Raw genomic sequence first — 56998 nt, 5'->3', positions numbered from 1 at the left:
GTTCATGTCATCACCCACCACCTTCACCGCCACGTCACTTCGCACCCCGGAAACCAGCTCGTTGAAGCGCAGCTGAATGGGTTGCGAGAGCTCATAGTTGCTGCCAGGCACACTGGCAGCCGCCTGCTGCAATTCGGCGATCAGCGTCTCCCGCGACTTGCCAGGATCCGGCCATTGGCTCTGCGGTTTCAGCATCACATAGCTGTCAGAGATGTTTGGTGGCATGGGGTCTGCGGCGATCTCGGCTGTGCCGGTACGGGCGAACATGCGCTCCACTTCCGGGACTTTCGCGATCACCGCCTTTTCCAGACGCTGCTGCATATCCACCGACTGAGTCAGACTGGTGCCCGGCACCCTCAAAGCCTGTAAGGCGAAATCGCCTTCGCTTAGGCTCGGGATGAACTCGCTGCCCATACGGCTCGCTACAAAACCCGACAGCAGAATCAGCACCAGCGCTGATGAGAATACTGCAGTGCGGTGGCCCAGTACCCACGTCAGCACCGGCGCATAGCGAACACGCAGGGTGCGCATCACCAGCCCTTCTTCTTCCTTGACCTTGCCGGTCACAAACATCGCGATGGCGGCGGGCACAAAGGTGACCGAGAGGATCATGGCACCGAGCAACGCGATCACCACGGTGAAAGCCATCGGGTGGAACATCTTTCCTTCCACGCCGGTCAGCGCGAAGATCGGCAGGTACACGACCATGATGATCAACTGGCCAAAGATCAACGGCCGGCGGGCCTCCTTGGCCGCCGCGAACACTTCATGGAACCGTTCGGAGCGAGTCAGCATGCGCCCGTGCTTGTGCTGCGCATGAGCCAGGCGGCGAATGGCGTTCTCAACGATCACCACAGCGCCGTCAACGATGATCCCGAAGTCCAGCGCGCCCAGGCTCATGAGGTTAGCGCTGACCTTGTTGGTGAACATCCCGGTGAACGTGAACAGCATGGCGAGCGGGATCACCATCGCCGTGATCAGCGCCGCGCGAATGTTGCCAAGGAACAGGAAGAGGATCGCGATCACCAGAATCGCGCCCTCGATCAGGTTCTTCTTGACCGTGGCGATGGCTTTTTCGACCAGGTTGGTGCGGTCGTAGACGGTGACCGCCTTCACACCTTGGGGCAGTGAGCGGTTGATGTCGGCCAGCCGCGCCGCAACAGCCTGGGAGACTGTCCGACTGTTTTCACCGATCAGCATGAAGACCGTACCCAAAACAACCTCGCGGCCATTCTCAGTCGCGGCCCCGGAACGAAGCTCCTTGCCTATACCCACCTCAGCCACATCGCTGACACGAATTGGAGTGCCCTGGACATTAGTGATGACGATATTGGCGATGTCCTGCACAGTGCCCAATTGGCCGGGTGCACGAATCAGCAATTGCTCGCCCCCGCGCTCCACATAACCTGCTCCGACGTTCGCATTGTTGCGTTCAAGCGCGGTCATCAGGTCGTTGAGGGTGAGCTTGTAGGCCGCGAGCTTCTTGGGGTCAGGGGCGATCTGGTACTGCTTGGCAAAACCGCCGATGGTATTGATCTCGGCCACGCCCGGTACGTTGCGCAACTGTGGCTTGATGATCCAGTCCTGGATCACCCGCAGGTCGGTCGGGGTGTAGGGGGTACCGTCGTCCTTCAAGGCACCTTCGTCCGACTCCACCGTCCACAGGAAAATCTCGCCGAGACCGGTAGAGATCGGCCCCATGACCGCATCCACTCCTTCCGGCAACTGATCCTTGGCGGCTTGCAGCCGCTCGCTGACCAGTTGGCGCGCGAAGAACAGATCAGTGCCATCCTCGAAGATCACAGTGACTTGGGACAGGCCGGAACGCGAAAGGGATCGGGTCTGCTGTAGGCCTGGTAGGCCCGCCATCGTCGTCTCGATCGCGAAGGTGACTCGCTGCTCTGTCTCTAGCGGCGAAAAGCCCGGGGCGGAGGTATTGATTTGCACCTGGACGTTGGTGATATCCGGCACAGCATCGATGGGCAATTTCTGGTAGCTGGCAATGCCTAGACCTGCCATCAGCAACACGGACAGCATCACGGCAATGCGCTGCTCGATTGCGAATTGAATCAGCCGTTCAAACATGGGGGTTACTCATTAGGCGCGGATCAATGGGCGTGTTCAACAGAACCTTTACCCAGCTCGGACTTGAGGATGAAGCTGCCAGCGGCAACCACCTGGGCACCAGCCGCCAGTCCATCTGTGATTTCCACATACCCCCCATCACGCCGCCCGACCTTGACTGGCTGCAGCTGAAAACCTTCAGGGTTGCGGACAAATACAGCGGGCTTGTCCTCGATGGTCTGAATGGACGCCTCGGGAACGGTCACAGCCGTATTGACCTGATCGGCAGTGACGTCAATGGAGACGAAGAGACCTGGGCGCCAAGCGCCTTCCGGGTTCGGCAGCGTGACGCGCACCGTGGCCGTGCGGGTCTGCTCGCCCAGCAAGTTGCCGACGTAACCGATCTTGCCTTCGACCATAGCGTTGAGATCCGGGGCAGTGACCTTGACCACTGTTCCGGCAACCACGCGACTTAGATCCTTGGGCGTGACACCAAAAGTCGCCCAAACCCGCGAGAGGTCGGACAGGGTGAACGCATTGGTTGATTCGCTCACCACTTCGCCGATACCCAGGTGTTTTTCCACTACCACTGAATCGAAAGGTGCGACCAGCTCATAGCGATTGCCGGCGCAGAGGTTGTGACCCGCGCCAATGGCACTCAATTTCTGCCGAACGTTCGACAGATTGATCTCTGCTTCCTGAGACGCCTGGCGCGCCAGCAGATAATCCTGCTCCGCCGAAATCTTGTCCTCCCACAGGGTTTTCTCTCGCTGCAACGTCAGGCGCGCAAGCTCCACTCGGCGCTGCGCGGCACTCAATTCGCTACGCTGATCGGAGACCTGCTGGCTGGCGATAACAGCCAGCACCTGCCCCTTCTTCACTGCTTGGCCAAGCTCTACCTTGACGGCTTCCACTACCCCACCAACCCGGGGAACGACATGGGTGGTGCGGTCTTCGTCGAAACGAATCTCCCCGGGGAATGTAACGGCGGTGCTCATCTGGCGCGGGGATGCCTCGGCGATTTCAATACCGGCGGCCAAGATCTGTTCGGCGGTCAGTTGCAGATGACCCTCCTCCTCTTCATGACCACCCTCCTTGCTCCCGTCGCCATGCCCACGGCCATGCTCATCTCCATGATCATCAGTCGGTGTTTTCGCCCCATCGTGCTGACCCGATGGCTCTGAAGCCGAGAGCGACGTTGAATCACTCAACGCCATGCTCCCCACTCCGATGACAGCGACCACCGCCAAGGCAGCGGCAATGTTGTGTTTCTTGCTCATGGATACTCCTGACAAACCTGTGCCTTCATCGCAGAAAGTGCGATCAATATGTGCGAAACGAAATTCAGAGAGCGCCGCGCATTGAGGCGAGATCGCCATAAATGCGCTCCACAGCCACTTTTGCGTCCGTCGCCAAGGCCAGCGATTCAAGGTACTGGCCGCGTGCAGCGATCAGCGTACGTTGGGCATCGAGCACTTCCAGAAAGCCGAACTTGCCCATCTCAAAACCGCGAGTGGCTGTATCGACAGCGCTTTGGGCAGAGGGCAGGATGACACGGTTGAAGGACTCCACTTCCTGCGACGCGGTGGCCCAAACGTCGAGAGCAGATTGCACTTGCGTGCGCAGCTTCAGCTCAGTGGCGTTGCGCAAATCCCGAGCTTGGTCGGCCCGCCGGGAAGCCGACAGCACATTCCCCTGATTTCTGTTGAAAAGCGCAAGCGGCATGGATAATCCCACCACGTTGACCCGCTCACGCTCCTCACGCACGTATTGGCTACCCACGCTGACGGTGAGATCCGGTATACGTTGAGCACGCTCTGAACCCAGCGCAGCGTCTTGTCGAGCGATTTGAGCTTCGGCCAATCGCAGCTCTGCAGATCGGGTCAGAAGGCTCAGTAAACGATGTGAGGGGGGTAGTGCATCCCGCGCCAGTGGCTCCACCTCAAGGCGATCAAACACCAGACTGGAGGATCCCGTGGCTCTGGATAGTTCGCGATAGCTGCTGGCCAAAGTCATTTCGGCCCGTTTAACCTGCAGCCGGGTTTCTGCCAGTTGCACCTCGGCACGGGTTGCTTCGACAGGCGAGGATTTGCCGGCTCGAATGCGACCCTGAGCTACGTAGAGACCCCGCTCTGCCAGCTTCTTTGACTCCTTTGCCAGATCGAGTCCGGTCTGTGCCCTGGATGCGGCATAAAACGCCTGCATCACATCGGCACGCAGGTCATTGCCCCGGCGCTCAAGCTCAATCTCAGCGGTACTTTGGCCATGTTTAGCCAGATCGATTCGAGCACCACGCTTGCCCCCAAGCTCCAGCGTTTGGCTGAGCAACACCGTGGTGGTACTGGTATTGCGCCGAGTGTCCTCGACCTCCCAGGACAGCTCCGGATTCGGGATCAGGCCGGCCTGCACCCTTTCGCCTTCCGCCACACCGATCTCCCACCGTGCCGCAGCGAGATCTGGATTTTGGGAAAAGGCGGTGGCGATGGCCTGGGGCAAGCTGAGACTCTGCGATGCATGAGTGTATGTACTCGCCGGTAGCAACAAGGCGAAGATCACACCCGCAATGACCTTGGGCCTATTCGTAGTATTCGCCAGGCGAGAACTTCTGATTCCAAGCACTTGTACACTTCTCCCGAGGCTGAACAGTAGCAATTCGTGTTAAGCACGTAAGACCCCAGCCAGAACTGGCAGGAGTTGAGGCCGAACATTAGAAAAGAGGAGTTAGCAGAACGATTGCAGCAAAATTACAATTCTGTAATTTTAGACATAAAACTTAGAGCCCCAAGCTTCCCACACCTCAATCACAAACCTAGAAACAGCAAGTAACAATTACAGCTCTGGGTGGTACTGTCAGCCTACGGTCGCGCCCGTGCGCGCCTTACCGCCGGGGTCAACGACAGAAGAAACAGAAATCCCCCTTGACTCTGTAGCCACTACAGCCCTCAAAATCCGTTACCAACCAGTGGCAATGAGCAAGAGCAAATACGTGCAGCCTTGCTGAATTTATTCAGAACTTAATTAACACCTGACTACTAAGGAACATTTATATGCGAATCCTTGTTATTGAGGACGAGCCGAAGACTGCCGACTACATGCAACAAGGATTATCTGAAAGTGGATATATCGTTGATATTGCAACCACGGGCATTGATGGATTGCATCTGGCCCAGCACCAGCCTTATGACGTCGTGATACTTGATGTTAACTTGCCGCTGATGGAAGGTTGGGAAGTCCTGCAGGCACTCAGAAAGACCTGTAACACCCGAGTCATCATGGTCACAGCACGGGGGCGGTTGGAGGACAAGGTCAAAGGCCTGGAAATGGGCGCTGATGACTATCTGGTCAAACCCTTTGAGTTCCCGGAGCTGCTGGCACGCATCAGGTCACTGATGCGGCGAAGCGAACAACCTGGACTTCCCGAGGTACTGCGTGTTGCCGATCTGGAGCTCGATCAAGGCAGGCATCGCGCATTCAGAGGCACTCAACGTATCGACCTGACGACCAAGGAATTTGCCCTGCTACACCTGCTCATGCGCCACACCGGCGAAGTCATGTCACGCACGCAGATTATCTCGTTGGTCTGGGACATGAATTTTGACTGCGACACCAACGTGGTAGAGGTCTCTATCCGTCGGCTGCGCGCCAAGATCGATGACCCTTTTGAGCACAAACTGATTCACACCTTACGTGGCGTCGGATACGTGCTGGAGTCGCGAGAATGACGGTTACCCGGCTTTCCATGCGTCTGGGTCTGACCGTCAGCGCCACCTGCACCATTCTAGTGTTCCTGATGGCGATGCTCGCCTATTCGAGTCTGTCGCGGCAGCTCGATATGCAAGCCAAAGATGCCTTGATCGAAAAACTTGGCCAGATCAACCACAGCGTCATGGAGGGCGCCGGCTCGATCGCCGAGGTGATGCTCAACCCCCATGGTTTGCGTGATCAGATAGTCGGCCACGACAACTACACCCTCAACATCATCGACCTGGGCTTGTCTGGAAAAGTACTGCTAAGCCTGGGAAGTGATGAGGGCCAGCCGTTGCCCAATTTCGTGCGAAGCAAGATGGATGGCGACTTCATTCAACTGACCAATGCCCAAGGATTCGAGGTGCTCGCCGCAGTCAAGAAAACCCAACTTGCAAACGGCGAATCGGTGTTGGTCGTACTCTCCCTAGACAGAAAAAACGATGCCTCCCTGCTGACCGCGTACGTGAAGTCCACACTCGTAGCCGTACCTTTTATCTTGCTTCTGGTGGGGGGCGGAGCCTGGTGGGTTGTCCACCGCGAGCTAAAACCACTGCGTACCTTCAGGAAGGTGGCCGCCAGGATTTCCGCGAGCGACCTCTCTCACCGCATGACCGTTCAAAGCCTGCCCGATGAGCTAAGAGACCTGGCCCATGCCATCAACTTCATGCTCGACAGGCTGGATACCGACGTTCAGCAGCTCGTGCAGTTTTCAGATGATCTCGCTCATGAGCTGCGCTCTCCGATCAATAATCTGATGGGTAAGGCCCAGGTCACGCTGGCCCGAGAGCGCCCCTCTTCGGAGTACAGGCAGGCGCTGGAATCCTGCCTTGAGGAACTCGATCGACTCTCAAAGATGGTATCGCAGATGCTTTTCCTGGCCAGCGTCAGCCAACCATCGTCATTACGACCGACTGCCGATGTCCAGCTTTCAGAAGAGGTCGAGAAGGTCATCGAGCTCTTTTCGCTGCAGGCAGAGGACAGGAACATACGGCTCACCTGTACCGGTTCAGGCCTGGTGACGGGTGACCGAATCATGATCCAGCGAGCCATCTCGAACCTGCTGTCGAACGCGATCCGCCACAGCCCCCCCAGCACCGTCGTGGTCATAGCCGTTGCCGAGTTCAAGGAATCGGTGGAAATCGAGGTCACCAATTCAGGTGAAGGCATCGACCCCATACACCTCCCTAGGCTCTTTGACAGGTTCTACAGGGTGCATGTAAGCCGATCCAGGCATGAAGGTGGGACAGGCCTGGGACTAGCGATCGTGAGAACCATCATGAGCCTTCACCGGGGCACCGTGACGGTCGAGAGTGTTCACAATGGATTCACGACGTTTAGATTACGCTTTCCAACAAACTCCGTACCCGGAGGAAATCGGACTTGAAGAATTCGGGAAGCGCGATTAGAGAGGTAGATGCCTGAAGGCTATCGCCAGTATCTGCTCACGACGAACTGGTATATACGCTATTAATCGCGACTCAGTGGCGGTCAAGGAACCAATACTCGTGGCTGGAGTAACATCCCGTGAAAGCCTTGGATCTGCGGAAACCTGGCAGTCAACGTCAGGGTATTTAAACCCCTCGGGGTAAATCACTTTGCCCCTGAGAGTGAGGATCAGATGCTCGCTATAGCTGCCTTCGTACCCGTGAAGCATCTGGCCAGTTTTTTGGCAGACGCTCCAGATCGGCCGGGGCGGCCCACCTACCACCCGTTGACGCAGTTCTCTGGACGCCTTTGCTACGTATCCCACATGGCCATAGATCCTCCTTCCCAACGACCTGACTCGCCTCGGTTAACGATCGCCTCGGCCCCGTATCAGCCAAATTTATTGACCCTCTCGCCATACCCAGCCCGTCATTTCAGCGCGCAATACCAAGCCTTTAGTCGCTCCCGGCAATTGACCAGGTGTACCAGCATCGCAGCGTGCGCAGTATGCGAATCCTGAAGCCTGATAGCCGTGTAGATTTGCTCTTGCTCGTGGTTGAACCTCGCGCGCGTGCTGAGGCACGAAGCACGTTGAGCGCCATAACCGGTGGATACTGCGAACGACGAAGTCCTGCAGAAATGCGAAACAGCACGAATGATGTAGGGATTGTGAGTGCAATGGGCAATCTGTAAATGGAATCCACCGTCATCCAGGGCGCACGATGTTATCGGGTCACGAGCCTGTTGCCAGTTATCGAGCGTGTGGCGCAGCACTTGTAGCTGAGGGCCAGTTCGACGTAGCGCGGCGAGGCCCGCTGCTTCGACCTCGAGGGCGGATCGTGTCTCAAGCAATTCAAGACAATCGTCCAACGTATGAACTATAAGGCAGGCGCCACGACCGCTTGGCTCGTCGTGATTGACAACGAAAGTGCCCGCCCCTGGCTTGGTCGCTACCAAACCGCGAGCCTGGAGATTGCAAAGTACCTCCCGCACCACACTGCGGCTTACCTGAAAGATGGTTGCCAGCCTGGTCTCGGACGGTAGTCGAACTCCAAGCCCGAACACCCCTTGATGTATCTGCGTACTGAGCTCTAGCGCAATGTGATCGGCCAACCGCTTTCTGGACCGCAGCGGCGCTAGTGATACCGAGAGAACATTCAATAGCAAACCCTCGCACTTCCCTGGCAACCAAAGCACCCAAGCCAGAACTTGCGCACCGCATCCGATGGACCAAGGCTATGCATATCAAGTACTGGAGCCCGCTAAAGTGCTCTCGCCAATTCAAGCTTGCGCAGTGTGCCCATGCTTAAAAATGCCAATGCGCCTAGCAACGCATGACCCGCAACCACATAGAGCGCGCCCTCGAAAGATCCAGTGGCTTGCACGATGTAGCCAATGATGACCGGGGTGACGATGCCTGAAATATTGCCGAACATATTGAACAGGCCGCCCGCCATACCGGTGATCTGTTTAGGGGCGGTATCGGACACCAGCGTCCAGTCGACGGCAACGACACCCTTGCCAAAAATAGCCAGCGACATCAGCACCGTGACCACCCAGACCGACTCGGTGAAGTTACACAGCACCAAGGTCGCCCCCAGGCTCATACCGCACACCAGCGGGATTTTGCGTGCCACTGTCAGTGAGTAGCCTCTGCGCAGCAGGAAGTCGCAGGCGGCGCCGCCGAACAGCGCGCCCAGAAGCCCGCAGATGCCAGGAATCGCCGCGATTGCTCCGGCCTCCATGATGTTGAGACCTCGGCCCTTGACCAGGTAGATCGGGAACCAGGTAAGGAAGAAATATTGCAGTGAGGTGTCACAGTACTTGCCAAGATAGATCGACCACATCATCGGGCTTCGGAGCAGCACCTTCAGGTCAGAAAAGCGCGGTCTGAACGCCCCCTTCGCCTTGGGTTTGTCCATGTCCACTTCCGCCCCGCCACTGCGGATATGCTCCAGCTCAGCCGCATTGACCAGAGAGTGTTCGGTGGGTGCCTTGACCAGTCTGAACCATAGCAGGCTGACCATGATGCCCAGAGCTCCCATGAACCAGTACACATGTTCCCACCCATAGGTGTGCGCGATGAAGCCCATGAGTGGCGCGAGAATGACCACTGACAGGTACATCGACGAGTTGTAGATGACCGTCGCCAGCCCCCGCTCCTGCAAAGGGAACCATGCTGCGACGATGCGATTGTTGGCGGGATACACCGGTGCCTCGATAAGCCCCAGCAGAAAGCGCAGGACGAACAAGGTCGCTACTGCAATCGGGATCGACAGAAAGCCAATCAGTCCTTGAGCGACGGTGATAGTCGACCACAGAAACAACGAGACCCCGTAGACCCGCGCCGAACCGAACTTGTCCAGCAGCCAGCCACCCGGGAGCTGGCCCAGCACGTAGGCCCAGGCGAAGGCAGAAAAAATGTAGCCGAGGGTAATGGAGTTGATGCCCAGCACTTGGGTCAATGCGGAGCCCGTAATGGACAGTGTTGCGCGGTCCCCTACGTTGATGGCCGTGACGATGAACAGCATCGCAAGGATGTAGTAGCGTACTTTACTTCGCGCGGCAGTATTAACCGCGGGTACGACCGAAGGCGCTGCGTTTGAATGTTCCACATGAAAGTCCTCATCTTGTCTTTTTTATCGAGTGGGGCGCCCAGGCGCTGCTAATCAGCGCCTTGGGTTCATGTACAAGCAATGCGTGGTTAATGCATCGACGGACTACGGACGAGTACCGACTTCAGCCACTTGTGCGGTCCAAGGCACAACCTGTTCGCTCAGAGAAAGGCCAAGGCCTGGGCGTGTCGGCACCAACATGCGGCCGTCGCGAGTTTCGAGACGTTCGTTGAACAGCGGCTCAAGCCACTCGAAATGCTCGACCCACGGTTCAGTGGGATACGCCGCTGCCAGGTGCACATGCAGTTCCATGGCAAAATGTGGGGCCAGCATCACTCCCGCCTGTTCGGCCATTGCTGCAACTTTCAGATAGGGGGTAATACCCCCTACCCTTGGGGCATCAGGCATCAGGAAGTCAGCGCCTCGCAACCTGATGAATTCGGCGTGCTCGGCAACGCTGGTCAACATCTCGCCTGTAGCAATCGGGGTATCGAACTGCTGTGCCAGAGCGGCATGGCCTTCGGCGTCGTAGCAGTCCAGTGGCTCCTCGATCCAGATCAGGTTGAATTCTTCGAACCGCCGGCACATGCGCTGGGCCGTCGGACGATCCCACTGCTGATTGGCATCGACCATCAGCGGGAAGTTGTCGCCAAGGTGCCTGCGCACGGTGCTGACCCGCTCTATATCGATGGAGCAATCGGGTTGGCCAACCTTCAATTTGATGCCGCCGATGCCCTTTTCCCGGGACATATCCGTGTTCGTTAGAAGTTGCTCGAGCGGCGTATGTAGAAAGCCGCCCGAGGTGTTGTAGCAGCGGACCGAATCACGCTGGGCTCCTAACAGACGAGCCAGGGAAAGATTGGCGCGCTTGGCCTTGAGGTCCCACAGCGCCACATCGAATGCACCGATGGCCTGAGTCGACAGACCACTGCGCCCGACCGAGGCGCCGGCCCAGCAAAGCTTGGTCCAGAGCTTGGCAATGTCACTAGGGTTCTCACCGATCAGCGCCGGCGCGATCTCCTTGGCATGGGCAAACTGACCCGGGCCGCCCGCCCGTTTCGAGTAGCTGAAGCCCAAGCCCTTATGGCCATCGACGGTTTCGATTTCGGCGAACAGAATGGCGATTTCAGTCATCGGCTTCTGCCGGCCCGTGAGTACCTTGGCATCGCTGATGGGGTTGGCCAACGGCAAGAACACTGAGGAAACCTTGACGTAAGCAATGCGATCGTCGTCGGCGGATTTATGGCTTTGTTGTTGTCCGAGCATGGTGCTCTCCTTGCGGGGTAAAAGTCGGTTATGCGTTATCAGGAACGTGGGCTGGCCAGTTCGGCTTTCAGCGGCTCGGGGCCCGGCGTTGGCAAGTCTGTGAACTCGGCGATGTCCATACGCTTGAGCGGGCCGACGATGAACAGGTAGGCGAAAGCCCCCAGCAGCCCCATGGCCGCCACGTACATAAGCGCCGCATCGAAGGAACCCAATTGATTGACCAGTAGGCCAATGGCGATGGGGGTGACGATGCTGGCGATGTTGCCGCAGAAGTTGAACATCGCACCGCTGATGCCCATGGCCCGCTTGGGCGAGACATCGCCGACGATGCACCAGCCCAGGTTGCCGACGCCCTTGGCGAAAAACGCTATGGACATCACCAGGATGACCAAGGGCACGGACTGGGTGTAGTTGGCAACGACGATGCTGCTCGACAGCAGCAGACCGCAAATGATGGGTGTCTTGCGGGCGGTGGTCAGGCTGTAGCCCTTTTTGAGCATCCAGTCGGACCACACACCGCCGATCATGCCGCCCAGGCAACCAGCGATCGGCGGAATGGCCGCGACCAGACCAACCTTGAGCATGGTCATGCCTTTGGCTTCGATCAGGTAGGTGGGAAACCAGGTCAGGAAAAACCAGGTGATGGAGGTCAAGCAGAATTGGCCCAGATAAATGCCCAGCATCATGCGATTGGCGCCGATGGCGCGAACATTCTTCCAACTGAAGGGCGTCTTGGTGTCGCCGATACCTGGTAAGCCGCCACCTGCTTCGATGTAGTCAATCTCTGCCTGATTGGCGCGCTTGTCTTTGCGAGGTTCGTGGACCATTTTGAACCACAGCAGGCCGATGAGTATCCCTGCTCCGCCGGTCCAGAAGAACACGTGCTGCCAGCCAAAACTGTTGAGCAGTAATACCATCAGCGGAGTGAAGGCTGCCAACGCGAAGTATTGCGCTGATTGGAAAATCGCCGTAGCCAGACCACGCTCGTGGCGTGGAAACCACATCACCGTGAGGCGGTTGTTGGCTGGAAACGCAGGAGACTCCGCTACGCCCATTAGAAAACGCAGCACGAAAAGTGCCAGGAACGCGGAGCTGAAAAGTTCGACGTAGCCCTGCAGAAAGGTCAGCGTCGACCAAAGAATCAGGCTGATGCCCAACACCGCCCGGGAACCGAAGCGATCGAGCACGATGCCGCCCGGGATCTGCATGCTGGTATAGGCCCAGCCGAAAGCTGAAAAGGCGATACCCATGGTAATCGCGTCGAACCCCAGATCTGCGCGCATCGACGGCGCTGCAATAGACAAGGTCGCGCGGTCGACGTAGTTGAACACCGTAACGATAAAAATCATCGCCAAGATGAGATAGCGGACGTTGGTCTTCGCGACCGGGTATGCGGGTGTCTTCACTTTTATTGTCCTTATTATGTTTTGTGGCATCGCAAACTTGGGATCCGTATGGCTTTTCAGGCGTATGATTGCGCAATCATCAGCACCTCAAAAAAAGTCATCCCTGTGATCCCGAGATGACCTCGTGCCGATCCTACACTGATTGCGCAATCATTCAAGCATGCATTGGTCGGTTTTCAGCTCAAACCGGTTTAAGTACTTTGCCTATCGATGATGGTAAAGCCGGTGTCGATTCGTACGGGATCGGCACTGCCTGCAGGGTATTGGAAGCGCTCCAGGAGAGCCTTGGCGACTTGGTCACCAATGCGTTTGCCGTCCACGCGCACCGTCGACAACGCGGGATACACATGGGCCGCGCTGCTCAAGTCGCCAAAGCCCATCACCGCCAGGTCCCCGGGTACCTGCAGCCCGCGGCTAGCGGCTTCGGCAAGCACACCCTGGGCGATGGTGTCGGAACTGCACACCACCACCTCAGGCATCGCGCCCTGTTCGAACAGCTGGCGCAGCCCCTCACGGCCGACCTCCAGCGTGGCAGGCGGTGTCATGATTTGCATCGGGACATCATCGACGCCCTGACGCTGCAGCTGCGCGATCAAGCTCGCGCAGCGACGCAGCCCGCGAGGGTCGCTGATCGTCACCACGCAAAAGCGCTTGTAGCCTTTGGCAAGCAGATGCACAGCGGTGGCCTCCCCTACCCCTTCATGGGAAAAGCCGACCAGCATGTCCAAAGGGTCTTCGCTCAAATCCCACGCCTCGACCACCGGGATGCCCGACTGCGCCAAGCGCAGACGGCTGGACTCGGTGTGCAGGGTCCCGGTCAGGACGATGCCGTCGGGCCGGCGGCCGAGTACGGCTTCAAGAAGTTTCTCTTCCTGTTCGGCCGAGTAGCCGGTCAAGCCCAGCAAAGTTTGATAGCCCGCTTCTGTAAGACGGTCCATCAAGGCTTGCACCGTGTCGGCGAAAATAGAGTTGGCGATGGTGGGGAGGAAGATCGCCACCAGCCGTGATTTGTTGCTCGCCAGCCCGCCGGCCAACATGTTGGAGACATAACCCGTCAGGCGCACCGCTTCCAGGACTTTTTCCCGCGCTTCCTTACTGACCACCTCGGGGCGATGTAGAGCGCGGGAGACCGTGATAGGCGAAACGCCGGCGACCTTAGCAACGTCGATCAAGGTGAGGCTTGAGCCTTTCCTGGGCTCGGAGACGTCGGGGGTACCGTACTTTCTGCCGGGTTTCTTCGCCATTGGGTTTCCGCGTTCGAGAGGCATAGATAAGGTTGATGACGCGCGCTGCGGATTAGGCCATTTTTTCCGCGTACGACAATTGACTTGGTGCAGCATCCTATACGCAGGTCATAAAAGACGCTACGGCCAAGATTCGCTCGGGGCGTTTTGGGTGTATGTCTGCCAACCGCGTGATCCTGCTGCGCGTGATCAGCAACCTGATGGAGAACGCATTGCGCTACGTGGGTAATTGGTGGAGATTGTCGGCGGCGACGCTTCGCAAGTCATCACAGCCACCGATGTCGAAGGTGCAAGTAAAGCCGGCGTGCGAACTGGTGCGCAAAACATCAAAGCAGAAGGCGGCTTCAAGCTTCGCTGGGACATGCTCGTTGCATACGGGAGGCTTGCGGCAGAGGGACGCTTCTCTGTACCTGTCGCGCAGACATACGCCCTCGTGGACTGGCGCGAGGCGCTGGACATCAGTCTTGCAGGCCGCGCCCGCGGGAAGCTGGTGCTTGTGCCCTAGGCATGGGCGGCAGCGATGGACGACAAACGCCGCGACGTTATCCTCGACGGATCTATCGGACGCGCGCTGCTGACGCTCTCGATGCCGATCGTCTTAGGTAACTTGCTGCAGACCGGGTATCAGCTTACCAACGCTTTTTGGGTTGGAAGAGCAGCTCTCCTGCGAGTGCTATTCGGTGGTCAAGTCCGAAACCGATCGATTGCAGCAATACACACGGCAGCGTGATAAATGATCACCGACCGGCCTTGTTCAAAGGTTCTGCGACGACAAAAGTCGTTGCCTGTCCATTGGCCACGTGCGGCACCGAACAGACGTCGAAGACCGCTCCGCGCACAGTATTGAATTGGCTCAATCTGAACTCATTCGATTGAGGGTTGGGCCGAAGGGACGTATCGACATTCGTAGTACGCTCTCCCCTGAGGACAATCCCGCCGTCTGTACCGATTGCTTAGCGCCAATGAAGGAAAAACCTGCGGTGGTGGAAACGCTGTCTCATCACGCACTTCAGTCTGGCCCTGGCATCCACTAGGGCTTTCGTAGAAGGGCTATGTCGGGCAGCAGTTCACAATCTGCCTGACACTAAGTTAAATAGGCTCTTCCCGTCCCGATTCAGACGCCACCCCAAGCCCCCGAAGCAGCAGATCGGTGAGAAATTCACTATACCGGCAGGCAAGTGCATCGTCGTCTTGCTCGCCATCGAACAAAACCTTGAACAAAGGCTGTGCGGTGGCGAAAAATGTGCAGGCTCCGAGCAGCGCCACATGCAAAAAGCGCGCATCGATACGCACCTCATGCGCCGCAGCCGGGCGTGCTTCCAGCAACGCATTGCTCAGCGCAGCGCCGCGGCGGGCCGTTAGGTCAAGCACGTCCCAGGTGGCATCGCGCCCATCCTCACCCCTCTCCCCGGCGGCATAGATCTCGCGCATCACCAGTTTGAGAAAGTGCGGGTTCTGGCGGCCGGTATCGATGATCAAGCGCACCCGCTGGCCGAGCATGGCGGCCACCGAGGGCTCGTCGGCTTGCAGTTCGGAGGCTTCCTGCACCTGGTTCATCAGGCTCAGGGTGGCGGCCCTGAGCAGCCCGTCCTTGTTGCCGAAGTAGTAGCGCACCAGCGCGGGGTCGACCCCCACCGAGGTGGCGATCTGCAGCAAGGTCAGCGCTTCGGGCGGCGTATGCCGCAGCAGGGCCAGCGTCGCCGCGACCAGGCCCTCACGCCCCACGCCCTGAGTCTCCCGCGGCCGCCCGGCTTCGCGCTTTTTCTTGATCCCCGCCATACGCCCTCATCCCTTCAGCCATCGGCACCGCGCATGCAGTGCTGCAACAAGTGGCGAAAAGTAGCACAGCTGCCCCGCGTTGGTACCGGGCGTGGCAAGCACTGCCCCCCGAAGCCCGTCTTATCCTTGAAACACGACTTCAACCTATTGATTTCAAAAACCCAATAAAGATATTCCTCATAAAAGGAATTAATGGCACCAGTCCTGCTTGAAACGCGGTTCCATCCATAAAACTTGTGAGTCGCATCATGAAAACACTTTCCATCGGCATCCTCGGCGCCGGTATCGGCGGCCTTTGCGCCGCCATCGCCCTGCAACGCGCCGGCCACCAGGTCACGGTCTTCGAGCAAGCCAAGGCCTTCATGCGCGTCGGTGCCGATATCAACCTCACCCCCAACGCCGTGCGCGCCCTCGATGGCCTGGGCGTCGGCGAAGGCATCCGCCGCTTTGCCGCGCGCCCGACCCACCGCATCAGCCGCCTGTGGGACAGTGGCGAAGAAACCTCGCGCCTGGAAATGGCCGACGCCGCCGAACGCCAATACGGCGCGCCGCAGCTGACCATCCACCGCGCCGACCTGCTCAGCGTGCTGGCGGAGCACTTCCCGCTGGAACAGGTGCAGTTCAACAAGCGCGCCCAGGCTGCCCATAAAGAAGAAGACGGCGTGGTCCTCGACTTCACCTACGACAGCCAGGCCAAAGTGGACGTGCTGATAGGCGCCGACGGCATTCACTCGGTGGTGCGCACCGCCCTGTTCGGCCAGGAGCACCCGCGCTTCACGGGCGTGGTCGCCTTCCGCGCCGTGGTGCCGACCCGCCGCGTGGCCCATGTGCCAAATATCCAGGCCTTTACCAAATGGTGGGGCCCCACCGCCCATAGCCAGATCGTGACCTTCCCGCTCAACCGCGGCGACGACATCTTCATCTTCGCCACCACCGCTCAGGACAGCTGGCACGAAGAAAGCTGGACCACCCCCGGCAGTGTCAGCGAACTGCGTGACAGCTACGCCGACTTCCACCCTGATGCCTGCGCCCTGCTCGACGCCTGCGACGAGGTGCTCAAGACCGCCCTCTATGAACGCGACCCGCTGCCCTACTGGAGCCAGGACCAGATGGTGCTGCTGGGCGACGCCTGCCACCCGATGATGCCCTTCATGGCCCAGGGCGCCGGCCAGGCCATCGAGGACGCGGTGGTGTTGGCGCGCGCTCTTAATGAAGTGCAAGCCCTCGACCAGATCAACGCTGCCCTGCTGGGTTACCAACAAGCACGGATGGAGCGCGCCAGCCAGATCCAGATCGGCTCGCGCGGCAACCAGTGGCTCAAGGCCGGTGGCAACGCCGACTGGGTCTATGGCTACGACGCTTGGCAAGTACCGGTTCAATAACCCCCGCACCACAATGTAACGGCGCTGTTTCATATATAAAACACTGTTTCAAAAAAGCACTTATATCTCGCACCACGAGGTAACAGCGCTCGAGAAATGTGCAGCGCCGTATCACCCAACAAACAGCGTTTCACATATAAAACGCTCAACTAATCACCCATTTAGATTAAGGCATTGATTAATAAAGGATTTATTAATTAATTCTCGTACAAATGCAACTGGCATTGTTCATGCAATAACCGCCGTATCACTAGTAAAACAGACCAGAGACCCTTCCCAATGGCTGTGAAAGAGATGTTTGCAATCGCCCCCGACTGGAACGAAGCCCGCCGCCAGGCCAGCGAGCCGACCGAGATCGAGTTCCGCAATGTCGGCAAGTGCTTCCCGGCCAAAGGGAAAGCCGATGCGCCATTCGCTATCCGCGGCGTCAACTTCAAAATCGCCCGCGGCGAGGTGGTGTCGATCATCGGCCCGTCCGGTTGCGGCAAGAGCACCATCCTCAACATGGGCTCGGGGCTCTACCGCCCCAGCGAAGGCGAAGTGTTCGTGGGGGGCGCAGCGGTCAGCGGCCCGGTGAAAAAGGTCGCCTTCATGCTGCAGAAAGACCTGCTGATGCCTTGGCGCAGCATTCGCCAGAACGTCGAGCTGGGCCTGGAAATCCAGGGCATGGCCGCTGTCGAACGCCGCCGCATCGCCGAAGACCTGCTCAAGCGCTGCCACCTGCAAGGCTTCACCGACCACTACCCGTTCCAGTTGTCTGGCGGCATGCGCCAGCGCGCCGCGTTGGCCCGCACCCTGGCCATGGATCCGCAAGTGCTGTTCCTCGACGAGCCGTTCTCGGCCCTCGACGCGCAAACCAAGATGATCCTGCAGCAAGACATGGCGCGCATGCTGTTCGAAGAAAAGAAGACCGCCCTGTTCATCACCCACGACCTGGTGGAAGCCATCGCCATGTCCGACCGCCTGCTGGTGATGAGCGCCCGCCCGGGCACCATCGTCGAGGAGATCGTGGTCGACATGCCCTTGCGCGAAAACCCGCTCGAACGCCGCAAGCTCCCGGAAATCGGCCCCCTGGCCGGCCGCCTGATGGAGCTGCTGAAAGTCGGCGAAGACACCGAACTGCATTGATTACTGCCCTTCCTGGCCCTTCAACGAATTCTGGAGTCACCATGTTCAAAACCGCCGTACTGGCCGCCTCGGCAGCCCTGGCCCTGGGCGTTACCTTCGCCGCCCAGGCTGCCACCGACGTCACCTACCTGCTGCCCGCGCCGCCCAACTCGCCGGCTTTCGCCCCGTGGGTGATCGCCAAGGAAAAGGGCTACTACACCCAGAAAGACCTTAACGTGACCTTCATCGCCGCCAAGGGTGGGGTCGACGTGGCCAAGCAGATCGGCGCCGGCAATGCGCTGATCGGCGGTGCCATCGGTGATACCCCGATCGTGGTCCGCGCCAACGGCATTCCGGTCCGCAACGTGGCGGTGCTGGGCGCCGGCGGCGTGACCATGATCGCCACCAACGCCGACGAGCACATCAACTCGATCAAGGACCTCAAGGGCAAGACCCTGACGGTGATGTCCTACTCCGACACCACCTACTACGCCCTGCTGGCCTCGCTGCGCAAAGCCGGCCTGGAAAAGACCGACGTCAATGTCCAGGCCGCCGGACCGGCGGGCGTATGGCAGCTGTTCGCCGCGAAGAAATCGTCGGCCATGGCCGGTGTGCCGGACTGGGTCACCGACTCCCAGGAAGCCGGCCTGAATGTCAAGCTGATCCCCCAGGACCAGGTGTTCGAAAGCATGGCGCAATCGATCATGGCCTCTGACGACGCCATCCAGAACCACCCCGACGTGGTCCGCGGCGTGGTCCAGGCGACTCTGCAGGGCATGCGCGACATCATCGCCGACCCCCATGCCGCCGCCGCCACCTTCACCAAGGCCATTCCCAGCTACGCCGGCAAGGAAGCGCAACTGGAGAAGACCTTCAGGCTCTATGTCGAGCACGTCTACGCCCAGCAGGCCGTACTCGGCCGCATCGACCCGCAGCGCCTGGAGAAGGTCCGCCAGTTCTATGTGAGCGAAGGCATCGTCGCCAAGGAGCCGAAGCTCGAAGACTTGTACACCAACCAGTTCATCGACGACACCACCACCGCCGCCAAGTAACGGCCCCGGTTCGTAGCACAAAGGTACAGCCTGATGAAAAGCCTCAATCACTCGATGTTCGGCAGCGTCGCCCTGCTGCTGGTGTTTCTCGCCCTGTGGCAATGGGGCCCGGGCCTGCTGGGCATGCCTGAATTCGTGATGCCCAAGCTGAGCCGCGTGGCCCAGGAAGGCGTGCTGATGTGGCATACCAGCGGCCTGCTGGAGCACACCCTGATCACCGCCGTGGAAATCGTCGTCGGCTTCGCCCTCGGCGCTCTGCTGGGCATCGTCATCGGCACCTCGCTGGGTCTGTCGCCGAAAGCCGAAGCCATGCTCTCGCCCTACATCCTGGCCCTGCAGATCGCCCCGAAGGTGGCCTTCGCGCCGCTGTTCGTGATGTGGCTGGGCTACACCGTGTACCCGAAGATTCTGATCGCGGTATTGATCGTGTTCTTCCCGGTGATGATCAACGTGCTCTCGGCCATCCGCACCGTCGACCCCGACATGATCAACCTGGTGCGCACCATGAACGCCAGCCGCTGGCAGATCTTCCGACTGGTGGAGTTCCCCTCGGCCATGGCCGCGCTGTTCTCCGGCCTGCGCATCGCCTCCACCCTGGCGGTGATCGGCGTCACCGTCGGCGAGCTGGTCGGCGGCAACCAAGGCCTGGGCTTCCTGCTGGTCGACGCTGAAGGCCAGGGCAACACCAGTGGCGTATTCGTCGCCATCGTCATGCTCACCCTGATCGGCGTGCTCGCCTACGGCGCCGTGGTCTGGGCCGAGAAGCGCGTCCTGCATTACATGCCCAAAGCCATGCTGAGCACCAACTGATGACCACCACGACTCAACTCCTGCAAGGCCGCCGCGTGCTCGTCACCGGTGGCGCCCGTGGCCTGGGTTACGCCTTCGCCGAAGCGATCGCCGTGGCCGGTGGCCGCGTAGTGATTGCCGACATTCTGGCCGACCGCGTGCACCAGGCGGCTGCCGACCTGCGCGCCCAGGGCCTGGATGTACAAGGCCTGGTGGTCGACCTCGCCGACCCAGTGTCGATCCAGGCGTGCGCGGCTCAGGCCGGTGAATGCCTGGGCGGCCTCGACGGTCTGGTCAACAACGCCTCGGTGACCAACTCCGGCGGCAAAAGCTGCGAAGAACTGAGCATCGACACTTGGGACCAGGTCATGCAGGTCAACGTGCGCGGCACCTGGCTGATGACCACTGCCTGCCTGCCAGCGCTGCGTGCCAGCGGCCACGGCGCGGTGGTCAACCTGGCCTCCGACACGCCGCTGTGGGGCGCGCCGAACCTGATGGCCTACGTCGCCAGCAAGGGCGCGATCATCGCCATGACCCGCAGCCTGGCCCGCGAACTGGGCGGCGACAACATCACCGTCAACGCCATCGCCCCCGGCCTGGTGCTGGTGGAAGCCACCGCCTACGTGCCCGAAGCACGCCACCGCCAGTACACCGAACAACGCGCCATCCAACGCGCGCAATTGCCCGAAGACGTCAGCGGTGCCGTGGTGTTCGCCCTGTCGAACCTGGCCCGTTTCATCACTGGACAAACCCTGCCGGTCAACGGCGGGTTTGTGATGCCCTGAACGCTTACCGCCCCTGAGAATGGAGACTGCCATGACTGACCTGTCCACCCCCACCGAAGCCCCGAAAAGCTGGGAGCGCCCTGAAGGCGCGAGCCTCGAAGCCTGGATGCAGACCCGCGTCGCCCGCTACGAAACCCGCAAGTACGACTGGAACGCGCTGAAGTTCCAGGCCGACTTCGACCCTAAATACGGCCGTGCGCAAATGCGCTACATCGGCACCGGCGGCACCGGGGTGAGCACCGACATGAACACCATCCCGTCGGAAAACTTCACCTTCAGCACCATGGTCATCCCGGCTGGCCACGAGGGCCCGCCGCACCTGCACACCGACGTCGAGGAAGTGTTCTTCGTGCTGCGCGGCAAGCTCAAGGTGGTGATCGAAAAGGACGGCGAGCGCTACGAAACCATCCTCACCGACCGTGACGTGATTTCCGTGCCGCCCGGCGTGTACCGCGAAGAGATCAACATCGGCGACGAAGACGCGCTGATGTGCGTGATGCTCGGCGCCAAGAAACCCCTGACCCCCACCTACCCGCCAGAGCACCCGCTGGCCACGGTCAAGCGCGGATAAACCCATGTTGCCAGCCACCCATACGCCCGCCCCCGCCGCTGAACTCGAAGCGCTGCTCGCCCAGCGTTTCGCCCAGCGCACCCTGGTGTTCAACGACAGCCGCCAGGCCATTCGCGAAACCGGCAGCGGCCCGGCCGTGGTACTGCTGCACGGCATCGGCTCGGGGGCGGGTTCGTGGCTGGAAGTGGCGCTGCAACTGGGCCAGCACGCTCGCGTGGTGGCCTGGGATGCGCCGGGCTATGGCGACTCGACGCCGCTGCCGCCCCTGGCGCCGAAGGCCGAGGACTACGCCGAGCGCCTGCTCAAGACCCTCGACGCCCTGAACATCGAGCACTGCCTGCTGGTCGGCCACTCGCTGGGCGCCATCACCGCCGCCGCCTTTGCCCGCCTGCACCCACAGCGCGTGCGCCGGCTGGTGCTGATCAGCCCGGCGCGCGGCTACGGCGACCCGGCCCGGGCCATCCAGCGCCAGCAGGTACGCCACAAACGCCTCACCGCACTGGAGCAACTGGGCGTCGCCCAGATGGCCGCGCAACGCAGCGCCGCCATGCTCTCGCCGCGCCCCAGCATCAAGGCACTGGAGTGGGTGCGCTGGAACATGGCGCGCCTCGACCCCCAGGGTTACCGCCAGGCCATCGAACTGCTGTGCGGCGATGACCTGCTACGCCACACCCCGCTCGCCGTGCCCTGCGAAGTGCACTGCGGCGAAGCGGACACAATCACCGCCCCGCAAACCTGCCTGCCGCTGGCCAAGGCCCTCGGCGCGCCGTTCACCCTGATTCCCGATGCCGGCCACGCCAGCCACATCGAACAACCTTGCCTGGTGGCGGGCCGGCTGGCCTTCGCCCTCAAGGAATCACTCACAGGTAGTGTGCAATGAACGACTCAGATCTGAAGGATTCGCAGGACAAATACATCGTTCCCGGGCTTGAGCGCGGCCTGCTGTTGCTGTGCGAATTCACCCGCCAGAACCGCACCCTCACTGCCCCGGAACTGGCGCGCCGCCTGGAGCTGCCGCGCTCGACCATCTTCCGCCTGCTGACCACCCTGGAAACCATGGGCTTCGTTACCCGCAAGGGCAACGAGTACCGGCTGGGCATGTCGGTGCTGCGCCTGGGCTTCGAGTACCTGGCCTCGCTGGAACTGACCGAACTGGGCCAGCCGCTGCTGGCACGGCTGTGCGACAAGCTCAACTACCCGAGCAACCTGGTGGTGCGCGATGGCCGTTCGATCGTGTACGTGGCCAAGGTCTCGCCGCCGTCGGTGTTTTCCAGCGCAGTCAACGTCGGCACCCGCCTGCCCGCCCACGCCACAGTGCTCGGGCGCATCCTGCTCGAAGACCTGTCGCTGGCCGAGCTGCGCGACCTATACCCCGAAGAGCACCTGGAGCAGCACTCGCACTGCACGCCCAAGACCGTGCTGGAGCTGTTCGACCTGGTGCAGCACGACCGCGAGCGCGGCTTCGTCAGCGGTGAAGGCTTTTTCGAATCGGCGATCTCCACCGTCGCGGCGCCGGTACGCGACCACTCCGGGCGCATCGTCGCGGCGTTGGGCGTGACCATCCCGACCACCCAGATCGGCCACGTGAATTTCGAAGAACTGCTGGGCCAGGTGCGCCGCAGCGCCGACGAACTGTCGCGCCTGCTCAACTACACCCCCAGCCATGGCAGCCGCGTCACCGCGCTGATGAGAGACTGAAATGAGCCTTTATCCCCTCCAGGGCAGCACCGCCATCGTCACCGGTGGCTCGTCGGGCATCGGCCTGGCCTGCGTCGAACTGCTGCTTGGCGCCGGTGCGCAGGTGGCCTTTTGCGGGCGCAATGAAGCGCGCCTGCGCAGCGCCGAAGCCGAGCTGCGCGCGCAATTTCCCCAGGGCCAACTGCTGGCCCAGGTGTGCGATGTGCTCGACGCCGGCTCGGTCAAGGCCTTCGCCACTGCCAGCCTGGAAGCCTTCGGCCCCGCCCAGGTGCTGATCAACAACGCCGGGCAAGGCCGGGTGTCGACTTTTGCCGACACCACCGATGACGCCTGGAGCGAAGAACTCAACCTCAAGTTCTTCTCGGTCATCCACCCGGTACGGGCCTTCCTGCCGCAACTCGCGCGCTGCCAGAACGCCGCCATCGTCTGCGTCAACTCGCTGCTGGCCAGTCAGCCGGAACCGCACATGGTCGCCACCTCTGCGGCCCGCGCCGGGCTCAAGAACCTGGTGCGTTCCATGGCCTTCGAGTTCGCCCCGAAACAGATTCGCGTCAACGGCATTCTCATCGGCCTGGTGGAATCCGGGCAATGGCGCCGGCGCTTCGAGGCCCGCGAAGAACGTTCGCTGGACTGGGCGCAATGGACCGCGCAACTGGCCGCGCGCAAACAGATTCCCTTAGCCCGCCTGGGCCTGCCGATCGAAGCGGCACAGGCAATTCTTTTCCTGGCATCTCCCCTGTCGGCTTACACCACAGGCAGCCATATCGACGTTTCCGGAGGCCTGTCCCGCCATGCGTAATGACAACCAAGTAACCGTAGGCGCCGCTATCACCGCCTTCCTCGAACAGTGCGACGTGAAAGCCGCGTTCGGCGTGATCTCCATCCACAACATGCCGATCCTCGATGCCTTCGCGGTGCGCGGCAACATTCGCTTCGTGATGGCCCGCGGTGAAGCCGGCGCCACCAACATGGCCGACGCCTATGCCCGCACCACTGGCGGCCTGGGCGTGTGCCTGACCTCCACCGGCACCGCGGCCGGCAACGCCGCCGGCGCCATGGTCGAAGCCCTGACCGCCGGCACGCCGCTGCTGCACATCACCGGGCAGATCGAAACGCCTTACCTGGATCAGGAATTCGCCTACATCCACGAAGCGCGCGACCAGCTGACGATGCTCAAGGCGGTGTCCAAGGCCGCCTTCCGCGTACGCAGCGTCGAGACCGCGCTGAGCACCCTGAAACTCGCCGTGCAGACCGCCCTGACCGCCCCTGCCGGGCCGGTCAGCGTGGAGATTCCGATCGACATCCAGTCGACCTTCATCACCATGCCCACCGACCTCGCGCCGCTGCCGGTGCCGGTCGCCGTGCCCGCCCCCGAAGCGCTGGAGCAACTGGCCGAGCGCATGCTCCAGGCCAAGCGCCCGCTGCTATGGCTGGGCGGCGGCGCGCGCAACGCCGGCAAGGCGGTCAAGCGCCTGCTGGACCTGGGCGTGGGCGTGATCACCTCGACCCAAGGCCGCGGCGTGGTGAATGAAGACGACGAGCGCTGCCTCGGCGCGTTCTCGCAGAACCGCCTGGTGGAAAGCTTCATGCAGAGCTGTGACGCGCTGTTGATCGCCGGCTCGCGGCTGCGCAGCAACGAGACCTTCAAGTACGCCTTGAAGCTGCCGCAAAACACCCTGCGCATCGACGCCAACCCGGCGATCGAAGGCCGCAGCTACTCCAGCGACCTGTTCGTGTGCGGCGATGCCCAGCTGACCCTCGACGGCCTCGCCGACCGCCTCGAAGGCCGGCTGCAAATCGACCCGCAGTTCCTCGCCGAGCTCAAAGAGGTGCGGGCCAAATCCCGCGCCGCGCTGATCGCCGACCTCGGCCCTTACGCGGCCATGGTCGAGCAGCTGCAAGGCATGACCGGACGCAACTTCAGCTGGGTGCGCGACGTGACTCTGTCGAACAGCATCTGGGGCAACCGCCTGCTCAACCTCTACCACCCGCAAGCCGGCGTGCATGCCCTCGGTGGCGGCATCGGTCAGGGCCTGGCCATGGGCATCGGCGCCGGCATCGCCGCCGCCGAATACGACCCGCAACGCAAGGTCTTCGCCCTGGCCGGCGACGGGGGTTTCATCCTCAACCTCGGTGAGCTGGCGACCCTGGTGCAGGAGAAAGCCAACGTGGTGATCCTGCTGATGAACGACCAACGCTACGGCGTGATCCGCAACATTCAGGACGCCATCTACGGCGCCCGCCACGCCTACGTCGAGCTGCACACCCCCGACTACACCCAGCTGGCCGAAGCCATGGGCATTCGCCATGGTCTGGTCAGCGACCTCAAGGATTTCGGCGCCACCCTGGAAAGCGCCTACAGCCAGCCCGGCCCCTTCCTGCTGGAAGTGGACATGCTCGCCGTGGGCAACTTCGCCACCCAGTTCGCCGGCCCGCCCAACAGCGAAACCAAAGCCCAGAAGGCCACTGCCTGAGGAACGCGCCATGCTGCATATCACCATGATCGGCTGTGGCGCCATCGGCGTCGGGGTGCTGGAACTGCTGGAAAGCGACCCGCAGCTGTGCGTCGACTCCATCATCGCTTCGGCCGGCTCCGAAGACCTGGTGCGCCAGCGCCTGGCCAGCTTCAAGCAGCCGCCCCAGGTGCTGACCGCGCTGCCGGCCGACGCGCGCCCCGACCTGCTGGTCGAGTGCGCCGGCCACCGGGCCATCGAAGAGCACGTGCTGCCGGCGCTGGAGCGCGGCATCGCCTGCCTGATCGTATCGGTGGGGGCCTTGTCGGAAGTCGGCCTGGTCGAGCGCCTGGAAGCCGCCGCCGAACGTGGCAATACCCGCATCGAACTGCTGCCCGGCGCCATCGGTGGCATCGATGCGTTGTCGGCGGCCAAGGTCGGCGGCCTCGATGCGGTCAGCTACACCGGCCGCAAGCCGGCCAAGGCCTGGAAGAACACGCCCGGCGAACTGGCCTGCGACCTCGATGCGATCACCGAGGCCACGGTAATTTTCCAGGGCAGCGCCCGCGAAGCCGCGCAGCTGTACCCGAAGAACGCCAACGTCGCCGCCACCTTGTCGCTGGCCGGGCTAGGCCTGGACCGCACCCAGGTGACGCTGATCGCCGACCCGCTGAGCGACGAAAATGTGCACCAGTTCGAAGCCCGCGGCGCCTTCGGCCGATTCGAGTTGAGCCTGCGCGGCAAACCGCTGCTGGCCAACCCCAAGACCTCGGCCCTGACCGTCTACAGCGTGGTGCGCGCCCTCGGCAACCACGCCCATGCGATTTCCATTTAAGGGAGGCAGTCCAATGACTACCGAACCAAGCTTGCCTCTGTGCATCGCCGGCCAATGGCGCCTAGGCCGCGGTGAGCGTTACGCCAGTTACTACCCGGCCACAGGTGAGCCCGTGGCCTGGCTCAACGCCGCCAGCCTGGAAGACGTGGAGGAAGCCGTCCAAGGCGCCCACCAGGCCTTCTTGCACAGCGGCTGGGCCCAGCGCAAATCCCACGAGCGGGCCAGCGTGCTGTACCGCATCGCCCAGCTGATTCGTGAACAAGGCGAGGAACTTGCGCAACTGCAACGCCAGGACAACGGCAAGCCGATCGGCGAAACCCGCAATCTGGTAGCCAGTGCGGCCGGTACCTTCCAGTTCTTCGCCGCCGCCTGCGAAACCCTGGAAGAAACCATCACCCCGTCGCGCGGTGATTTCGTCACCCTGAGCGTCTACGAACCCATGGGTGTGGTGGCGGCCATCACCCCCTGGAACTCGCCGATCGCCAGCGAAGCGCAGAAGGTCGCCCCAGCCCTGGCCGCCGGTAATGCGGTGATCATCAAGCCTGCGGAAATCACCCCGCTGCTGGCCCTGCAACTGGCGCGCATCTGCGAGCAGGCCGGGTTGCCCAAAGGCCTGATCAGCGTGCTGCCAGGCAAGGGCTCGGTGCTGGGCGATGCCTTGACCAAGCACCCGCTGGTCAAGCGCGTGTCGTTCACCGGCGGTACCCGCACCGGCAAGCACATCGCCCATATCGCCGCCGACAAGATGATGCCCGTGTCGCTCGAACTGGGCGGCAAGTCGCCGACCATCGTGCTCGCCGACGCCGACCTGGACCACGCCGTAGCCGGTGTGCTGTACGGCATTTTCAGCTCGTCGGGCGAGGCCTGCATCGCCGGCTCGCGGCTGTTCGTCGCCCGCGCCCTGTACGAGCCGTTCATGCAGCGCCTGTGCGCCGCGGCGGCGCGCATCAAGGTCGGCAACCCGGCGGATGACAGCACCCAGATGGGCCCGCTGATCAGCGCCGCACACCGCGAATCGGTGGAGCGCTACGTGGCCCTGGGCCTGAGTGAAGGGGGGCGCCTGCGCCTCGGTGGCCAGCGCCTGAGCGGTGGCGACTACGACCAGGGGTTCTTCTTCCCACCGACCATTCTCGAAGGCCTGAGCAACGACCAGCGCATCTGCCAGGAAGAAATCTTCGGCCCGGTGCTGGTGGCCATCCCCTTCGACGACGAAGCCGAGCTGGTCGACCAGGCCAACGACAGCCTGTATGCCCTCGCGGCCGGCATCTGGACCCGCGACTACAAGCGCGCCTGGGCCCTGGGACGCAAGCTCCAGGCCGGCACGGTGTGGATCAACACCTACAAGCAGTTCTCCATTTCCACCCCCTTCGGGGGCTGGCGCGACAGTGGCCTGGGCCGCGAGAAAGGCCGCCTGGGCATCCTGCAGTACATGGAACAGAAGAGCCTCTACTGGGGCATGAACGAACAGCCACTGGCCTGGGCCAGCGAGCACCGCGAGGTAGCGCCATGAGCGTACTGGGCATTGATGAAATCACCTATGGCGTCGAAGACCTCGCCACCTGCACGCGCTTCTTCGCCGACTGGGGCCTGAACCAGGTCAGCAGCAGCGCCGACGAAGTCATCTTCGAAACCCTCAACGGCTGCCGCGTGGTGCTCGCCGACCACGACAAGCCCGGCCTGCCCGCCGCCATCGAAAGTGGCAGCACCGTGCGCGAAGTGGTGTGGGGCGTGGCAAGCGAAGCCGACCTGGCCCTCTACAGCCAGCGCATCGCCAACGACCCGGGCTTCGTGGAAGGCAACGGCCGCATCGGCTGCACCGACCCCAACGGCCTGGCAATCCGCCTGCAGGTCACCCGCAAGCGCACGCTGGACATCGAGTGCAGCGGCCACAACACCTGGCAGGTCAAGGGCCGCATCAACAAGCCGGCGCCGGTGTACGAGCGCGCCACGCCGATCGAAGTCGGCCACGTGGTGTTCTTCGTCACCGACGTCAACGCTTGCGAAGCCTTCTACCATGAACGCTTCGGCTTCCAGGCCTCGGACCGCTACCCCAACCGCGGCGCTTTTCTGCGCACCGCCGAGGAAGGCGGCCACCACGACCTGTTCATGCTGCAGCTGCCCGCCCCGCGCGCCGGCCTCAACCACGTGGCCTTCACCGTGCGCGACGTGCACGAAGTGTTCGGCGGCGGCATGCACATCTCCCGCAGCGGCTGGACCACGGAAATCGGCCCGGGCCGCCACCCGGTGTCTTCGGCCTTCTTCTGGTACTTCAAGAACCCCGCCGGCGCGCTGGTGGAGTACTACGCCGACGAAGACCAACTGACCGGCGACTGGCAGCCCCGCGAGTTCGAACCGGGCCCCACGGTGTTCGCCGAATGGGCCATCGCCGGCGGCATCGACGGCAACACCCGGCGCCAGCAGAACGTCGAAGCGCCGCAAGGCAAATTTCTCACGGACAAGCCCAAGCCATGACCGACACCATGCTGCTGACCGTGCTGCTCAAGCACGACCAGGCGAAGAACCTCGACGACATCCAGGGCCACATGAAGAAGGTCGACTGGTGGGAGCGCTTCCCCGTCGAAGGCGTGGAAGTGGTGTCCTGGACGGTGGCCATGGGCCTCGGCCAGATCGTCACCCTGCGCTTGCCGCCGGCGCTGCTGCCCAAGCTCAATGTCGAGCTGGAGCGCTCCGCCTGGGGCGTGTTTCGCACTGAATGCTACCCCACCTATGACTTTGTCCCGGTGCGCGAAATGATCCGCGAACGGGTCCGTAACGGAGGCCAATGAGATGAGCGAACCCTACAACGAAACCCACCAGACCCGCAGCCGCCCGAACACCCCGTTCGAGGACCTGTTGGGCGACTCCCTGGAGCGTGCCTTCGGCGCCGGCAAGTACGACCTGCCCAGCCTGCTCGCGCACCTGAACATGGCCGGCCCGCCCTGCCCGCTCAACAGCGGCGAATGGACCGCCGACACCTACAGCACCCTGATGGCCAAGCTCGGCGCCTGAGCCTCGGAGGATAAGAGATGAACATGCAACTGACCGTTGATCCTGTTGAAAACATTCTGGTCGCAGGCCTCAAGGACCTCTGGTTCCCGCTGCTGCCTTCGGCCCTACTGGGCGACAAGTCGGTATCGATTCGCCGCCTGGGCTACAAGATCGCCCTGTGGCGCGACAACGACGGCAAGGCCCATGCGCTGGAAGACCACTGCCCGCACCGCGGCGCGCCGCTGTCCCAGGGCCCGGTGCTCGGCGACCGCTTGCAGTGCCCGTACCACGGCGTGGAAGTGCGCCGGGACGGCACCGTGACCAAGGTGCCCGGCAGCCCGGGCTGCAAGCTCGAAGGCAGCCGCCCTACGCGCATGTTCCACACTCGTGAAGTGGCTGGCGCGATCTTCGTCTTCAACGCCACCGACCCGCACCTGGCCGAGCCGCCCGAGCTGGTGCTGCCCGAACAGCTGACGTCGCCGCAGTGGAGCCACTTCCTCTGCTACACCGAGTGGAAAGGCGACTACCGCTACGTGATCGACAACGTCATGGACCCGATGCACGGCACCTACCTGCACAAGATGTCCCACTCCATGAGCGAAGGCGAGGCCACGGCCAAGTTCGTCACCCGCGACACCGACCACGGCTTCTTCTTCGAGAAGGAAGGCCAGCGCGGGGTGAACTTCGACTGGACCGAATTCCTCGACAATGGCTGCCACTGGCTGCGCCTGGAAATCCCCTATCCGAAGACCGGCGGCCCAGGCGGCAATTTCACCATCATCGGCAGCTACACCCCCGGTAGCACGCAGATGTGCGGCGTGTTCCACTGGCGCGCGCGGCCGCTGACCGGCTGGCAGCGCGACACTTGGCGCTTCCTCTACAAGAACCGCCTGGAAGCCCGCCACTGGGCAGTGCTGGAGCAAGACCGGGTGCTGCTGGAAAACATGGAATTCGACGCCAACCAGCGGGAAAACCTGTACCAGCACGACCTCGGCGTGGTGCGCATCCGCCGCTACCTGAAGAGCAAGGCCAAGGAGCAGATGGCGCTGATCGAGACGAAGGCGGTCTCATGAGCACCGCTTTCACTGCAACCACTGCCGTGCAGCGCGTTCGGGCCCCGGGCCTGAGCGAGCTGGCCACGGCTACCTGGTCCAACGCGCTGTTGCTCGGCAATGAAGTGGTGATGGCCGGCATGACCGGCCACCCCGCCACCCGCCAGGCCGCCGAAGCCGGTACCCCGCTGGGCGCCTATGAACAGACCCTGGTGGTATTGAACAAGGCCAGGGCGCTGGTCGAGGCTGCGGGTGGCCATATCGGCAATATCTACCGCCTGACCGTGTACGTCACCGCCATCGCTGACAAGGACGACGTCGGCCGCGCGCGCCGGGATTTCTTCGCCGGGTTCAGCACCTACCCGACCTCCACTTTGGTGGAAGTCAGCGGCTTGGTGTTCCCCGAGCTGGTGGTGGAAATCGAAGCCAGCGCGCGTTTGGACATCGACCTGCGCGCTGTGGTGGCGCCCGTTGCAACGTCTATAGAGAAGGGCTGAAGCATGTCCAATTCTTCTACGCATACCGCACTGGTGCACACCCTGCGCCACGAAGCCGAAGGCATCATGAGCGTCGAGCTGCGCCCCCACGGCGACACCGTGTTCGCGCCGTTCGACGCCGGTTCGCACATCGACCTGCACCTGCCCAATGGCCTGGTGCGCAGCTATTCCCTGCTCAACTCGCCCGCCGACCGCGGCCGCTATGTGGTCGGCATCTTGCGCGATCGCGGCAGCCGCGGCGGTTCACAGTGGGTGCACGAGCAACTGCGGGTCGGCTCGACCTTGCAGATCTCGGCGCCGCGCAACAATTTCGCGCTCGACACCCAGGCCTCCCACAGCGTGCTGGTGGCCGGCGGCATCGGCATCACGCCGATCTATTGCATGTTTCGCCAGCTGTTGGCGCTGGGTAAATCCGCCGAGCTGATCTACTGCGCCCGCTCGCGCAAGGAAGCGGCGCTGGTGGAAGAACTCAGCGGTCTCGACGCCAAGGTGGTGTTCCACTTCAACGACGAGAAAGACACCGCACCCGACCTGCGCCACTACCTGGCCGGGCAGCCCACCGACACGCACTTCTACTGCTGCGGGCCGACGCCGATGCTGGATGCCTTCGAAAGCACCTGCGAAAACCTGGGCTACCCCCACGCCCACATCGAACGCTTCGCCGCCGCCGAACTGCCACCCTCCGAGGATGCCCAGGACAGCTACAGCGTCGAGTTGAAGAAAAGCGGCAAGACGCTGTCGATCGAACCGGGGCTGAACCTGCTGGACGTGCTGCTCGAGGCCGGCTGCGCTATCGAATACAGCTGCCGCGAGGGGGTATGTGGTTCCTGCGAAACCAAGGTGCTGGACGGCGAAGTCGACCACCGCGACGGCGTGCTCAGCAAAGCCGAACGCGCGGCGAATGCGACCATGATGGTGTGTGTTTCCGGGTGCAAGAGCCGCCGCCTGGTGCTGGATATTTGAATCACGTTTCATTGAAATACCGGGCCGACTTCATGTCGGCCTTTTTTTTGCCCGATTCAATTAATTATTCAACTGTGCCTGCTCACCCTTAAAACAATAAGCATGCCCCAACAAGTTTCGATTCGCACCACTTTCGCCCCCTCGCTGTGCACTTGGGTGACGGTCGGCGAAAGCGGTTTTACCGGTGGCACAAACCAATGCGTTTCATAGGTAGTTCATTGATTTATATAGAGTTTAATAAATATTAAAGACCACTTAAGAAGTGGCACAGTTTCTGCTCCATATCAATCGAGCCCACCGGTAAGACGGTGTGCCACCCTTGAAACAACACTTAATTGGTTGTGCGACATTTCGGCACACTTATCCGCAGAGATAAGCGCCCCACTGTTGCCTGGAACAATCAGCCGTCGGACATTTGCAGGTGAGGTCGCAATGAACAAGTACATCATGGGAGTGGGGTTGTTGCTGAGTGCGGGCTTGTGCGCCGCCGAGCCGGGCCCCGATGTCACCAATACGCAGTCCGTGGCCGCACCTGTGGCGCCGAAGCCGGCCGCCAAGAAGCCCTTCCCGCATATTTCCTGGCGCAGCGCCGATGGCGATGCCAGCTTCGACCTGGGCGGCGCGCTGCGCACCAACTGGCGCGACGAGCACTGGGATACCAGCGAGAACCATACCCGCTGGTTGTTCGACACCATGCGCTTCGACCTCAAGGCCACCTACAAGAAGGCCTTCGTGGATATCAACTACTGGTTCTACGACCTCAACAAGCGCTCCATCGACCGTGGCTACGTGGGCTACAACTTCACCTCGCAATCCAACCTGCAAGTGGGCCTGCCGTTCAAGCCGTTCGGCCTGGAACCCTACCCACAGTTCGGGTGGAGCTACCATATCCCCTTCTTCATGGGCTACGGCGTGAGCGACGGCCTGGGTGCCAAGTACAGCTACAAGGACAAGGACTGGGACGTGCAGCTGGGCTACTTCCCGCGCATGGCACCGAGCGGTACCCGCTACTCCGGGGAGATATCCCGCTATGCCGACGTCAAGGACAACGCCGTCGCGTTCACCCAGTCCGGCCAGGACAACGAGAAGCGCAACCAGGTCAACGCCCGCGTGGCCCGTACCTTCACCAGCGGCGACTGGAAAACCGAGATCGGCGCCTCGCTGGCGGCCTCGCAGCTGTACAACGAAACCACGGACGACAACGGCAGCTATTGGGCCGGCGGCCTGCACACGGTGATCAACAACGGCCCCTGGACCGCCACTGCCGAAGCCATCCGCTACGAGTACGACCCCAAGAACCCCAACGGCGTGAGCAAGGACTCGGTGCTGATGGGCGGCAACGGCCTGACCCCAGCCTACCTCATCGCCTCCAAGGCGACGCTGGCGGCGCTGAACATCGGCTACGACATCTACACCCCCAGCCTCGGCCAGTTGAAGAAGATCAAGCTCTACAACGACTACAGCCGCATGATGAAAGACAAGAGCGGCTGGGACGACTCGCAGATGTACACCGTGGGCGTGCAGCTGTTTGCCATGCCGATCATGGCGTGGGTTGACCTGACCTGGGCCAAGAACGCCAACCCCTACGGCGGCGCGGAGAACGGCACCGGCTGGACCAGCACCTCGTCGGTGGGCAGCAACCAGTGGTATTACCGTACCAACGTCAACATTGGTTACTACTTCTGATGTCTGCTGCCAACTTGCTGAGCTTTCGGCTAGTCAGCTTCGACGAGAAAGCAGAGGTATGACTATCCGAGCTTTTCATTAGCTTCATAACTTGGTGCTTAACCCTCGACGCTCAATCTGTACGACAACATCAAGAAGGTCGGGTCGCTGCGGCTCGTAAATGGAGCTGCAGCCGATCATCGGCAAGACATCCTTGATAAAGACTCGACGAATCTGCGAAAGGGTGCTCTGGCGCCCTTCCTTGAGCACCAAGCCTCGATGATCAAGCCATTTTTCGTAAACGATTTTGAAGGTGTTCTGATCGGCGAGCTGGACGGCCTGACGTTTCGGCTTGCGATCAAGCCGCGGGTTCACGCCCTTGCTGAGAAGCACACGTGCGCCATCGCGTAGTGCACGAGCCTCCCGCAGGCTCACCTCTGGATAGGTTCCAAGAGACATCCGCTTTTGCTTGTCAGCCCAGTAGTAGCGAAAGTGCCAGGACTTACCGCCCACACCGGAAACCGCGAGGGACAGGCCATCGATATCATTGATGGTGTAGTGGCTACCAGTGGCCTTGGCTTGCCGGATAGTGAGGTCTGAAAGCGCCATGATCGAGCTCCTGAACGTGAGGTCAGGACCTGATGTTTCGCTCGCCGCTTGCGCTCCTCCAGCGTAAAACCGATGTGAAACCCGCCGTTGTTACTCTGGACTCAAAACTGGACTTGAAAAGACTTGCTGGCGGTGGTTTTCAGCAGATTTCGCTGGAACGAAAAAAGGACCCGAAGGTCCTGATTTCAATGACTTACAGACTTCAATGGAACTCTGCAGATCATAATTTGGAGCGGGAAACGAGACTCGAACTCGCGACCCCGACCTTGGCAAGGTCGTGCTCTACCAACTGAGCTATTCCCGCGTCGTGTTGACGGGCGCCATTCTATCGAATCGGCAGAGCGCGTCAACCCCTTGATTCAAAATAGTTTTAATTATTTTCCGTGGTGGTGCGCAGATGCGGCCAGGCGGCTCGCAAGTACTTGAGCATGGACCAGATGGTCAGCCCTGCCGCCACCAGCAACAGCACGTAACCGGCCACCACCCAAAAGCTGAACGCCGGCGGATTGGCCAGCAGGATAACCAAGGCAGTCATCTGCGCTGCGGTTTTCCACTTGCCGAGGTTGGACACGGCCACGTGCGCCCGCGCACCGATCTCCGCCATCCACTCGCGCAGTGCCGATACCACGATCTCGCGACCGATGATGACTGCCGCCGGAAGCGTCAGCCACACGTTGGCGTGGGCCTGCACCAGCAATACCAGGGCCACGGCGACCATCAGCTTGTCCGCCACCGGATCTAGAAAAGCGCCGAACGGGGTGCTTTGCTGCAGACGACGCGCGAGATAGCCATCCAGCCAGTCGGTGGCGGCAGCGAAGGCAAACACCGAACTGGCCGCCAGATAGCTCCACTGGTAAGGCATGTAGAACAACAGAATGAAGATCGGGATCAGGACGACGCGCAGTACGGTAATCAGGTTGGGGATATTCATTGGCACAATTGGCTACAAGGTGAGAGGGGGATTCTACTCGCTGTGCAGGTTCGCATAAATCGACTCTGCGAGCTTTTTACTGATTCCTGGGGCCTTGGCGATTTCCTCGATGCTGGCACGGGTCAACTCCTGCAATCCGCCGAAATGCTTGAGCAGGTCGCGGCGGCGCTTGGGACCCACCCCCGCCACACCCTCCAACGTCGATGTCCGCCGGGTCTTGCCGCGGCGGGCACGGTGGCCAGTAATGGCGAACCGGTGCGCCTCGTCACGAATCTGCTGGATCAAGTGCAGCGCGGGCGAATCCCCTTTCAGGGTGAATTCATGCGCCACGTCATTCAGGTAAAGGGTTTCAAAACCGGCCTTGCGGGTGGTGCCCTTGGCCACGCCCAGCAAGATCAGATCGGGCACGTCGAGCTCCTTGAGCACGTCGCGCGCCATGTTCAACTGGCCCTTACCACCGTCGACCAGCAGTACATCAGGCAACTTGCCCTCGCCTTCCTTGGCCCGCTTGAAGCGCCGGGTAAGCGCCTGGTGCATTGCCGCATAATCATCGCCTGGCGTCACGCCCTCGATATTGTAGCGGCGGTAGTCGGCCTTGATCGGCCCTTCAGGCCCGAACACCACGCACGATGCCACCGTCGCCTCGCCGCTGGAGTGACTGATGTCATAGCACTCCAGGCGCTGCGGCGGCTCATCCAGATCGAGCACTTCAGCCAGGGCCTCGAAGCGCGCGGCAACATGCTGGCGGTTGGCCAGGCGCGCACCCAAGGCTTGCTCGGCATTGGTCACGGCCAGTTGCTGCCAGCGCGCGCGGGTGCCACGTACCCGATGGCTGATGCTCAGTTCCCGCCCACGCAGGGTGTCGATGGCCGTCACCAGCGCCTCGAAGTCTTCGTGCACCACGTTGACGATCAGCTCGCTGGGCAGCTCGCGCTCGGCATTGCCTAGGTAATACTGAGCGAGAAAGGCGGACATGACCTCTGCCACCTCCTCCTCGATTCCCACCTGCGGGAAGAAATTCTTGCTGCCCAGCACGCGGCCGCCGCGCACGCTGATCAAATGCACGCAGGCGCCACCGGGGTTGACGAAGGCGGCGACCACATCGATGTCACCGGTGCCGCCCTCCATGGTCTGCTGATCCTGAATGCGCCGCAGCTGTGCAACCTGGTCGCGCAGCTCGGCGGCCTTTTCGAAATCCAGGGCCATGGCGGCTTTTTCCATGTCGACCACCAGCTCGTTGGTCAACTGATGACTGCGCCCTTCAAGGAACATCACCGAGTGACGCACGTCCTCGGCATAGTCAGCCGGCTCGGCCAGGCCCACGCACGGCCCCTTGCAGCGTTTGATCTGGTATTGCAGGCAGGGCCGCGTGCGGTTCTTGTAATAGCTGTCTTCGCACTGGCGGACGAAAAAGGTCTTTTGCAGCAGGCTGAGGCTTTCGCGAATCGCCCCTGCGCTGGGATAAGGCCCGAAATAGCGGCCCTTGGCTTTTTTCGCGCCGCGGTGAATGCTCAGGCGCGGGAAGGCACCATCGGAAAGAAAGACATAGGGATAGGATTTGTCGTCGCGCAGCAGAATATTGTACGGCGGCCGCCACTCTTTGATCAGCGTCTGCTCGAGCAGCAGCGCCTCGGTTTCGTTGGCGACGATGGTGGTATCGACCTGCGCGATATGCCCGACCAGGGCTGCGGTCTTGGGCGCCAGGCCGGTCTTGCGAAAGTAGCTGGCCAGGCGCTTCTTGAGATTCTTGGCCTTGCCGACGTAGAGCAGGCGCGCGTCGGCATCGAACATCTGGTAGACGCCCGGGCGCCCGCTGCAAGTGGCCAGAAAGGCGCTGGGATCGAATGGCGTGGTCATAGAGTCAGGCGCTGGCGTCGACCATGCCGTGTCGCACGGCCAGCAGGGTCAGCTCCACGTCACTGGTCACCGAGAGCTTTTCGAAAATCCGATAACGGTAGGTATTGACGGTCTTGGGCGACAGATTGAGCTTGTCGGAGATGATCTGCACCTTCTGGCAGCCGACGATCATCAGGGCAATCTGGATTTCACGCTCGGACAACAGATCGAACGGCGATGCCGTGGTTTGCGGCTGGAACGACTTGAGCGCCAACTGCTGGGCGATTTGCGGGCTGATATAGCGCTGGCCGGCGAATACCAGGCGAATGGCCTGGATCATCTCGTCGAGGCCGGCGCCTTTGGTCAGATAGCCCGCCGCCCCTGCTTGCAGCAAGCGCGTCGGAAACGGATCCTCTTCACAGACGGTCACCGCAACGACTTTGATATCGGGGTAGCTGCGCTGCAGTTTGCGAGTGGCCTCGAGGCCGCCGATGCCTGGCATCTTGACGTCCATCAGTACCACATCGGGCTTGAGCTCGCGCGCGTGACGCAACGCTTCCTCACCGGATTCGGCCTGCCCCACTACCTGTAATCCGTCTATGTCGGCCAGCATCCGAGTGATGCCTGTGCGAACCAGATCGTGATCGTCGACCACCAGGACCCTAATCAAGCAGACACTCCTCGTTACGCTTTCGCAATCAGATCGCTACATTAACAAACATCCGTCGTCAGACCTAGCTGAAAGCGTCACGAAAGTCGCTAATGGCGCCCTGCCGCTCAGCCGGGAAATTCGCTGGCAGCCACTGCGCTCAGGGTTTGTGTCTACCCGCCGCCGCAAGTTCCATCACACTTCCCGCCAGCAGCACCAGACCGCTGCGCGCCTGGTTGGGCATCAGCCGATAGGCTGTCAGCAACTGGCTTTCGCTGGGGTCATGGCGGTCGGCGGCGAGGGGTTCGCGGCGGCCCGTCAGCACATACAGCACATCGACGCCCTGGGCCGCCACGGCGGCCAGATAATCGGCCTTGGGTGCTCGTTCGCCGCTTTCATATTTGCCTTGGGCGTTGGGCTCCACCCCGCCGATGTCACCGAACGCACGCTGGGTCAGCTTGAGCCGCTCGCGTTCTTCCCTGAGACGTGAACCAATTCCAATCATTTGAATGTATAATCCCTTATCGACCACCCCAAAAGGGTGAAAATCTAAACACAAATAAATCGATATAAACGGATTTGAACTATGCACGGTATACGGACTGCTGCACAAGCAAAGGCTTGGCTGGAGTACCAGGGTAAATCGGTACAGGCATTTGCCAGGGAACATGGAGTCGACCCCGCTACCACCTACCAGGTGCTGGCCGGACGCAAGAAAGGCAGGCGCGGAGAAGCGCATAAAGTCGCGGTGCTACTGGGCATGAAGCACGGCGTGATACCCCCTGAAGCGCCGTACCGTCCAGAGGGGTGAGCGTGCAATCTGTCCCGCGGCCTCGCCGCACCGAGCCACGGGACAGGATCAAGGCCGGCGCGTACCGGCCTTGGCGCCGACCTGGCGCTCCATACGCAAAAAGCACTCGTCTTCACCGACCTGTTCGAAGCCATGACGGCGATAGAGTCGCTGCGCCGGATTGCTCTTGAACACCGTCAACCGCACCAGCGGCAAGCCACGCTGCACGGCCAATGCATGGGCCCACTCCAGCACCAGGCCACCGACACCGCGCCCGCGCGCGGACTCGACCATCTGCAACTCGCGAATGAACAAAGCACGCTGATCGACGCTGAGGCTGATGAAACCCAGCAGGCCAGTGGCGTCCTCGATTAAGCGATTGTCGCGCCATCGCCAGCACTCATCGAACGCATCGTCGACCCACAGCAGGCCGAACTCCCCGTAATACGGCAGCATGTTGCGCCGCGCCAGCGTTCGCGCGAACGCCATGTCGGCCACCGACGTGGCTGGAATCAGTTGCAGGCTCATGGCACCTCTTTAGCGCATGATGACGTTTTTATTCAAGGCAATAGGCCTCAGCCCCAATGGCAATCATTGTTTGTCGCCGTGCCCGCCGTTGCAAGCCGCTATTGCTTCGGTGCCCTGCAGTGCAGTAAGCTCGACCGCAATCAACGAGATGCGGCCTCATGACTTCTGCCAATCCACATTCCATGCAACCTGTACGCAACGCCGCTGGCGTGGCGCTGGGCATGGCTGTGGGCGCTCCGGTCGGCTGCGCTTCTTATTATTATGGGTATTGGTTTAGCCACTTGCGCGACTGATATCCATCGGCGCGCACCTCCCCAGGGCCGCCGGACATTGAGAACACCTCAACCCCCAGTCGGCCTCCCGACTGGGGGTTTTGTTTTTCAAAGCCTTTAACGCTATCGATCACGGAGATTCACCATGAACTACGCCACCTATCACCGCTACTGCACCTCCACCGCCTGGCGATTTAGCACCCTGCGTTCGGCCCAACTCGCCGCCAGCGAACGCACCTCATCGGGCGGCAATCCGGAACATATGGCACAGATGTGTCGAACAACCCGATAAGGGCTGCACGCGGGCTCACCAGCCTGCCGCCAGCCGAAGGACCGAACATGCATACCCTCAACACCCAGCTGCACACCCAGGCCCCTGCCCTGGCCGCCAACACCAGCCTGAGCCAGCGTCTGCCCACTGCGCAGAGCCTCAAGCAGCAATTGCCCCTGGACGCGCACCTGTCCACCCAGGTCTCTCGCCACCGCGAGGCCGTACGCGCCATCCTCGAAGGCCGCGACTCGCGCCTACTGGTAATCGTCGGCCCCTGTTCCCTGCATGACCCTGAAGCCACCCGCGAATACGCCCGCAACCTGGCGCAACTGGCCCGCGAGGTCGATGACCAACTGCTGCTGGTGATGCGCGCCTACGTTGAAAAACCGCGCACCACGGTCGGTTGGAAAGGCCTGGCCTACGACCCGCGTCTGGACGGCAGTGACGACATGGTCGGCGGCCTGAGCCTGTCCCGCGAACTGATGCTCGACATGCTGCGCCTCGGTCTGCCGATCGCCACCGAATTGCTGCAACCCATGGCTGCGGCCTATTTCGAGGACCTGCTGAGCTGGGTCGCTATCGGTGCGCGCACCACCGAATCGCAGATCCACCGAGAAATGGCCAGCGGCCTGGCCATGCCGGTGGGCTTCAAGAACGGCACCGACGGCGGCATTGCCGTTGCCTGCGACGCCATTCGCAGCGCCGCCCATGCGCACCGCCACTTCGGCGTCGATGCCGGCGGCCATCCGGCGATCATCGAAACCCAGGGCAACCCTGACGGCCATGTGGTCCTGCGCGGCGGCCATCGCGGCCCCAATTACGACGCCCATAGCGTGGCCCAGGTGCGCGAAGCGCTGATCAAGGCCAAGCTGCCCGCGCGCATGGTGGTCGACTGCAGCCACGCCAACAGCGGCAAGGACCCGCTGCGCCAACCACAGGTATTCAATGACGTACTGGCGCAGCGCCTGCAAGGCGACCGTTCACTGGTAGGCACCATGCTCGAAAGCAACCTGTTCGAGGGCTGCCAGCCGCTGAGTGGCAATCTGCGCTACGGCGTCTCGATCACCGACGGCTGCCTGGGTTGGGACGCGACTGCAGCGCTGTTGCGCAGTGCTGCCGAGCAGCTCGCCAGTGCAGATCAGCCTGTCCAATGCCTGGCGTAAAGCCCTTGTAGCGGGGGGGCTTGCCCCCGATTGCGTGGCGTCAGCCCCCTAGCGGCGGTTGGTAGGTTTTCGGGGGCAAGCCCCCTCGCTACAGACAGCGGCTGTAATTCGGCCGTCCGATCCGGTAGGCTTGTCCCTTCACTGAAAGGAGTACCTCCCCATGGCCAAAGCCACTGCCCGCCACATCCTGGTTTCCACCGAAGACAAATGTAACGAGCTGAAAAGCCAGATTGAAGGCGGTGCCGATTTTGCTGAAATCGCCAAAGCCAACTCGTCCTGCCCTTCCAGCCGCCAAGGCGGCGATCTGGGTTCCTTTGGCCCAGGCCAGATGGTCAAGGAATTCGACACCGTGGTTTTCAGCGCGCCGATCAACGTCGTGCAAGGCCCGGTCAAGACCCAGTTCGGTTACCACTTGCTGGAAGTGACCAGCCGTCAGGACTGATCCTGCCCCGGCAATAAAAACGGCCCGCCTCGATGCGGGCCGTTTCGTTTGCGGCTGCAGACGTGCATGATGGTAACAATATGTGTAGCGAGGGGTTCGCCCCGGAACGTGTGTCATCCACACCTGGCGGGGCTGACACACTGCATTCGGGGGCAAGCCCCCTCGCTACAGGGGCATTTCCTCCGTCACAGCAAGGCAGACAATGCGATCGGTTTTTACCCACATACTGCTCAGTTCCCTCCTGCTGGCCCTGACGCCCGCCATCGCCGCTCCCCTGCACGCCTTGACCGTCTATGGCGAGCCCGCCAAATACCCGGCCAACTTCGACCACTTCGACTACACCAACCCCGACGCGCCCAAGGGCGGCAGCCTGCGCCGCTCGGCCATGGAGATCGGCCAGTTCGACCATCTGCTGCCCTACCTGGACAAAGGCATCGGCGTCAGTGAAATCGACGGCCTGGTGTACTCGCCTCTGGCCGTGCGCTCCCTCGACGAGCCCTACACCGTCTATGGCCTGGTGGCTCAAGGCATCGAACGTGACAAGGATGGCCTGTGGCTGCGCTTCATCCTTGACCCCAGAGCGAAATTCGCCGACGGCACGCCGATCACCGCCGAGGACGTGCGCTACACCTTCAACCTGCTGATCACCCAAGGCAGCCTGCGCTATCGCACGCAGTTCGCCGACGTCAAGGACGTGGTGATCGAAGGTGATCGGCAAGTGCGCTTCGACTTCAAGAACAACGACAGCCGCACCCTGGCGCTGGACCTCGCGACCCTGCCAGTCCTCCCCGAGCACTGGTGGAAAGACCGCGACTTCGCTGGCGGCGGCGGTTTCGAGCCACCGCTGGGCAGCGGCCCCTATCGGGTCGGCAAGGTCGACAACGGCCGCAGCATTACCTTCGAGCGCAACCCCGACTGGTGGGGCAAGGATCTGCCAGTCAGCCGCGGCCTGTACAACTTCGATCACTTCGGCGTGGAGTTCTTCGGCGATATCGACGTCGCCCGCCAGGTGCTGCGCGGCGGTGGCTATGACTACAACCGCGAGTTTTCCGCCACGGGCTACACCATCGGCTACAACAGCGACGCCCTGGACGACGGCCGTCTGCAGCGCGCGCATCTGGCGACCAAGGGCCTGCAATCGGCCCAGGGCTACGTGTTCAACCTCAACCGCCCGGTGTTCAAGGACCGCCGCGTGCGCCAGGCATTGGCCATGCTCTGGGACTTCGAGTGGAGCAACCGGCAGATGATGCGCAACATGTACCTGCGCCAGCAGAGCTTCTTCTCCAACAGTGCACTGGCCGCCAGCGCGCCGCCGACCGCCGACGAGCTGAAAATCCTCGAACCGCTGCGCGGCAAGGTTCCTGACGAAGTCTTCAGCCAGGTGTTCCAGGCCCCGAAGACCGATGGCAGCGGCTTCATTCGCGACAAACAGCTGCAAGCCCTCAAGCTCCTCGAAGACGCCGGCTGGCATCCCCAGGGTGACAAACTGGTGAACGCCCAGGGCGAGCCGCTGAGCTTCACCTTTCTCAATGCCCAGGGCGGCATGGAGCGCTTGCTGCTGCCGTACAAACGCATCCTCGCGCAGATCGGCATCACCTTCGAGATTCGCCGCATCGATCCGTCCCAGTACCTCAACCGCCTGATGGCGCGGGACTACGACATGATCGTCACCGGCTATCCGGTATCGTCGTCGCCGGGCATGGAGCTGCTCAACTATTACGGCTCCCAGGGCGCCAACGACCCGGGCTCCAGCAACTACATGGCGCTGCAGGACCCGGCCGTCGATCAACTGCTCAAGGGCCTGGTCAGCGCCACCACCCAACCGGTGATGGCCACCTACGCCCATGCGCTGGACCGCGTGCTGCAGTGGAACTACTACTGGATTCCCAACTACTACCCGCCAGGCACCTCGACGGTGTGGTGGAACCGCTTCGGCATGCCCAGGATCCCGGCCAGCAATGAAGCCGCTCCTGAAACCTGGTGGGAGATCAGCCCCACGCCGTTGAGCAACGCGCAGATGGCCGCACGCACCCAAGGGGCACACTGATGCTGAACTACATACTGCGTCGGCTGCTGCTGATCATCCCGACCTTGCTGATCATCCTGCTGGTCAACTTCGTCATCGTCCAGGCCGCCCCAGGCGGCCCCGTCGAGCAGGCAATCGCCCGCCTGCAGGGCCTGGGCGGCACATCGGTAGGCAGCAGCGGCGGCGACAGCGCGCAAACGTCACGCGCCAGCCGCGGCCTGGATCCCAAGCTAATCGCCGATATCGAGCACCAGTACGGCTTCGACAAGCCCGCGCCTGAGCGCCTGTGGCTGATGCTCAAGCATTACGCCGTACTGGATTTCGGCAAGAGCTTCTTTCGCGGCGCCACGGTCACCCAACTGATCGCCGACAAGATGCCGGTGACCCTGTCGCTGGGCTTCTGGGCCACCTTGATCACCTATCTGGTGTCGATCCCTCTGGGCATCCGCAAAGCGGTGCGCCATGGCAGCCAATTTGACGTATGGAGCAGCACGGCGATCATCATCGGTTATGCCATGCCGGCGTTTCTGTTCGCCATGCTGTTGATCGTGGTGTTCTGCGGCGGCACCGGGGTCGACTGGTTCCCGGTGCGCGGGCTGGTGTCGGAAAACTTCGAACAGTTGACGCTGCTGGGCAAGATTGCCGATTACTTCTGGCACCTGGTGCTGCCGGTGACGTCCCTGGTGATCGGCGGCTTCGCAGCTTTGACCATCCTCACCAAGAACTCCTTCCTCAACGAGATCACCCGCCAGTACGTGGTCACCGCCCGGGCCAAGGGAGTGAGCGAACAGCGCGTGCTCTACGGCCATGTGCTGCGCAACGCCATGTTGCTGGTGGTCGCCGGCCTGCCCCAGGCCTTTATCAGCGTGTTCTTTGCGGGCTCGCTGCTGATCGAGGTGATCTTTTCCCTCGACGGCCTCGGCCGCCTGAGTTACGAGGCGGCTGTGGCCCGGGATTACCCGGTGGTGTTCGGCACGCTGTTCATCTTTACCCTGTTCGGGCTGCTGATCAAACTGGTGGGTGACATCTGCTACACCCTGGTCGATCCGCGTATCGACTTCGCCGCGAGGAATGCCTGATGTCGCGGCCTTCTGCATTCAAGCTGTCGCCCTTGGCGCGCCGTCGCCTGGACCGCTTCAAGCACAACCGCCGCGGCTGGTGGTCGCTGTGGCTGTTCGTCATCCTCTTCGGCCTGAGCCTGGGCGGCGAACTGATCGCCAATGACAAGCCGCTGGTGATGAAGCTGCACGACACCTATTACTTCCCGGTCTTCAAGCGTTACACCGAACAGGAGATCGGCGGGCTGCTGCCCTTCCAACCCGACTACCGCAGCGATTACGTGCGCCAACTGGTGACCAAGGGCGGTGGCTGGATGCTGTTCCCGCCGATCCCGTTCAGTGCCGACACGCCGAACTACGAGCTGAGCCGACCCTCACCCAGCCCGCCCACTGCGGTGAACTGGCTGGGCACCGATGATCAGGCCCGTGATGTGCTGGCGCGGGTGATCTACGGCGCACGGGTATCGATTCTCTTCGCCATCGCCCTGACCCTGATCAGCTCGCTGATCGGCATCGCCGCCGGTGCGCTGCAAGGCTTCTACGGCGGTTGGGTCGACCTGTTCGGCCAGCGCGTGCTGGAGGTCTGGTCCGGGCTGCCGGTGCTGTACTTGCTGATCATTCTCTCCGGCTTCGTCGAACCGGACTTCTGGTGGCTGCTGGGGATCATGGCGCTGTTCAGCTGGTTGACCCTGGTCGACGTGGTACGCGCCGAGTTCCTGCGCGGGCGCAACCTGGAATACGTCAAGGCGGCACGGGCATTGGGCTTGAGCAATGGCAAGATCATCGTCCGGCATATCCTGCCCAACGCCATGAACGCCACGCTCAGCTACCTGCCGTTCATTCTCACTGGCGCCATCTCGACCCTCACCGCCCTGGACTTCCTCGGCTTCGGCATGCCCGCCGGTAGCGCTTCGCTCGGCGAGCTGATCGCCCAGGGCAAGAACAACCTGCAGGCGCCTTGGCTGGGCTTCACTGCGTTCTTCACCCTGGCGGTGCTGCTGTCGCTGTTGGTATTCATTGGCGAGGCGTTGCGCGACGCCTTCGACCCCCGCGCCTAGATCAGGATATCGCTCTCGTGAAACAGCACGCCCAGACCGACCCAAGCGCCAATCTCATCGAGATCCGCGACCTGTGCGTGGCCTTCAACGGCCACACTGTGGTGCGCAGCCTGTGCCTGGACATTCACGCCGGCGAGTGCCTGGCGCTGGTGGGCGAGTCGGGCTCGGGCAAGTCGGTGACGGCCAATTCGATCCTGCAGCTGCTGCCACAAAATGGTCTGCACAGCACCGGCAGCATCCGTTATCGCGGCCAGGAGCTGCTCGGCGCCAGCGCGCGCACCCTGCAAGAGATCCGCGGCAACCGCGTGGCGATGATCTTCCAGGAGCCCATGACCTCGCTCAACCCCTTGCACAGCGTGCAAAAGCAGATCGGCGAAACGCTGCTGGTGCACCGCGGCCTGGCCGGCAAGGCTGCCCGCGCCCGCATCCTCGAACTGCTGGAACTGGTGGGCATCCACAATCCTGAACAGCGCCTCAAGGCCTATCCGCACGAGTTGTCCGGCGGCCAGCGGCAACGGGTGATGATCGCCATGGCGCTGGCCTGCGAGCCGGACCTGCTGATCGCCGACGAGCCCACTACAGCGCTGGACGTAACCGTGCAGCGCAAGATCCTGCACCTGCTCAAGGCCCTGCAACGGCGTCTGGGCATGTCCCTGCTGCTGATCAGCCATGACCTCAATCTGGTGCGCAGCATCGCCCAGCGCGTGTGCGTGATGAAGGCCGGCGAGATCGTCGAAATGGCCGAGTGCCATGCCTTGTTCGAGCATCCCCGGCATCCCTACAGCCGCATGCTCATCGACGCCGAGCCGGCAGGCGAAGCGCTGCCCCGTGACGAGCGCGAGGTGGTGTTGCAGGTCAAGGATCTGAAGGTCTGTTATGCCTTGGGTGGCGGGCTGTTTCGCAAGCCCTGGGAGCACATCAAGGCCGTCGACGGTATCGACCTCAGCGTGCAGCGGGGCAAGACGCTGGGTATCGTCGGCGAATCCGGCTCGGGCAAATCGACCCTGGGCCAGGCGATCCTGCGATTGCTGGACGCCGAGGGCGAAATCTACTTCCAGGGCCAGGCGCTGCACAGCCTCGATCAGAAACAGATGCGACCCTGGCGCAAACAGATGCAGGTGGTGTTCCAGGACCCGTTCGGCAGCCTCAGCCCGCGCATGTCAGTGGCGCAGATCATCAGCGAAGGCCTGGAAGTGCACAGCGAGATGAATGCCGGTGCCTGTGACGCCCAGGTGGTGCAGGTGCTGCGCGAGGTCGGCCTGGACCCGGAGACCCGCCACCGTTACCCCCATGAATTTTCCGGTGGCCAACGCCAGCGTATCGCGATCGCCCGGGCGCTGGTGCTCAAGCCGGCGCTGATCCTGCTCGACGAGCCGACCTCGGCGCTGGACCGCACGGTGCAGAAGCAGGTGGTGGCGCTGCTACGCCAGTTGCAGGAGCGCCATGGCCTGACCTATCTGTTCATCAGCCACGACCTGGCGGTGGTCAAGGCGCTGGCTCACGACGTGATCGTGGTCAAGGACGGCAGGGTCGTGGAGCAAGGCGCCAGCCACGACCTGTTCGATGCACCGCAACACCCCTATACCAAGGAGTTGCTCAAGGCGGCGGCGGTGCATTTGCATGCGCCGCATATCGATTGACGTTGGGACCACGTACACCCGTAGCGAGGGGGCTTGCCCCCGAAAAACTCTCGGCAACCCTGCCACATACTGACCCACCGCAGATCGGGGGCAAGCCCCCTCGCTACAGTGTGATTCAAGACATCAACGAATACACCAGCGCCGAAATCGCCACCAGGCCGACCGCCACCACAAACACGTTGGACATCGCGCCGCTATATTGCCGCATCGCCGGCACCTTGCGGATCGCGTACATCGGCATCAGGAACAGGATCGCCGCGATCACCGGGCCGCCCAGGGTCTCGATCATGCCCAGAATGCTCGGGTTCAGCGTGGCGACGATCCAGCACACCACCAGCATGAAGGCCGCGGTCATGCGGTCCAGGGCCTTGACGCCAGGGCGACGGCCGCTCTTGTGCACCAGGCCCTTGAAGCCCTCGCTGGCGCCGATGTAATGCCCCAGGAACGACTTGGCGATGGCCACGAAGGCAATCAGCGGCGCGGCGAACTCGATGGTCGGGTTGTTGAAGTGGTTGGCCAGGTACGACAGGATCGACAGGTTCTGCGCCTTGGCTTCGGCCAGTTGTACCGGGCTCAGGGTCAGCACGCAGCTGAACACGAAGAACATCACCATCGCCACCATCAGCACATGCGCACGGCCGAGGATCTGGCCGCTGCGCTCATCGGCATGCGCGCCGTGGCGGCGCTTCTGGTCGACGGCGAACGAAGAGATGATCGGCGAATGGTTGAACGAGAACACCATCACCGGAATCGCCAGCCACAAGGTGTGCAGGAACGCCGAGCCTGACGGCAGCTCGCCGGCAGTGGCGAGAATGCCGCCGGTCCAGTGCGGCACCAGAAACAGCGCCAGCAATGCCAGAGCGACGATGAACGGGTACACCAGCAGGCTCATGACCTTCACCGTGGCCTGCTCGCCGCAGCGCACGATGGCCAACAGCCCGAGGATCAACACCAGCGCCAGCACTGCACGCGGCGGCGGCGCGATGTGCAGCTGGTGCTCCAGAAAGCTGCCGACGGTGTTGGTCAGCGCCACGCTGTAGATCAGCAGAATGGGGAAGATCGCACAGAAGTACAGCAAGGTGATCAGCGCCCCGGCCTTGAGCCCGAAGTGCTCCTCGACCACTGCGGTGATGTCCCCGCCTTCGCGCCCGGACAACACGAAGCGCGTCAGCCCGCGGTGGGCGTAGAAGGTCATCGGCAACGCCAGAACCGCCAGGATCAGCAGCGGCCAGAAGCCCCCCAACCCGGCATTGATCGGCAGGAACAAGGTTCCCGCGCCAATCGCGGTGCCGAACAGGCCGAGCATCCAGGTGGTGTCCTGGCGGTCCCAGCGACTCAGTGCGGTCGGGGCCGACGCCAGGTGATCATCAACAACAGGGGCCTGCTCATGCATGCGGGACAACTCCAATCGCGAGACGGCTACAGCGCCAGGGCAGCAAAACCGCCCTGGCAGAAAAAGAGGGGCGCGATTGTGCCCTCATTGGGTGCGGTTGCAAAGCCTGAAGCGAGCAATGGCGCACTGTATGGGGGCAGATATGGCAGGGGGATTGCGGGATCGGGGGCAAGCCCCCTCGCTACACGGACCGGCGCCTGTGGCTCGCATCGCCGCCGCCCCCCCTGTAGCGAGAGGGCTTGCCCCCGAAAATGGCGCAAAAGTTGCTAGCAATAATCAATTTAAAGCTAGCCATAGGAAACGCCACAGTGCCCGCCCACGCCACCCGCGGCATCATCACCACGCCCCACCCCGACGCCAGCGCCATCGGCCTGCAGATCCTCGACGCCGGAGGCACCGCCATCGACGCGATGCTGGCGGCCAGTGCCATGCTCGGCGTGGTCTACCCGCACATGACCGGCATTGGCGGCGATGCGCTCTGGCTGCTGCATGATCGCCAGGTGCGGACCGTCATCGGCATTGGCCAGGCCGGCCAACGCTTGCCCGGTGCCGGCCGCATCGACCTGCGTGGCCCCAACGCCGTGGCCACCAGTGCCGGTGCGCTGGCCAGTTGGCAGACCGCCAAGCAGATCAGCGATCGGCAATGGCATTCGCGCCTGAGCTGGCAGGACCTGCTCGAAGACGCCGCCAGCACCGCGCAGGCCGGCGTGCCGGTCAGCGCTTCGCAGTTGTTCTGGCAAACCCGGCGTCAGGCGCTGATCGACACCCTGCCGGGCCTGCATGGCCTGTGCAAGGTCGACGGCCGCTGGCTGCGCGAGGGCGACATTCTGCGCCAGCCGGCGTTGGCCGACACCCTGCGCCACCTCGCACGCCGGGGCATCGATGACTTCTACCAGGGCGAACTGGCCCATGCTTTCGCCGAGCAGTTCAAGCGTCTGGACTGTGGTTTGACCCTGGCCGACCTGCAAGCGACCCGCGCCGACGAAGTGGCACCGATCAGCATCCGCTACCGCCAGGGCCAGCTGTACAACATCGCGCCGCCCTGCCAAGGCCTGTATACCCTGCAAGCGATGCAGGCGTTGAACGGCAAGGACATCGCCGGCACCGAGAACGGCAGCGCCCAGTACTATCACTGGCTGGTCGAGGCGATCAAACAGGGCCTGCTGCTGCGCAACCAGCAGTTGCATGACCCGGCCACCACGGCCTGGGATTACGCCGCCAGCCTGGCGCCAGCGCTGGGCCTGCAGCGGGCCGCGGCCATCGACGATCGGCACGCCGCGCCCTGGAACGAAGCAGGTCGCCCGGCCGATACCGCATGGATGGCCGCCACCGATAGCGAGGGCCGCACCGCGTGCCTGATCCAGAGCCTGTTTCACGATTTCGGCTCTGGCGTAGTGCTCGGCGACACCGGCGTGCTGTGGCAAAACCGCGCAGCCGGGTTCAGCGCCGACCCCACCCATCTCAACGCCTGGGCACCGGGCAAACGCCCAGCCCATACCCTCAACCCATCCTGCTACCTGGCCGACGACGGCGAGCGATTGTTCTTCGGCACCCAGGGCGGCGACGGGCAACCCCAGACGCAAATGGTGCTGGCCAGCCAGTTGATCGACTATTGCCAGCCAATCGAGCAGGCCCTGCGCACGCCGCGGTTCTTGCTGGGCCGCAGCTTTTTCGACGGCACCGACAACCTCAAGCTCGAAGCCGATATCGGTGCCGGGGTGATCGGCGAACTGGCGAGCATGGGCCACGATGTCGAAGCCATCGCGCCGCTCAATCCGTTCACGGGCATGGCCGGGGTCATCCGTATCGATGCCCAGGAGGGCAAACAGGCGCTGCACGACCCTCGCGGCCAGGGCAGTGCACTGGGGCAGGCCTGAGGTACGGTTTGCCCCGCAACCACAGCTGACGGATAATGCGCGATTGCACGCAGCCGGCCTGTTGTAATGGCCGTCCCAGAGGAAGACATGAGTTCCCCGATCGTTACCGCCAAGCAGCTCGAAGTCCAGCGCATCGTCGATGTCCTGTCTAAGGCCATCGCCCAGCATCGCTTGCGCCCCGGCACCCGTTTGGTGGAGGCGCAGATCGTCGAGACGCTGCAAGCCAACCGCAATCACGTCCAGGTGGCCCTGCAACGCCTGGCCATGCAACGCATCGTCACCATCGAGCCCAACCGCGGCGCGATGGTGTCGCAACCCAGCGCTCGTGAAGCACGGGAAGTCTTCGCTGCACGCCGGGCCATCGAGCGCGCGATCGTCGAGTGCATCACCCCGGCGATCATGTACAAGCAGCGCGAACGCGTCGCCCGGCACATGAGCAATGAACGCAAGGCCACCAGCGCCACCGACCGCCGGGAGATCGTGCGCGAGCTCAGCGAATTCCATCTGCTGCTCGGGGAGATCTGCGGCAATACCGTGCTCAGCGAGATCCTCGCCAACCTGATGGTGCGCAGCTCGCTGATCGTCGCCTTGTATCAACGCAACGACGTGCCGTCCTGCGCCTCGGACGAACACCAGCACATCATCAGCGCCCTGGAAGCCGGCGATCAGGCCCAGGCCATCGCGGTGATGCTCGAACACCTCGATGAACTCGAAGCGCAGTTGTCGCTGGAAGACAGCGTCGCGCCGGAGATCAACCTAAGGGATGCGCTGGCTGGGCTATAGCGATTGCGCCGCCTGCTGTAGCGGGGGGGCTTGCCCCCGAAAATAGTGCCGCCCATCGGGGGCAAGCCCCCTCGCTACAGGGCGCTGCGTGGTTTCAGCAGCCGTGGCCTATCGCGCACGAACGTCTGGCGCCCCCCTTTGAAGCCCATCAGCGGCGCCATCACTTCGGCGATCACCGCAGCGGCGGATGGCGCCGCGAATACCACGAAATCCGCCCGGCACCCCGGCGTCAGGCCATAGTCCCGCAGCCGCAGCAATCGCGCCGACTCCGATGACACCCAGCCCATGCAGCGCTGCAATTGCGCCGGGGTCGACAGCTGGCTGACGTTGGCGAACAGATTGGCCTGGCGCACCAGCGAAGCGTCGCCGTACGGGGTAAAGGGATTGCCCAGGTTATTGGTCGATACCGAGCAGGTCACCCCGCATTGATGCAGGGCCTCCAGCGGTGCCAGCCCTCTAGGGCGGTTATGAAAGTGCTCGCGCCCGCCCAGAAACAGATCGGTGGACGGCAAACAGGTCACCTGCACCCCGGCCTGCGCCAACTCCAGCCCCAGCGTATGCAGTTGCTCGCGGGGCAACACCGACAGCTTGGTCACATGCCCCACCGTCACCCGCCCGCCCCAGCCGTGCTCGCGGGTACAACGCAGCACTTCGTGCAAGGTCATGCCAGCGGGATCGAGGTCGAAGTCCAGATGAAAATCCAGATCGCAGTCGTAACGCCGCGCCAGTTCGAACAACCGACGGATCTGCCCATGGGCATCGCTGTCGGTGTAAGGGCAACCGCCCAGCACATCGGCGCCCTGCTCCAGCGCCTGGCACAGCAGCGCCTCGGTGCCGGGATTGTTGAGCAGGCCCTCCTGCGGAAACACGCAGATTTCCAGGCTCAACGCCCAGGCGAAGTCGGCCTGCAAACGGCGCACGGCATCAAAGCCGATCAGGCCGATCTGCGGATCGATCTCCACATGGGTGCGCATGTGGGTGGTGCCCTGCACGATGGCCTTCTCCAGCACCGAGGCGCCGCGCTGGTAGACGTCCTGCTCGGTGAAATCGGCCTTGGCCAGACGCGTCTGCTCGATCGCTTCAGCCAAGGTGCCGGCGACCAGGCTGCAGCGTTCGAGGATGCAGGCCTTGTCCAGATGGATATGGGTTTCGATCAATCCGGGCAGCACCAGCTGCCCTTGCAGGTCCAGCACTCGCCAGGGCAGATCGGTCGGCAGCGTCTCGACGAAATAGCCATCCAGCACGTACAGGGTGTCGCGGCCGTCTTCGAGCCGCGCGTTGATCAGTTTCAGTGCGTTCATGCTTGCGCTCCTTGCCGTGGTCCGCCCTGCCCTTGAGCTTGCCCTTGAGCCAGCTCTTGAGCCAGCTCTTGAGCCAGCTCTTGACCCTGCTCTTGACCTAGATAGGCCGCCTCCAACGACGGATCATTGCGCAATTGGGCGGCGCTGCCGGCCTTGACGATGCGGCCGTTCTCCAGCACATAGGCGCGGTCGGCCACCTGCAAGGCCAGGTTGGCCATCTGATCGACCAGCAACAGCGTCACCCCTTCATCGCGCAGCCGCGCCAGGGCGTCGTAGAGTTCGCCGATCATCGCCGGCGACAAACCCAGGGTCGGTTCGTCGAGCAGCAGGATGCTCGGCTTGGCCATCAGCCCGCGGCCGACCGCGACCATCTGCTGCTCGCCACCCGACAGCACCCCCGCCGGGCTGTCGAGGCGCTCGCGCAACCGTGGGAAGCGCTGCAGGATCGCTTCGATCTCGGCCTCGGTGTCGACCGCATCGCGACGTGAGTAGGCACCGAGCAGCAGGTTGTCGCGCACACTCAGCTCAGCGAACACCTGGCGCCCCTCCGGCACCAGTGCCAGGCCAAGCCCGGCGATGGTGCTGGCATCGCTGCGGGCGATCTCGCGGTCGTCCAGCACAATGCTGCCAGCGCTGGCGGGATGCAGCCCGGCCAGGCACTGCAGGATGCTCGACTTGCCGGCACCGTTGGCGCCGAGAATGGCCACCAACTCGCCGGGGTTGACCACCAGATCGAGGTTGTCCACCACCGGCGCGGCGCCGTAGTCGATGCTCAAGCCCTTGATGAACAGACGCGCATCGCGGCTGCCATCCCAAGGCTGCGTGCGGGGTGTCGCCTGGTAAGTGGTGCCGCCTAGATAGGCGGCAATCACCTGCGGGTTGTTGCGCACCTCGTCGGGCGTACCCCAGGCGATCGGCTTGCCGGCATCGAGCACCAGCAAACGCTCGGACACCGCCATCACCAGCGGCATGTCGTGCTCCACCAGGATCACCACTAGGCCATAGCCCGCCAAGGTGCGCAACAGCTCGGCCAAGCGGTCAGTGTCCTGGCGTCCAAGACCGGCGGCAGGCTCGTCGAGCAGCAGCACGCCGGGCCCGCTGGCCAAGGCTCGGGCGATTTCCACCAGGCGCCGATCGACATGGGGCAAGTCCTGCGCGGCGATGTTGACTGCGCCGCGATAGCCCACCAGTGCCAGCAGGTCGAGGGCCAACTGCTGACGCTCGGCGCTGGCCACCTGCAAGGGCCGACCCAGGCGCCCGCGCTGCATGGCCACCAACAGGTTTTGCAGCACCGTCAATTCGCCGAACAGCTGGGCAGTCTGATAGGTCCGCGCGATGCCGGCGCGGGCGATCTGCCACGACGCCAGCCCGGCCAACTGCCGGCCCAGCTCGATGCGCCCGCTGTCCGGCCGGTAAAAGCCACTGATGAGGTTGAGCACAGTGCTCTTGCCCGCGCCATTGGGGCCGATGATGCTGGTGACACTCCCGGCCGGGGCCTCAAAGCTGACATTCTGCGCCGCCTGCACCCCGCCGAAGCGGATACCGATGGCCTCGACGTTCAGCCCGCTCGGCGTTCGCCCATTGGCAAAAAAAGCGGCCAGGCGCTCAAGGTCGGGCGCCGCAGGGGCGTAGGCCGGTCGAGGCCGCCACCAGCGCCTGGCCAGGGCGCCCAGCAGGCCTTGCGGAGCCAGCCACAGCACCGCCAGCAGCAAGATCGAAAATATCAACAAGCGGTATTCGGCAAAATCCGCCAGCAACTCCGGCAACAAGACGATCAGCAATGCCCCGACCAAGGGCCCGAACAGCGTACCGCTGCCGCCGACGATCACCGCCAGCACGAACAGGATCGACTGGCTGAACGGAAACGAATCCGGGTTGATGAACATCATCAACGGCGCCAGCAGCGCGCCCGCCACCCCGGTCAGCCCAGCCGACAAGGCGAAGGCCAGGGTCTTGGTGTGGATCGGGTTGAAACCCAGCGAACGCGCGGCGATTTCTGCGGCGTTGACCGCCTGCATCGCCTGGCCCCAGCCACTGCGGCGCAGGCGCAGGAACCCCGCCAGCGCCAACACCATCATCGCCACCGCCACCAGCGCCATGCCCACAGCCGGGTCCAGCGCGCCGAAACTCGGCAGCGGGATGCCCATCAGGCCGTTGGAGCCGCCCGTCACGTCACGCCACTCGATCAAGCTGTGGTGGGCGACGAAGGCGAAGGCAATGGTGATCATCGCCAGGTACGGGCCCTTGACCCGCAGTGCCGGAATCGCCAGCAAGGCCCCAAGCGCGGCGCAACCCAGGAGCGCGACCAGCATCGCCAGCGGCAGCGACCAGCCGGCCAGGGTCAACAGCGCGCAGACATAGGCGCCGATGGCATAAAAGGCGATATGCCCGAAGGACATCTGCCCGCTCAGGCCGATCAGGATATTCAGCCCCACGCCCACCACCGTGGCCAGCGCGCACAGGGTGAACACCAACAAGGAGTAGCTGTCGAGCAGGAACGCGGTGACCGCGCTCGCCACGCCCAGGGCGAGGATGCCCAGCGGCGCCAGAGAAGATCGTGCAGTGCTCATACTTTCACCCGCGTCTTGATGCCGAACAAGCCGTCCGGGCGTATTGCCAGCGCGACGATCACCAGGGCGAACGTCAGAATCTGGGTAAAGGCCGAGCCGAAATACAAGGTCACCAGCGCCTCCACCACACCGAACAGCAAGCCCGCCGCGAACACTCCGCCCGCACTGGACACGCCACCGAGAATCGCCACCGCAAAGGCCTTGAGGCCGAACAGCGTGCCCATCTCCGCGCTGACGCTGAACAACGGCGCAATCAGCAGCCCGGCCACCGCGGCGAACAGCGTCGACAGCGCAAAGGCCACGGCGATCACGCGCTTGACCTTGATGCCCATCAGCGTCGCCGCCTTGGGGTTCTGCACGCAGGCTTCGAGCACCTTGCCCAGGCGCGTGTAGCGGCGCACCAGCCACAGCGCCAGGGCCATGGCGCCGCCCACCAGCGGGATCAGCAACTGCATGAGCCCGACATTGCTGCCCAGCCATTGCCATTGCACCTCGGCCAGCGCGCTGACGAACCGGCGCGGCTCCTTGCCGAAGGTGAACAGCGTGAGGTTGTCCACCAGCATGCCGCCGGCCACCGTCGCCATCAGCCAGGCTTGCGAGCCCCGCGCATGAAACGGACGCACCAGAAAGCGCTCGATGATCAGCCCGTACAGCGCCGCCAGGGCCAGGGTGGCCGGCAGCATCAACCACCACGGCCAGCCCCAGGTGACGCTGAAGCTGTAGCCCAGCACCGCGCCGAGCATCATGGCGCTGCCCTGGGCGAAGTTGACCGTGCGGGACACCACATAGGTGATGTGAAAGCCCAGGGCCAGCAGCGCGTACATGCTGCCCAGGCCCAGGCCGGTGAGAAGTGTGGCGGTGATCATGGCAGGCTCCTGCGCAAGCGATGGACGACCGCAGTCACGGCGCGACCGGCACGATCTGGTCGCCGACGAAGTGGGCGAACACGTAGTCCTGCGGGCCCAGCGCGTCATGGCGCTCAGCACTGAACGGCTGCTGGTAGGTCTTGATCAGGCCGTCGTAGGCGCCGATGCCATAAAAGCCGTCGCGCACTGCCGGCCCATCGGTGCTGCCGGCCTTGGCGATCGCCAGGGCGCTGAGGTGCAGGGCGTCGTAGGCGTTGGCGATACCGACTGCCGGAGTCACATCACCGAGGGACCTGATCTCGGGGTACTTGGCCTTGAGCGCGGTGAGCACGGCATCGCCACGGGGGCTGTTGTGCTCGGTGAACACGTAGGTCTGGATGAAGTGCACACGCCCGGCGTTGGGGCCGGCCAGCTCACCGAAGCGCCCGCCCGCTGGCCCCCAGTGGGACACCACCGGCACCTGCCAGCCCATGCGATCGAGGGACTTGACCACCTGCGCCGAGGGCCCGACGTTGCCCACCAGCAACAAGCTGTCGGCACCGGCTTCCTTGAGCCGCGTCAGTTGCGGCACCACGTCCAGATCGCTGTCCTGAATGCGCTCGACCCCGGCGCTGCTCAAGCCACGCTTGTCCAGGGCGCGCTTGAAGCCTGCCTCGTTGGATTCGCCCCATGGATTGTTGATCAGGATCAACCCGGGGTGCTGCATGTGCTGGGTGCGGGTGCCGTAGTCCACCAGCGCTTCGTCGACCCGCTCATCCACCGCGGAAACACGGAACACGTAATTGTCCTTGGCGCCGTTCTCGGTGATTTTGGTGCCCGCGGCCCAGATCCCCATGAACGGCACTTTCAGCTGATTGGCCAAGGGCACGATGGCCAGCGACACCGGGGTGTCGAGGCCACCGAAGAGAATGCTGACTTTTTCCCGCTGCACCAGTTCCCGGGCCGCCAGCATGCCCTTGGACGGGTTGCTCTCGTCGTCGCGGCGCACCAGTTCCAGGGGGCGACCCAACACGCCGCCTTGGGCGTTGACCTCGTCGATCGCCAGGCTCAGGCCGCGGGTCAGCGCTTCGCCCGACTTGGCCGACTGCCCCGACAGCGCAGCGACCAGCCCGACCTTGATCGGCTCCACGGCCCAGGCGTTGCCCGCCAGGCTGATGCCGACACCCACCACCATGGCCAACAGCGGGCGCTTGCGGCGGCTTGTGTTCGAAAGCGGATTCGACGATGAAAACATTTTTATTTCTCCTGATTGCTAGCACTTGTACGATCTTTGCTAGCAAACCGGATGCCAGTTGCGCATCGCCGGGTTTTTCCGCATTGCGGGCTTAAAACCAAGCAAGATCTGCCCCGTTAGCGTGCGCCGCGCACCATATGCAAGCAAACTTATCAAGGAGCGACAGCATGACCGCCATACATCCCGCCGTATTGATTGTTAGCAATTTTCTCGAAGCCTCCATGGCCCCTGACCCGGTGCGCGCCGCCACCTTCATGGCCCCCGACGTGGTCATCACCTTTACCGGCGGGCGCGCCATGCCCGCCCCGCAAACGATCA

Annotated in this window: 52 protein-coding genes, 1 tRNA gene and 1 pseudogene (2 of these 54 running past the window's edge); 33 read left to right on the top strand and 21 right to left on the bottom strand. The window is 62.5% G+C overall.

Annotated features, from left to right (window positions below; genetic code table 11):
- The 3 genes from AC3WJP_RS01150 to AC3WJP_RS01140 all read right to left on the bottom strand — a co-directional run.
- Positions 1-2085, bottom strand: the 5' portion of a protein-coding gene (locus tag AC3WJP_RS01150; protein ID WP_493719395.1) for a CusA/CzcA family heavy metal efflux RND transporter. It extends 1059 nt beyond the left edge of the window; the window shows 2085 of its 3144 coding nt (coding positions 1-2085); the start codon lies at positions 2083-2085; its stop codon lies off the left edge, out of view.
- A gap of 23 nt (positions 2086-2108) precedes the next feature.
- Positions 2109-3344, bottom strand: a complete 1236-nt coding sequence (locus tag AC3WJP_RS01145) for an efflux RND transporter periplasmic adaptor subunit (protein WP_493719394.1) — start codon at positions 3342-3344, stop codon at positions 2109-2111.
- Between the two features lie 64 nt (positions 3345-3408).
- On the bottom strand, positions 3409-4629 hold the full coding sequence (locus tag AC3WJP_RS01140; RefSeq protein ID WP_493719603.1) for a TolC family protein: 1221 nt from the start codon (positions 4627-4629) through the stop codon (positions 3409-3411).
- 482 nt (positions 4630-5111) lie between these two features.
- Between AC3WJP_RS01140 and AC3WJP_RS01135 the strand changes: the two genes are divergently transcribed.
- Both AC3WJP_RS01135 and AC3WJP_RS01130 read left to right on the top strand, forming a co-directional pair.
- Positions 5112-5786, top strand: a complete 675-nt coding sequence (locus AC3WJP_RS01135) for a heavy metal response regulator transcription factor (RefSeq protein ID WP_493719393.1) — start codon at positions 5112-5114, stop codon at positions 5784-5786.
- Positions 5783-7195 (top strand): heavy metal sensor histidine kinase, encoded by a 1413-nt coding sequence (locus AC3WJP_RS01130; protein ID WP_493719392.1) that lies wholly within the window; start codon positions 5783-5785, stop codon positions 7193-7195. The genes AC3WJP_RS01135 and AC3WJP_RS01130 overlap by 4 nt, the downstream gene beginning before the upstream one ends.
- A 470-nt stretch (positions 7196-7665) precedes the next feature.
- Here the strand turns inward: AC3WJP_RS01130 and AC3WJP_RS01125 are convergent, their stop codons facing one another.
- The 5 genes from AC3WJP_RS01125 to AC3WJP_RS01105 all read right to left on the bottom strand — a co-directional run bounded on the left by AC3WJP_RS01125 (position 7666) and on the right by AC3WJP_RS01105 (position 13767).
- Positions 7666-8433, bottom strand: coding sequence for a FadR/GntR family transcriptional regulator (locus AC3WJP_RS01125; RefSeq protein WP_493719391.1), 768 nt, complete (start codon positions 8431-8433; stop codon positions 7666-7668).
- A gap of 65 nt (positions 8434-8498) precedes the next feature.
- The gene (locus tag AC3WJP_RS01120) at positions 8499-9851 is read right to left on the bottom strand and encodes an MFS transporter (protein ID WP_493719390.1); all 1353 of its coding nucleotides are present in this window, start codon (positions 9849-9851) and stop codon (positions 8499-8501) included.
- Between the two features lie 105 nt (positions 9852-9956).
- On the bottom strand, positions 9957-11117 hold the full coding sequence (locus AC3WJP_RS01115; RefSeq protein ID WP_493719389.1) for an L-talarate/galactarate dehydratase: 1161 nt from the start codon (positions 11115-11117) through the stop codon (positions 9957-9959).
- A 38-nt stretch (positions 11118-11155) separates the two neighbouring features.
- Positions 11156-12553 (bottom strand): MFS transporter, encoded by a 1398-nt coding sequence (locus AC3WJP_RS01110; RefSeq protein WP_493719388.1) that lies wholly within the window; start codon positions 12551-12553, stop codon positions 11156-11158.
- A 161-nt stretch (positions 12554-12714) separates the two neighbouring features.
- A complete protein-coding gene (locus tag AC3WJP_RS01105) occupies positions 12715-13767 on the bottom strand; it encodes a LacI family DNA-binding transcriptional regulator (RefSeq protein ID WP_493719387.1) in 1053 nt (350 codons plus the stop codon).
- Between the two features lie 232 nt (positions 13768-13999).
- On the opposite strand from AC3WJP_RS01105, the gene AC3WJP_RS01100 reads away from it, so the two are divergent.
- Positions 14000-14272 (top strand): zinc-binding dehydrogenase, encoded by a 273-nt coding sequence (locus AC3WJP_RS01100; RefSeq protein ID WP_493719602.1) that lies wholly within the window; start codon positions 14000-14002, stop codon positions 14270-14272.
- Between the two features lie 584 nt (positions 14273-14856).
- Here the strand turns inward: AC3WJP_RS01100 and AC3WJP_RS01095 are convergent.
- Positions 14857-15546, bottom strand: coding sequence for a TetR/AcrR family transcriptional regulator (locus tag AC3WJP_RS01095; RefSeq protein WP_493719386.1), 690 nt, complete (start codon positions 15544-15546; stop codon positions 14857-14859).
- 248 nt (positions 15547-15794) lie between these two features.
- Here AC3WJP_RS01095 and AC3WJP_RS01090 point away from each other — a divergent pair, with 248 nt between their 5' ends.
- The 19 genes from AC3WJP_RS01090 (at position 15795) to AC3WJP_RS01000 (ending at position 33404) form a co-directional block, all read left to right on the top strand.
- A complete protein-coding gene (locus AC3WJP_RS01090; RefSeq protein WP_493719385.1) occupies positions 15795-16928 on the top strand; it encodes an FAD-dependent monooxygenase in 1134 nt (377 codons plus the stop codon).
- 279 nt (positions 16929-17207) lie between these two features.
- Positions 17208-18056: an ABC transporter ATP-binding protein gene (locus AC3WJP_RS01085; protein ID WP_493719384.1), complete on the top strand. Its 849-nt coding sequence runs from the start codon at positions 17208-17210 to the stop codon at positions 18054-18056.
- Positions 18057-18097: 41 nt separating this feature from the next.
- Complete coding sequence (locus AC3WJP_RS01080; RefSeq protein ID WP_493719383.1) at positions 18098-19087, top strand: ABC transporter substrate-binding protein; 990 nt, start codon at positions 18098-18100, stop codon at positions 19085-19087.
- 33 nt (positions 19088-19120) lie between these two features.
- Complete coding sequence (locus tag AC3WJP_RS01075) at positions 19121-19897, top strand: ABC transporter permease (RefSeq protein WP_493719382.1); 777 nt, start codon at positions 19121-19123, stop codon at positions 19895-19897.
- Positions 19897-20661 carry an SDR family oxidoreductase gene (locus AC3WJP_RS01070; RefSeq protein ID WP_493719381.1) on the top strand — a complete coding sequence of 255 codons (765 nt, stop codon included), beginning with the start codon at positions 19897-19899 and terminating at the stop codon, positions 20659-20661. The genes AC3WJP_RS01075 and AC3WJP_RS01070 overlap by 1 nt, the downstream gene beginning before the upstream one ends.
- 31 nt (positions 20662-20692) lie before the next feature.
- Positions 20693-21232, top strand: a complete 540-nt coding sequence (locus AC3WJP_RS01065; RefSeq protein ID WP_493719380.1) for a cupin domain-containing protein — start codon at positions 20693-20695, stop codon at positions 21230-21232.
- 4 nt (positions 21233-21236) lie between these two features.
- A complete protein-coding gene (locus tag AC3WJP_RS01060) occupies positions 21237-22112 on the top strand; it encodes an alpha/beta fold hydrolase (protein WP_493719379.1) in 876 nt (291 codons plus the stop codon).
- Entirely contained in the window at positions 22109-22930 is an 822-nt protein-coding gene (locus tag AC3WJP_RS01055; RefSeq protein ID WP_493719378.1) for an IclR family transcriptional regulator, read from the top strand. The genes AC3WJP_RS01060 and AC3WJP_RS01055 overlap by 4 nt, the downstream gene beginning before the upstream one ends.
- A 1-nt stretch (position 22931) precedes the next feature.
- Positions 22932-23729, top strand: a complete 798-nt coding sequence (locus tag AC3WJP_RS01050) for an SDR family oxidoreductase (RefSeq protein WP_493719377.1) — start codon at positions 22932-22934, stop codon at positions 23727-23729.
- Entirely contained in the window at positions 23722-25404 is a 1683-nt protein-coding gene (locus AC3WJP_RS01045) for a thiamine pyrophosphate-binding protein (RefSeq protein ID WP_493719376.1), read from the top strand. The genes AC3WJP_RS01050 and AC3WJP_RS01045 overlap by 8 nt, the downstream gene beginning before the upstream one ends.
- Positions 25405-25414: 10 nt before the next feature.
- Positions 25415-26218, top strand: coding sequence for an aspartate dehydrogenase (locus AC3WJP_RS01040; RefSeq protein ID WP_493719375.1), 804 nt, complete (start codon positions 25415-25417; stop codon positions 26216-26218).
- A 13-nt stretch (positions 26219-26231) separates the two neighbouring features.
- Positions 26232-27728, top strand: coding sequence for an aldehyde dehydrogenase (locus AC3WJP_RS01035; protein WP_493719374.1), 1497 nt, complete (start codon positions 26232-26234; stop codon positions 27726-27728).
- Positions 27725-28690 carry a VOC family protein gene (locus AC3WJP_RS01030; RefSeq protein WP_493719373.1) on the top strand — a complete coding sequence of 322 codons (966 nt, stop codon included), beginning with the start codon at positions 27725-27727 and terminating at the stop codon, positions 28688-28690. Before AC3WJP_RS01035 ends, AC3WJP_RS01030 begins: the two co-directional genes overlap by 4 nt.
- Positions 28687-29004 (top strand): hypothetical protein, encoded by a 318-nt coding sequence (locus AC3WJP_RS01025; protein ID WP_493719372.1) that lies wholly within the window; start codon positions 28687-28689, stop codon positions 29002-29004. The genes AC3WJP_RS01030 and AC3WJP_RS01025 overlap by 4 nt, the downstream gene beginning before the upstream one ends.
- Position 29005: 1 nt before the next feature.
- Positions 29006-29227, top strand: a complete 222-nt coding sequence (locus AC3WJP_RS01020; protein ID WP_226506153.1) for a recombinase-like helix-turn-helix domain-containing protein — start codon at positions 29006-29008, stop codon at positions 29225-29227.
- A 17-nt stretch (positions 29228-29244) separates the two neighbouring features.
- On the top strand, positions 29245-30279 hold the full coding sequence (locus AC3WJP_RS01015) for a Rieske 2Fe-2S domain-containing protein (protein WP_493719371.1): 1035 nt from the start codon (positions 29245-29247) through the stop codon (positions 30277-30279).
- Entirely contained in the window at positions 30276-30755 is a 480-nt protein-coding gene (locus AC3WJP_RS01010; RefSeq protein WP_493719370.1) for a Rid family hydrolase, read from the top strand. The genes AC3WJP_RS01015 and AC3WJP_RS01010 overlap by 4 nt, the downstream gene beginning before the upstream one ends.
- 3 nt (positions 30756-30758) lie before the next feature.
- A complete protein-coding gene (locus tag AC3WJP_RS01005) occupies positions 30759-31718 on the top strand; it encodes a PDR/VanB family oxidoreductase (RefSeq protein WP_493719369.1) in 960 nt (319 codons plus the stop codon).
- A 432-nt stretch (positions 31719-32150) separates the two neighbouring features.
- On the top strand, positions 32151-33404 hold the full coding sequence (locus AC3WJP_RS01000) for a hypothetical protein (RefSeq protein ID WP_493719368.1): 1254 nt from the start codon (positions 32151-32153) through the stop codon (positions 33402-33404).
- A gap of 105 nt (positions 33405-33509) precedes the next feature.
- On the opposite strand, the pseudogene AC3WJP_RS00995 reads toward AC3WJP_RS01000, so the two are convergent.
- From AC3WJP_RS00995 to AC3WJP_RS00970, 6 genes and pseudogenes are all read right to left on the bottom strand, one after another.
- Positions 33510-33992, bottom strand: a pseudogene (locus AC3WJP_RS00995) (tyrosine-type recombinase/integrase); the annotation flags it as partial.
- 228 nt (positions 33993-34220) lie between these two features.
- A tRNA-Gly gene (locus tag AC3WJP_RS00990) sits at positions 34221-34296 on the bottom strand.
- Between the two features lie 66 nt (positions 34297-34362).
- A complete protein-coding gene (pgsA, locus tag AC3WJP_RS00985) occupies positions 34363-34923 on the bottom strand; it encodes a CDP-diacylglycerol--glycerol-3-phosphate 3-phosphatidyltransferase (protein ID WP_493719367.1) in 561 nt (186 codons plus the stop codon).
- A 33-nt stretch (positions 34924-34956) separates the two neighbouring features.
- Positions 34957-36780 (bottom strand): excinuclease ABC subunit UvrC, encoded by a 1824-nt coding sequence (uvrC, locus tag AC3WJP_RS00980; RefSeq protein WP_493719366.1) that lies wholly within the window; start codon positions 36778-36780, stop codon positions 34957-34959.
- Positions 36781-36784: 4 nt separating this feature from the next.
- A complete protein-coding gene (gacA, locus tag AC3WJP_RS00975) occupies positions 36785-37429 on the bottom strand; it encodes a response regulator transcription factor GacA (protein ID WP_226502787.1) in 645 nt (214 codons plus the stop codon).
- Between the two features lie 139 nt (positions 37430-37568).
- Positions 37569-37913, bottom strand: coding sequence for a helix-turn-helix domain-containing protein (locus AC3WJP_RS00970; protein ID WP_493719365.1), 345 nt, complete (start codon positions 37911-37913; stop codon positions 37569-37571).
- Between the two features lie 81 nt (positions 37914-37994).
- Between AC3WJP_RS00970 and AC3WJP_RS00965 the strand changes: the two genes are divergently transcribed.
- Positions 37995-38219: a DNA-binding protein gene (locus tag AC3WJP_RS00965; RefSeq protein WP_493719364.1), complete on the top strand. Its 225-nt coding sequence runs from the start codon at positions 37995-37997 to the stop codon at positions 38217-38219.
- 48 nt (positions 38220-38267) lie between these two features.
- Here AC3WJP_RS00965 and AC3WJP_RS00960 read toward each other — a convergent pair whose 3' ends face one another.
- Complete coding sequence (locus AC3WJP_RS00960) at positions 38268-38726, bottom strand: GNAT family N-acetyltransferase (RefSeq protein WP_493719363.1); 459 nt, start codon at positions 38724-38726, stop codon at positions 38268-38270.
- A gap of 417 nt (positions 38727-39143) precedes the next feature.
- Between AC3WJP_RS00960 and AC3WJP_RS00955 the strand changes: the two genes are divergently transcribed.
- From AC3WJP_RS00955 to AC3WJP_RS00925, 7 genes are all read left to right on the top strand, one after another.
- Positions 39144-39290: a hypothetical protein gene (locus AC3WJP_RS00955; RefSeq protein WP_493719362.1), complete on the top strand. Its 147-nt coding sequence runs from the start codon at positions 39144-39146 to the stop codon at positions 39288-39290.
- Positions 39291-39337: 47 nt separating this feature from the next.
- The gene (locus AC3WJP_RS00950) at positions 39338-40432 is read left to right on the top strand and encodes a 3-deoxy-7-phosphoheptulonate synthase (RefSeq protein WP_493719361.1); all 1095 of its coding nucleotides are present in this window, start codon (positions 39338-39340) and stop codon (positions 40430-40432) included.
- 160 nt (positions 40433-40592) lie between these two features.
- Entirely contained in the window at positions 40593-40874 is a 282-nt protein-coding gene (locus tag AC3WJP_RS00945; protein ID WP_226502793.1) for a peptidylprolyl isomerase, read from the top strand.
- Positions 40875-41076: 202 nt separating this feature from the next.
- Complete coding sequence (locus AC3WJP_RS00940; RefSeq protein WP_493719360.1) at positions 41077-42921, top strand: extracellular solute-binding protein; 1845 nt, start codon at positions 41077-41079, stop codon at positions 42919-42921.
- Complete coding sequence (locus tag AC3WJP_RS00935; RefSeq protein ID WP_493719359.1) at positions 42921-43979, top strand: microcin C ABC transporter permease YejB; 1059 nt, start codon at positions 42921-42923, stop codon at positions 43977-43979. The genes AC3WJP_RS00940 and AC3WJP_RS00935 overlap by 1 nt, the downstream gene beginning before the upstream one ends.
- The gene (locus AC3WJP_RS00930) at positions 43979-45016 is read left to right on the top strand and encodes an ABC transporter permease (protein ID WP_493719358.1); all 1038 of its coding nucleotides are present in this window, start codon (positions 43979-43981) and stop codon (positions 45014-45016) included. Before AC3WJP_RS00935 ends, AC3WJP_RS00930 begins: the two co-directional genes overlap by 1 nt.
- Before the next feature lie 17 nt (positions 45017-45033).
- Positions 45034-46656 carry an ABC transporter ATP-binding protein gene (locus AC3WJP_RS00925; protein ID WP_493719357.1) on the top strand — a complete coding sequence of 541 codons (1623 nt, stop codon included), beginning with the start codon at positions 45034-45036 and terminating at the stop codon, positions 46654-46656.
- A 115-nt stretch (positions 46657-46771) separates the two neighbouring features.
- Here the strand turns inward: AC3WJP_RS00925 and AC3WJP_RS00920 are convergent, their stop codons facing one another.
- A complete protein-coding gene (locus tag AC3WJP_RS00920; protein ID WP_493719356.1) occupies positions 46772-48049 on the bottom strand; it encodes a serine/threonine transporter in 1278 nt (425 codons plus the stop codon).
- A 308-nt stretch (positions 48050-48357) separates the two neighbouring features.
- Here AC3WJP_RS00920 and AC3WJP_RS00915 point away from each other — a divergent pair, with 308 nt between their 5' ends.
- Positions 48358-49926, top strand: coding sequence for a gamma-glutamyltransferase family protein (locus AC3WJP_RS00915; protein WP_493719355.1), 1569 nt, complete (start codon positions 48358-48360; stop codon positions 49924-49926).
- A gap of 87 nt (positions 49927-50013) precedes the next feature.
- On the top strand, positions 50014-50709 hold the full coding sequence (locus tag AC3WJP_RS00910) for a GntR family transcriptional regulator (RefSeq protein WP_493719354.1): 696 nt from the start codon (positions 50014-50016) through the stop codon (positions 50707-50709).
- A 74-nt stretch (positions 50710-50783) separates the two neighbouring features.
- Here AC3WJP_RS00910 and AC3WJP_RS00905 read toward each other — a convergent pair whose 3' ends face one another.
- The 4 genes from AC3WJP_RS00905 to AC3WJP_RS00890 are packed head-to-tail and all read right to left on the bottom strand — an operon-like array spanning position 50784 to position 56680.
- On the bottom strand, positions 50784-52010 hold the full coding sequence (locus tag AC3WJP_RS00905; protein ID WP_493719353.1) for an amidohydrolase family protein: 1227 nt from the start codon (positions 52008-52010) through the stop codon (positions 50784-50786).
- Positions 52007-54580 (bottom strand): branched-chain amino acid ABC transporter ATP-binding protein/permease, encoded by a 2574-nt coding sequence (locus AC3WJP_RS00900; protein ID WP_493719352.1) that lies wholly within the window; start codon positions 54578-54580, stop codon positions 52007-52009. The genes AC3WJP_RS00905 and AC3WJP_RS00900 overlap by 4 nt, the downstream gene beginning before the upstream one ends.
- Positions 54577-55446: a branched-chain amino acid ABC transporter permease gene (locus tag AC3WJP_RS00895; RefSeq protein WP_493719351.1), complete on the bottom strand. Its 870-nt coding sequence runs from the start codon at positions 55444-55446 to the stop codon at positions 54577-54579. Before AC3WJP_RS00895 ends, AC3WJP_RS00900 begins: the two co-directional genes overlap by 4 nt.
- A gap of 34 nt (positions 55447-55480) precedes the next feature.
- Positions 55481-56680, bottom strand: coding sequence for an ABC transporter substrate-binding protein (locus AC3WJP_RS00890; RefSeq protein ID WP_493719350.1), 1200 nt, complete (start codon positions 56678-56680; stop codon positions 55481-55483).
- A 167-nt stretch (positions 56681-56847) separates the two neighbouring features.
- Here AC3WJP_RS00890 and AC3WJP_RS00885 point away from each other — a divergent pair, with 167 nt between their 5' ends.
- Positions 56848-56998: the 5' end (the start) of a nuclear transport factor 2 family protein gene (locus AC3WJP_RS00885; protein ID WP_493719349.1), read on the top strand. Its footprint extends 251 nt past the window's final position; the window shows 151 of its 402 coding nt (coding positions 1-151); its start codon is at positions 56848-56850; its stop codon lies beyond the right edge, outside the window.

This window comes from Pseudomonas sp. GW821-FHT01A09 (assembly GCF_058986725.1).
This window is presented reverse-complemented; position numbering and strand designations above follow the sequence as displayed.

Excerpts from the sequence above, each read along its gene's own strand:
- AC3WJP_RS01145 (WP_493719394.1), bottom strand. The coding sequence starts at position 3,344 with ATGAGCAAGAAACACAACATTGCCGCTGCCTTGGCGGTGGTCGCTGTC.
- AC3WJP_RS01135 (WP_493719393.1), top strand. The coding sequence starts at position 5,112 with ATGCGAATCCTTGTTATTGAGGACGAGCCGAAGACTGCCGACTACATG.
- AC3WJP_RS01130 (WP_493719392.1), top strand. The coding sequence starts at position 5,783 with ATGACGGTTACCCGGCTTTCCATGCGTCTGGGTCTGACCGTCAGCGCC.
- AC3WJP_RS01115 (WP_493719389.1), bottom strand. The coding sequence starts at position 11,117 with ATGCTCGGACAACAACAAAGCCATAAATCCGCCGACGACGATCGCATT.
- AC3WJP_RS01110 (WP_493719388.1), bottom strand. The coding sequence starts at position 12,553 with ATGCCACAAAACATAATAAGGACAATAAAAGTGAAGACACCCGCATAC.
- AC3WJP_RS01105 (WP_493719387.1), bottom strand. The coding sequence starts at position 13,767 with ATGGCGAAGAAACCCGGCAGAAAGTACGGTACCCCCGACGTCTCCGAG.
- AC3WJP_RS01095 (WP_493719386.1), bottom strand. The coding sequence starts at position 15,546 with ATGGCGGGGATCAAGAAAAAGCGCGAAGCCGGGCGGCCGCGGGAGACT.
- AC3WJP_RS01090 (WP_493719385.1), top strand. The coding sequence starts at position 15,795 with ATGAAAACACTTTCCATCGGCATCCTCGGCGCCGGTATCGGCGGCCTT.
- AC3WJP_RS01085 (WP_493719384.1), top strand. The coding sequence starts at position 17,208 with ATGGCTGTGAAAGAGATGTTTGCAATCGCCCCCGACTGGAACGAAGCC.
- AC3WJP_RS01080 (WP_493719383.1), top strand. The coding sequence starts at position 18,098 with ATGTTCAAAACCGCCGTACTGGCCGCCTCGGCAGCCCTGGCCCTGGGC.
- AC3WJP_RS01075 (WP_493719382.1), top strand. The coding sequence starts at position 19,121 with ATGAAAAGCCTCAATCACTCGATGTTCGGCAGCGTCGCCCTGCTGCTG.
- AC3WJP_RS01070 (WP_493719381.1), top strand. The coding sequence starts at position 19,897 with ATGACCACCACGACTCAACTCCTGCAAGGCCGCCGCGTGCTCGTCACC.
- AC3WJP_RS01065 (WP_493719380.1), top strand. The coding sequence starts at position 20,693 with ATGACTGACCTGTCCACCCCCACCGAAGCCCCGAAAAGCTGGGAGCGC.
- AC3WJP_RS01060 (WP_493719379.1), top strand. The coding sequence starts at position 21,237 with ATGTTGCCAGCCACCCATACGCCCGCCCCCGCCGCTGAACTCGAAGCG.
- AC3WJP_RS01055 (WP_493719378.1), top strand. The coding sequence starts at position 22,109 with ATGAACGACTCAGATCTGAAGGATTCGCAGGACAAATACATCGTTCCC.
- AC3WJP_RS01050 (WP_493719377.1), top strand. The coding sequence starts at position 22,932 with ATGAGCCTTTATCCCCTCCAGGGCAGCACCGCCATCGTCACCGGTGGC.
- AC3WJP_RS01045 (WP_493719376.1), top strand. The coding sequence starts at position 23,722 with ATGCGTAATGACAACCAAGTAACCGTAGGCGCCGCTATCACCGCCTTC.
- AC3WJP_RS01040 (WP_493719375.1), top strand. The coding sequence starts at position 25,415 with ATGCTGCATATCACCATGATCGGCTGTGGCGCCATCGGCGTCGGGGTG.
- AC3WJP_RS01035 (WP_493719374.1), top strand. The coding sequence starts at position 26,232 with ATGACTACCGAACCAAGCTTGCCTCTGTGCATCGCCGGCCAATGGCGC.
- AC3WJP_RS01030 (WP_493719373.1), top strand. The coding sequence starts at position 27,725 with ATGAGCGTACTGGGCATTGATGAAATCACCTATGGCGTCGAAGACCTC.
- AC3WJP_RS01025 (WP_493719372.1), top strand. The coding sequence starts at position 28,687 with ATGACCGACACCATGCTGCTGACCGTGCTGCTCAAGCACGACCAGGCG.
- AC3WJP_RS01020 (WP_226506153.1), top strand. The coding sequence starts at position 29,006 with ATGAGCGAACCCTACAACGAAACCCACCAGACCCGCAGCCGCCCGAAC.
- AC3WJP_RS01015 (WP_493719371.1), top strand. The coding sequence starts at position 29,245 with ATGAACATGCAACTGACCGTTGATCCTGTTGAAAACATTCTGGTCGCA.
- AC3WJP_RS01010 (WP_493719370.1), top strand. The coding sequence starts at position 30,276 with ATGAGCACCGCTTTCACTGCAACCACTGCCGTGCAGCGCGTTCGGGCC.
- AC3WJP_RS01005 (WP_493719369.1), top strand. The coding sequence starts at position 30,759 with ATGTCCAATTCTTCTACGCATACCGCACTGGTGCACACCCTGCGCCAC.
- AC3WJP_RS01000 (WP_493719368.1), top strand. The coding sequence starts at position 32,151 with ATGAACAAGTACATCATGGGAGTGGGGTTGTTGCTGAGTGCGGGCTTG.
- pgsA (WP_493719367.1), bottom strand. The coding sequence starts at position 34,923 with ATGAATATCCCCAACCTGATTACCGTACTGCGCGTCGTCCTGATCCCG.
- uvrC (WP_493719366.1), bottom strand. The coding sequence starts at position 36,780 with ATGACCACGCCATTCGATCCCAGCGCCTTTCTGGCCACTTGCAGCGGG.
- AC3WJP_RS00970 (WP_493719365.1), bottom strand. The coding sequence starts at position 37,913 with ATGATTGGAATTGGTTCACGTCTCAGGGAAGAACGCGAGCGGCTCAAG.
- AC3WJP_RS00965 (WP_493719364.1), top strand. The coding sequence starts at position 37,995 with ATGCACGGTATACGGACTGCTGCACAAGCAAAGGCTTGGCTGGAGTAC.
- AC3WJP_RS00960 (WP_493719363.1), bottom strand. The coding sequence starts at position 38,726 with ATGAGCCTGCAACTGATTCCAGCCACGTCGGTGGCCGACATGGCGTTC.
- AC3WJP_RS00955 (WP_493719362.1), top strand. The coding sequence starts at position 39,144 with ATGAACTACGCCACCTATCACCGCTACTGCACCTCCACCGCCTGGCGA.
- AC3WJP_RS00950 (WP_493719361.1), top strand. The coding sequence starts at position 39,338 with ATGCATACCCTCAACACCCAGCTGCACACCCAGGCCCCTGCCCTGGCC.
- AC3WJP_RS00945 (WP_226502793.1), top strand. The coding sequence starts at position 40,593 with ATGGCCAAAGCCACTGCCCGCCACATCCTGGTTTCCACCGAAGACAAA.
- AC3WJP_RS00940 (WP_493719360.1), top strand. The coding sequence starts at position 41,077 with ATGCGATCGGTTTTTACCCACATACTGCTCAGTTCCCTCCTGCTGGCC.
- AC3WJP_RS00935 (WP_493719359.1), top strand. The coding sequence starts at position 42,921 with ATGCTGAACTACATACTGCGTCGGCTGCTGCTGATCATCCCGACCTTG.
- AC3WJP_RS00930 (WP_493719358.1), top strand. The coding sequence starts at position 43,979 with ATGTCGCGGCCTTCTGCATTCAAGCTGTCGCCCTTGGCGCGCCGTCGC.
- AC3WJP_RS00920 (WP_493719356.1), bottom strand. The coding sequence starts at position 48,049 with ATGCATGAGCAGGCCCCTGTTGTTGATGATCACCTGGCGTCGGCCCCG.
- AC3WJP_RS00910 (WP_493719354.1), top strand. The coding sequence starts at position 50,014 with ATGAGTTCCCCGATCGTTACCGCCAAGCAGCTCGAAGTCCAGCGCATC.
- AC3WJP_RS00905 (WP_493719353.1), bottom strand. The coding sequence starts at position 52,010 with ATGAACGCACTGAAACTGATCAACGCGCGGCTCGAAGACGGCCGCGAC.
- AC3WJP_RS00900 (WP_493719352.1), bottom strand. The coding sequence starts at position 54,580 with ATGAGCACTGCACGATCTTCTCTGGCGCCGCTGGGCATCCTCGCCCTG.
- AC3WJP_RS00895 (WP_493719351.1), bottom strand. The coding sequence starts at position 55,446 with ATGATCACCGCCACACTTCTCACCGGCCTGGGCCTGGGCAGCATGTAC.
- AC3WJP_RS00890 (WP_493719350.1), bottom strand. The coding sequence starts at position 56,680 with ATGTTTTCATCGTCGAATCCGCTTTCGAACACAAGCCGCCGCAAGCGC.